Annotated in this window: 51 protein-coding genes (1 of these 51 running past the window's edge); 8 read left to right on the top strand and 43 right to left on the bottom strand. The window is 64.7% G+C overall.

What is annotated here, in order from left to right; genetic code table 11:
- The 8 genes from carB to efp form a co-directional block, all read right to left on the bottom strand.
- Window positions 1-1,722, bottom strand: the 5' portion of a protein-coding gene (gene carB, locus ACXR2T_RS12140) for a carbamoyl-phosphate synthase large subunit (protein WP_458812813.1). Its footprint begins 1,578 nt before the window's first position; only the first 1,722 of its 3,300 coding nucleotides appear in the window; the start codon lies at window positions 1,720-1,722; its stop codon lies beyond the left edge, outside the window.
- Window positions 1,722-2,933 carry a glutamine-hydrolyzing carbamoyl-phosphate synthase small subunit gene (gene carA, locus ACXR2T_RS12135; RefSeq protein ID WP_458812815.1) on the bottom strand — a complete coding sequence of 404 codons (1,212 nt, stop codon included), beginning with the start codon at window positions 2,931-2,933 and terminating at the stop codon, window positions 1,722-1,724. Before carA ends, carB begins: the two co-directional genes overlap by 1 nt.
- The gene (locus ACXR2T_RS12130) at window positions 2,930-3,430 is read right to left on the bottom strand and encodes a PH-like domain-containing protein (RefSeq protein ID WP_458839570.1); all 501 of its coding nucleotides are present in this window, start codon (window positions 3,428-3,430) and stop codon (window positions 2,930-2,932) included. Before ACXR2T_RS12130 ends, carA begins: the two co-directional genes overlap by 4 nt.
- A 23-nt stretch (window positions 3,431-3,453) precedes the next feature.
- Window positions 3,454-4,851 carry a dihydroorotase gene (locus tag ACXR2T_RS12125; RefSeq protein WP_458812819.1) on the bottom strand — a complete coding sequence of 466 codons (1,398 nt, stop codon included), beginning with the start codon at window positions 4,849-4,851 and terminating at the stop codon, window positions 3,454-3,456.
- The gene (locus ACXR2T_RS12120) at window positions 4,848-5,804 is read right to left on the bottom strand and encodes an aspartate carbamoyltransferase catalytic subunit (RefSeq protein WP_458812821.1); all 957 of its coding nucleotides are present in this window, start codon (window positions 5,802-5,804) and stop codon (window positions 4,848-4,850) included. The genes ACXR2T_RS12125 and ACXR2T_RS12120 overlap by 4 nt, the downstream gene beginning before the upstream one ends.
- A complete protein-coding gene (gene pyrR, locus ACXR2T_RS12115) occupies window positions 5,801-6,361 on the bottom strand; it encodes a bifunctional pyr operon transcriptional regulator/uracil phosphoribosyltransferase PyrR (protein WP_458812822.1) in 561 nt (186 codons plus the stop codon). The genes ACXR2T_RS12120 and pyrR overlap by 4 nt, the downstream gene beginning before the upstream one ends.
- Before the next feature lie 144 nt (window positions 6,362-6,505).
- Entirely contained in the window at window positions 6,506-6,922 is a 417-nt protein-coding gene (nusB, locus tag ACXR2T_RS12110; RefSeq protein ID WP_458812824.1) for a transcription antitermination factor NusB, read from the bottom strand.
- A gap of 5 nt (window positions 6,923-6,927) precedes the next feature.
- A complete protein-coding gene (efp, locus tag ACXR2T_RS12105) occupies window positions 6,928-7,491 on the bottom strand; it encodes an elongation factor P (protein ID WP_458812826.1) in 564 nt (187 codons plus the stop codon).
- Between the two features lie 111 nt (window positions 7,492-7,602).
- Here efp and ACXR2T_RS12100 point away from each other — a divergent pair, with 111 nt between their 5' ends.
- Entirely contained in the window at window positions 7,603-8,166 is a 564-nt protein-coding gene (locus tag ACXR2T_RS12100) for a thioesterase family protein (RefSeq protein ID WP_458812828.1), read from the top strand.
- A gap of 50 nt (window positions 8,167-8,216) precedes the next feature.
- Here ACXR2T_RS12100 and ACXR2T_RS12095 read toward each other — a convergent pair whose 3' ends face one another.
- Together ACXR2T_RS12095 and ACXR2T_RS12090 are read right to left on the bottom strand one after the other, a co-directional pair.
- On the bottom strand, window positions 8,217-9,110 hold the full coding sequence (locus ACXR2T_RS12095) for a hypothetical protein (RefSeq protein ID WP_458812830.1): 894 nt from the start codon (window positions 9,108-9,110) through the stop codon (window positions 8,217-8,219).
- A 99-nt stretch (window positions 9,111-9,209) separates the two neighbouring features.
- A complete protein-coding gene (locus ACXR2T_RS12090; protein ID WP_458812832.1) occupies window positions 9,210-11,105 on the bottom strand; it encodes a vWA domain-containing protein in 1,896 nt (631 codons plus the stop codon).
- Window positions 11,106-11,199: 94 nt separating this feature from the next.
- Here ACXR2T_RS12090 and ACXR2T_RS12085 point away from each other — a divergent pair, with 94 nt between their 5' ends.
- Together ACXR2T_RS12085 and ACXR2T_RS12080 are read left to right on the top strand one after the other, a co-directional pair.
- Entirely contained in the window at window positions 11,200-12,825 is a 1,626-nt protein-coding gene (locus ACXR2T_RS12085; RefSeq protein ID WP_458839568.1) for an AAA family ATPase, read from the top strand.
- A gap of 151 nt (window positions 12,826-12,976) precedes the next feature.
- Window positions 12,977-13,297 carry a PadR family transcriptional regulator gene (locus ACXR2T_RS12080; protein ID WP_458839566.1) on the top strand — a complete coding sequence of 107 codons (321 nt, stop codon included), beginning with the start codon at window positions 12,977-12,979 and terminating at the stop codon, window positions 13,295-13,297.
- Window positions 13,298-13,590: 293 nt separating this feature from the next.
- Here ACXR2T_RS12080 and ACXR2T_RS12075 read toward each other — a convergent pair whose 3' ends face one another.
- From ACXR2T_RS12075 to ACXR2T_RS12025, 11 genes are all read right to left on the bottom strand, one after another.
- The gene (locus tag ACXR2T_RS12075; protein WP_458839565.1) at window positions 13,591-15,990 is read right to left on the bottom strand and encodes an HNH endonuclease signature motif containing protein; all 2,400 of its coding nucleotides are present in this window, start codon (window positions 15,988-15,990) and stop codon (window positions 13,591-13,593) included.
- Window positions 15,991-16,208: 218 nt separating this feature from the next.
- Window positions 16,209-17,291 (bottom strand): 3-dehydroquinate synthase, encoded by a 1,083-nt coding sequence (gene aroB / locus ACXR2T_RS12070; RefSeq protein ID WP_458839563.1) that lies wholly within the window; start codon window positions 17,289-17,291, stop codon window positions 16,209-16,211.
- A gap of 42 nt (window positions 17,292-17,333) precedes the next feature.
- Complete coding sequence (locus ACXR2T_RS12065; protein WP_458839561.1) at window positions 17,334-18,038, bottom strand: shikimate kinase; 705 nt, start codon at window positions 18,036-18,038, stop codon at window positions 17,334-17,336.
- Window positions 18,035-19,231 carry a chorismate synthase gene (gene aroC, locus ACXR2T_RS12060; protein ID WP_458812848.1) on the bottom strand — a complete coding sequence of 399 codons (1,197 nt, stop codon included), beginning with the start codon at window positions 19,229-19,231 and terminating at the stop codon, window positions 18,035-18,037. The genes ACXR2T_RS12065 and aroC overlap by 4 nt, the downstream gene beginning before the upstream one ends.
- Before the next feature lie 67 nt (window positions 19,232-19,298).
- The gene (locus ACXR2T_RS12055; protein WP_458839560.1) at window positions 19,299-20,171 is read right to left on the bottom strand and encodes a shikimate dehydrogenase family protein; all 873 of its coding nucleotides are present in this window, start codon (window positions 20,169-20,171) and stop codon (window positions 19,299-19,301) included.
- A 2-nt stretch (window positions 20,172-20,173) separates the two neighbouring features.
- Complete coding sequence (gene mltG, locus ACXR2T_RS12050; RefSeq protein ID WP_458812852.1) at window positions 20,174-21,289, bottom strand: endolytic transglycosylase MltG; 1,116 nt, start codon at window positions 21,287-21,289, stop codon at window positions 20,174-20,176.
- Entirely contained in the window at window positions 21,286-21,834 is a 549-nt protein-coding gene (gene ruvX, locus ACXR2T_RS12045; protein WP_458839559.1) for a Holliday junction resolvase RuvX, read from the bottom strand. The genes mltG and ruvX overlap by 4 nt, the downstream gene beginning before the upstream one ends.
- Window positions 21,834-24,503: an alanine--tRNA ligase gene (gene alaS / locus ACXR2T_RS12040; RefSeq protein WP_458839608.1), complete on the bottom strand. Its 2,670-nt coding sequence runs from the start codon at window positions 24,501-24,503 to the stop codon at window positions 21,834-21,836. The genes ruvX and alaS overlap by 1 nt, the downstream gene beginning before the upstream one ends.
- A gap of 53 nt (window positions 24,504-24,556) precedes the next feature.
- Window positions 24,557-24,769 carry a hypothetical protein gene (locus ACXR2T_RS12035; RefSeq protein ID WP_458812856.1) on the bottom strand — a complete coding sequence of 71 codons (213 nt, stop codon included), beginning with the start codon at window positions 24,767-24,769 and terminating at the stop codon, window positions 24,557-24,559.
- Window positions 24,770-24,928: 159 nt separating this feature from the next.
- Window positions 24,929-25,558 carry a 30S ribosomal protein S4 gene (gene rpsD, locus ACXR2T_RS12030; protein ID WP_458812858.1) on the bottom strand — a complete coding sequence of 210 codons (630 nt, stop codon included), beginning with the start codon at window positions 25,556-25,558 and terminating at the stop codon, window positions 24,929-24,931.
- A 304-nt stretch (window positions 25,559-25,862) separates the two neighbouring features.
- Complete coding sequence (locus ACXR2T_RS12025) at window positions 25,863-27,140, bottom strand: replication-associated recombination protein A (RefSeq protein WP_458812906.1); 1,278 nt, start codon at window positions 27,138-27,140, stop codon at window positions 25,863-25,865.
- A gap of 149 nt (window positions 27,141-27,289) precedes the next feature.
- Here ACXR2T_RS12025 and ACXR2T_RS12020 point away from each other — a divergent pair, with 149 nt between their 5' ends.
- Window positions 27,290-28,525, top strand: a complete 1,236-nt coding sequence (locus ACXR2T_RS12020; protein ID WP_458812860.1) for a DUF349 domain-containing protein — start codon at window positions 27,290-27,292, stop codon at window positions 28,523-28,525.
- A gap of 154 nt (window positions 28,526-28,679) precedes the next feature.
- On the top strand, window positions 28,680-29,297 hold the full coding sequence (locus ACXR2T_RS12015) for a hypothetical protein (protein WP_458812862.1): 618 nt from the start codon (window positions 28,680-28,682) through the stop codon (window positions 29,295-29,297).
- On the opposite strand, the gene ACXR2T_RS12010 is transcribed toward ACXR2T_RS12015, so the two are convergent.
- The 7 genes from ACXR2T_RS12010 to leuA form a co-directional block, all read right to left on the bottom strand.
- A complete protein-coding gene (locus ACXR2T_RS12010) occupies window positions 29,287-31,533 on the bottom strand; it encodes a RelA/SpoT family protein (RefSeq protein ID WP_458839557.1) in 2,247 nt (748 codons plus the stop codon). The two genes, ACXR2T_RS12015 and ACXR2T_RS12010, sit on opposite strands and share 11 nt — an antisense overlap.
- A gap of 63 nt (window positions 31,534-31,596) precedes the next feature.
- Window positions 31,597-32,619, bottom strand: coding sequence for a protein translocase subunit SecF (gene secF / locus ACXR2T_RS12005; protein WP_458812866.1), 1,023 nt, complete (start codon window positions 32,617-32,619; stop codon window positions 31,597-31,599).
- A 2-nt stretch (window positions 32,620-32,621) separates the two neighbouring features.
- Window positions 32,622-34,349: a protein translocase subunit SecD gene (gene secD, locus ACXR2T_RS12000; protein WP_458839555.1), complete on the bottom strand. Its 1,728-nt coding sequence runs from the start codon at window positions 34,347-34,349 to the stop codon at window positions 32,622-32,624.
- A gap of 51 nt (window positions 34,350-34,400) precedes the next feature.
- The gene (gene yajC / locus ACXR2T_RS11995; protein ID WP_458812870.1) at window positions 34,401-34,832 is read right to left on the bottom strand and encodes a preprotein translocase subunit YajC; all 432 of its coding nucleotides are present in this window, start codon (window positions 34,830-34,832) and stop codon (window positions 34,401-34,403) included.
- A gap of 93 nt (window positions 34,833-34,925) precedes the next feature.
- Entirely contained in the window at window positions 34,926-35,915 is a 990-nt protein-coding gene (gene ruvB / locus ACXR2T_RS11990; RefSeq protein ID WP_458839554.1) for a Holliday junction branch migration DNA helicase RuvB, read from the bottom strand.
- Window positions 35,912-36,523: a Holliday junction branch migration protein RuvA gene (gene ruvA / locus ACXR2T_RS11985; protein ID WP_458839553.1), complete on the bottom strand. Its 612-nt coding sequence runs from the start codon at window positions 36,521-36,523 to the stop codon at window positions 35,912-35,914. The genes ruvB and ruvA overlap by 4 nt, the downstream gene beginning before the upstream one ends.
- Before the next feature lie 104 nt (window positions 36,524-36,627).
- Window positions 36,628-38,409, bottom strand: a complete 1,782-nt coding sequence (gene leuA, locus ACXR2T_RS11980) for a 2-isopropylmalate synthase (protein WP_458839552.1) — start codon at window positions 38,407-38,409, stop codon at window positions 36,628-36,630.
- Between the two features lie 257 nt (window positions 38,410-38,666).
- Between leuA and ACXR2T_RS11975 the strand changes: the two genes are divergently transcribed.
- Complete coding sequence (locus ACXR2T_RS11975) at window positions 38,667-40,484, top strand: DUF2207 domain-containing protein (protein WP_458839550.1); 1,818 nt, start codon at window positions 38,667-38,669, stop codon at window positions 40,482-40,484.
- Here ACXR2T_RS11975 and ACXR2T_RS11970 read toward each other — a convergent pair.
- The 13 genes from ACXR2T_RS11970 to lepA all read right to left on the bottom strand — a co-directional run bounded on the left by ACXR2T_RS11970 (window position 40,481) and on the right by lepA (window position 53,969).
- Entirely contained in the window at window positions 40,481-40,867 is a 387-nt protein-coding gene (locus tag ACXR2T_RS11970; RefSeq protein ID WP_458812880.1) for a DUF5684 domain-containing protein, read from the bottom strand. The two genes, ACXR2T_RS11975 and ACXR2T_RS11970, sit on opposite strands and share 4 nt — an antisense overlap.
- A 39-nt stretch (window positions 40,868-40,906) precedes the next feature.
- On the bottom strand, window positions 40,907-41,830 hold the full coding sequence (era, locus tag ACXR2T_RS11965) for a GTPase Era (RefSeq protein ID WP_458812882.1): 924 nt from the start codon (window positions 41,828-41,830) through the stop codon (window positions 40,907-40,909).
- Entirely contained in the window at window positions 41,827-43,119 is a 1,293-nt protein-coding gene (locus tag ACXR2T_RS11960; RefSeq protein WP_458812884.1) for a hemolysin family protein, read from the bottom strand. Before ACXR2T_RS11960 ends, era begins: the two co-directional genes overlap by 4 nt.
- On the bottom strand, window positions 43,116-43,577 hold the full coding sequence (gene ybeY, locus ACXR2T_RS11955) for an rRNA maturation RNase YbeY (RefSeq protein WP_458812886.1): 462 nt from the start codon (window positions 43,575-43,577) through the stop codon (window positions 43,116-43,118). Before ybeY ends, ACXR2T_RS11960 begins: the two co-directional genes overlap by 4 nt.
- A complete protein-coding gene (locus ACXR2T_RS11950; protein ID WP_458839548.1) occupies window positions 43,574-44,620 on the bottom strand; it encodes a PhoH family protein in 1,047 nt (348 codons plus the stop codon). The genes ybeY and ACXR2T_RS11950 overlap by 4 nt, the downstream gene beginning before the upstream one ends.
- A 1-nt stretch (window position 44,621) precedes the next feature.
- The gene (locus ACXR2T_RS11945; RefSeq protein ID WP_458812890.1) at window positions 44,622-44,972 is read right to left on the bottom strand and encodes a histidine triad nucleotide-binding protein; all 351 of its coding nucleotides are present in this window, start codon (window positions 44,970-44,972) and stop codon (window positions 44,622-44,624) included.
- 33 nt (window positions 44,973-45,005) lie between these two features.
- Window positions 45,006-45,800, bottom strand: coding sequence for a 16S rRNA (uracil(1498)-N(3))-methyltransferase (locus ACXR2T_RS11940; protein WP_458839546.1), 795 nt, complete (start codon window positions 45,798-45,800; stop codon window positions 45,006-45,008).
- Window positions 45,801-45,804: 4 nt separating this feature from the next.
- The gene (gene dnaJ / locus ACXR2T_RS11935; protein WP_458812894.1) at window positions 45,805-46,905 is read right to left on the bottom strand and encodes a molecular chaperone DnaJ; all 1,101 of its coding nucleotides are present in this window, start codon (window positions 46,903-46,905) and stop codon (window positions 45,805-45,807) included.
- A 44-nt stretch (window positions 46,906-46,949) separates the two neighbouring features.
- Window positions 46,950-47,987 (bottom strand): heat-inducible transcriptional repressor HrcA, encoded by a 1,038-nt coding sequence (hrcA, locus tag ACXR2T_RS11930; RefSeq protein WP_458839544.1) that lies wholly within the window; start codon window positions 47,985-47,987, stop codon window positions 46,950-46,952.
- 200 nt (window positions 47,988-48,187) lie between these two features.
- Window positions 48,188-50,029 carry an S-layer homology domain-containing protein gene (locus tag ACXR2T_RS11925; RefSeq protein ID WP_458839543.1) on the bottom strand — a complete coding sequence of 614 codons (1,842 nt, stop codon included), beginning with the start codon at window positions 50,027-50,029 and terminating at the stop codon, window positions 48,188-48,190.
- Window positions 50,030-50,202: 173 nt separating this feature from the next.
- Window positions 50,203-51,426, bottom strand: a complete 1,224-nt coding sequence (gene hemW / locus ACXR2T_RS11920; protein ID WP_458839542.1) for a radical SAM family heme chaperone HemW — start codon at window positions 51,424-51,426, stop codon at window positions 50,203-50,205.
- Entirely contained in the window at window positions 51,427-52,119 is a 693-nt protein-coding gene (locus ACXR2T_RS11915; protein WP_458839540.1) for a DUF1990 family protein, read from the bottom strand.
- Entirely contained in the window at window positions 52,116-53,969 is a 1,854-nt protein-coding gene (lepA, locus tag ACXR2T_RS11910; RefSeq protein WP_458839538.1) for a translation elongation factor 4, read from the bottom strand. Before lepA ends, ACXR2T_RS11915 begins: the two co-directional genes overlap by 4 nt.
- Window positions 53,970-54,068: 99 nt before the next feature.
- Between lepA and ACXR2T_RS11905 the strand changes: the two genes are divergently transcribed.
- Window positions 54,069-54,914 carry an MOSC domain-containing protein gene (locus ACXR2T_RS11905; RefSeq protein ID WP_458812917.1) on the top strand — a complete coding sequence of 282 codons (846 nt, stop codon included), beginning with the start codon at window positions 54,069-54,071 and terminating at the stop codon, window positions 54,912-54,914.
- A gap of 141 nt (window positions 54,915-55,055) precedes the next feature.
- On the top strand, window positions 55,056-55,316 hold the full coding sequence (gene rpsT / locus ACXR2T_RS11900) for a 30S ribosomal protein S20 (protein ID WP_458812919.1): 261 nt from the start codon (window positions 55,056-55,058) through the stop codon (window positions 55,314-55,316).
- A 117-nt stretch (window positions 55,317-55,433) separates the two neighbouring features.
- On the opposite strand, the gene holA is transcribed toward rpsT, so the two are convergent.
- A complete protein-coding gene (holA, locus tag ACXR2T_RS11895; RefSeq protein ID WP_458812921.1) occupies window positions 55,434-56,435 on the bottom strand; it encodes a DNA polymerase III subunit delta in 1,002 nt (333 codons plus the stop codon).
- A 93-nt stretch (window positions 56,436-56,528) separates the two neighbouring features.
- Window positions 56,529-57,671 (bottom strand): HipA domain-containing protein (locus ACXR2T_RS11890; protein WP_489945536.1); only part of this gene is annotated, 1,143 nt, incomplete at its 5' end.

The following is a 57,671-nucleotide window of genomic DNA, read 5'->3' as shown; positions in this document are numbered from 1 at the left end:
CGAGTAGTCGAACTCGACGCCCTGACCGATGCGGTTGGGGCCTGAGCCCAAGATGACGACCTTCTTGCGATCAGAGGGGGTCACCTCGGTTTCGAGGTCGTATGACGAGTAGTGGTACGGCGTGAGCGCGGGGAACTCGCCGGCACAGGTGTCAACGGTCTTGAACACGGGGCGCAGTCCCAGGCCGTGACGGAGCCCCCGAATCTCAGACTCGCTGACTCCGCGCAGCTGCGACAGCTGTGCGTCTGAGAAGCCGTGGTTCTTCGCCTCGGTGAGCAGCTCAATCGACAGCTGTGCGGCCGCCTTCACGCGGTCTGCGACCTCGTTGATCAGAGCGATCTGGTCGAGGAACCAGGGGTCAATATCGGTCGCGGCGAACACCTGCTCGATCGATGCCCCCAGGCGCAGCGCCTGCTGAATATCGATGATGCGGCCGTCGGTGGGGCGCTTCATCGAAGCAAGCAGCTCGTCAGCCGTACGGGTCTCTTCGCCCCAGTGGAACGAGCTGCCGCGCTTCTCAAGCGAGCGCAGCGACTTCTGCAGAGCCGTTGTGAAGTTGCGGCCGATCGCCATCGCCTCGCCCACCGACTTCATGGTGGTCGTGAGGGTGTCGTCTGCGGCCGGGAACTTCTCGAACGCGAAGCGCGGTGTCTTCACCACGACGTAGTCGATTGACGGCTCGAAGCTTGCGGGAGTCTTCTGCGTGATGTCGTTCGTGATCTCGTCGAGGCGGTAGCCAAGGGCGAGCTTCGCGGCGATCTTAGCGATCGGGAAGCCGGTCGCCTTTGAGGCGAGCGCCGATGAACGCGAGACGCGGGGGTTCATCTCGATGACGATGACGCGGCCCGTCTTGGGGTCGATTGCAAACTGAATGTTGCAGCCGCCGGTGTCAACACCCACTGAGCGGATGATGTCGATCGAGATGTCGCGCAGCTTCTGGTACTCACGGTCGGTGAGGGTCAGCGCGGGGGCGAGCGTGATCGCGTCACCCGTGTGCACGCCCACGGCGTCGAAGTTTTCGATGGAGCACACGACGACCGAGTTGCCCGCGTTGTCACGCATCAGCTCGAGCTCGTATTCCTTCCACCCAAGAATCGACTCCTCGAGCAGCACCTCGGTGGTGGTGCTGTAGTGCAGGCCGTCGCGCACAATGCGGATCAGCTCTTCCTCGGTGTACGCGAAGCCCGAGCCGAGACCACCCATGGTGAAGGACGGGCGTACAACGAGCGGGTAGCCGAGGTCCTTGGCGTACTCGACGGCGTCCTCTACCGTGTGCACGATATAGGACTTTGCGACGTCTGCGCCGCACTCGATGACGAGGTCCTTGAAGATCTGGCGGTCTTCGCCGCGCTGAATTGCCTCGGGCTTAGCGCCGATGAGCTCGACGTTGTACTTCTCGAGGATCCCCTGCTCGTGCAGCGCCATGGCGGCGTTGAGCGCGGTCTGGCCACCGAGCGTCGGCAGAATTGCGTCGGGCTTCTCTTTCGCGATGATCGACTCGATCACCTCGGTGGTGATGGGCTCGACGTAGGTGGCGTCGGCGAAGTCGGGGTCGGTCATAATCGTGGCCGGGTTCGAGTTCACGAGAATGACGCGTACGCCCTCCTCACGCAGCACGCGGCAGGCCTGGGTGCCCGAGTAGTCAAACTCGCAGGCCTGGCCAATGACGATCGGGCCAGAGCCGATGACGAGAACGGAATTGATGTCTGTGCGCTTAGGCATTAGTTGGTCTCCTCGGTGCCGGCGTTTGCGCGCTGCTGGTGCGCGCGAACCGAATCTGCAAAGCGTTCAAAAAGGTAGAAGGCGTCGTGCGGGCCTGCGGCTGCCTCGGGGTGAAACTGCACCGAGAAAGCTGGAATGTCGAGGCACTCGAGCCCCTCGACCACCTGGTCGTTGAGGCTGTAGTGGCTCACCTGCACGCGACCGAAGCCCGCGGGTGAGTCGAACTCGCCCTCAATGGGCGCTTCCACTGCGAAGCCATGGTTTTGGGCCGTGATCTCAACCTTGCCGGTGGTCTTATCGAGCACGGGCTGGTTGATGCCGCGATGACCAAACGGGAGCTTGTAGGTGGCGAGGCCAAGCGCGCGACCGAGCAGCTGGTTGCCAAAGCAGATGCCAAAGTAGGGCACGCCGTCGCGCAGCATCTCGGTAAGCAGCTCAACCTGAGCGTCGCTCGCGGCCGGGTCCCCGGGGCCGTTTGAGAAGAACAGGGCATCAGGGGCGATCTCTCGCAACTGGGCGGCCGTGGTCGATGCGGGCAGCACGGCCACGTCAAAGCCGTGCTCAGACAGGTAGGTGACCGACTGCTGCTTGATGCCGAGATCAAGCACCGCGATGGTGCCGATCCGGTCGACACCCTCGGCCACAGCCACGTCATACCGCGCAGGGGTCGTCACCAGCTCTGACAGGTTCTTACCGTCCATGCCGGCCTGCTCGATGACGAGCGCGAGCTGCTCGTCGTCACTCAGGTGGAACGCTTCGCCCGAGAAAATGCCCGAGCGCATAGCGCCCGCCGAGCGGATGCGGCGCGTGATGGCGCGGGTGTCAACACCCGAAATGCCCACGACGCCATCGGCGACGAGGTCCTCGTCAAGCGAGCGCTCGGCCCGGAAGTTCGAGATGCGGCGTGCCGGGTCGCGCACGATGAACCCTGCGGCCCACATCTGACGCGACTCCTTGTCGGTGTCGTTCACGCCGGTGTTGCCGATGTGCGGTGCCGTCATCAGCACAATCTGGCCCGCGTATGACGGGTCAGTAAGTGTCTCCTGGTAGCCGGTCATGCCGGTGGAGAACACGATTTCGCCGAGGGTCTGGCCCGTTGCGCCGTACGCTCGACCGGTGAATCGTGTGCCGTCTTCAAGCACCAGCACTGCGGGGCCTTCGGCCACCGCACCTGCCGGCGGCGCCGTTACTTCGGTCGTCTGCGTAGTCACGCGTCCTCCTGGGTCGTATCTGAGAGATTGTTGGAAATATGAGTGGTGGCCTGGGCAATGGCGTCTTCGAAGGCACGCTGTTCGGCAGGGCCGCCAAACCTAAAGCCCGATTCGAGTTCGCGACCGTCTGCGCTGCGCCATTCGAGTACCGAGATACCGCCCGCCTCGACAGCTTTACCGACACGGCCACTGGAGCGCGAGGTGCCCAGCAGGTCTTGGCTGCCAATCGTGACCGGGGTCTCCCCCGTCACCGCGATCGAGACACCATCGGTGCGCACCGTGAGATCGGCGAGCCCCTTGTATCGCAGTCCCGCGACGGCTACTCGCTCAAACGCGTGGCCGAGCAGTGTGGTCGAGACGTATTGCACGCCACCAAACTCCGCGAGCACCGCCCCCGTAAGCGCGTGAGCCGCCGCCGCTACCCCGGCGTCGCGCCTGGTGCGGTTTCGCCACCCCAGCCACATGATGGCGAGCAGCGCAGCTGCAACGCCCGCCATCAAAAGTGCAAAGCCTAAGCGGCTCACGCCTGCACCGCCCCGGCGGCCCGAGCGGCCTGCGACACCTGCTCGGGCGCGACGAGCTCGCCCGCATCGAGCGTCACGTAGCCGCGACGCACCGTGTAGGCGACCCGACCGGGTAGCTGCATGCCGAGGAACGGTGAGTTCACGCTGAGCCCCTCGAGGCGCGCGACGTCGAACTCGCTCGCGCCCGCGGGGTCGAAGAGTACGAGGTCGGCGGGCTGACCCACTTCGAGCGCGGTCGGGTGCCCCTCGAGGCGGCCGATCTGAGCGGGGCGCTGCGACAGCAGCTGCTCAATCTCAGCGAAGCTCGCGTGCCCCTCACGCACCAGGGTGAGCAGTGCGATCGGCAGGGCCGACTCCAGGCCAACCATGCCGAATGCGGCCGCGGCCCACTCGCACTCCTTCGCTTCGGTGGGGTGCGGCGCGTGGTCGGTCGCGACGATGTCGATGACACCCTCGGCGACCGCGCGGCGCAGTGCGTGCACGTCTTCCTCACGCCGCAGCGGCGGGTTGACTTTGTAACGCGGGTCGTAGCTCCGAGCAAGGTCCTCGGTGAGGATCAGGTGGTGCGGCGTGACCTCAGCCGTAACGTCGATGCCGCGGGCCTTCGCCCAGCGCACAACCTCAACCGAACCGGCGGTCGAGAGGTGGCAGATGTGCAGCCTGGAGCCGGTGTGCTCGGCGAGCAGCACGTCGCGCGCGATGATCGATTCCTCGGCGACGGCGGGCCAGCCCTTAAGCCCGAGCTCGCTCGAGAGTGCGCCCTCGTTCATCTGCGCATCTTCGGTGAGCCGCGGGTCTTGTGCGTGCTGCGCTACGACACCGTCGAAGGTCTTCACGTACTCGAGCGCACGACGCATCAGCAGCGCGTCGTGCACGCACTTGCCGTCGTCAGAAAAGACGCGCACTGCAGCACGCGACTGTGCCATGGCGCCGATTTCGGAGAGCTTTGCTCCCGCAAGATCTTCGGTGACGGCGCCAATAGGCCGCACTGTCGCGTAGCCCGCGGCGTCACCGAGGGCCTGCACCTGCTCGACGACACCGGCGGTGTCTTGCACGGGCAGCGTATTGGCCATGGCAAACACGGTCGTGAACCCGCCGGCGGCCGCGGCCCGTGATCCGGTGAGAACCGTCTCTGACTGCTCGAACCCGGGCTCGCGCAGGTGCGTGTGCAGGTCGACAAGGCCCGTCATGGCGACGAGACCCGCCGCGTCGATCTCACGTTCGCCGCGGCCAGCAAGGTTTGCGCCGCGCTCTGCGATGACACCGTCTACGATGCGCAGGTCGACCGCCTCGCCCTCGGGCGCGGTGTCACCTGCCTGGCGGTTCGTGAGGTCTGCGGCGATGCGCACACCGCGAATCAACAGGTCGGGGTTGGTAGGTGCTGCAGCGCTCATGCGGCGGTTCCTCGCTCTCCAGAAAGAAGTAGATACAGGGCGGCCATGCGCACCGATACACCGTTGGCGACCTGCTCGAGCACGGTCGAGCGCGGCGAATCGGCGGCGGCAGAAGATATTTCAAGCCCGCGGTTCATGGGGCCGGGATGCATCACGATGGCGCGCTCGGTGAGCCGCGCGAGCCGTGCGTTATCGAGGCCCCAGTTGCGAGCGTACTCGCGTTCGTTCGGGAAAAACGCGGCGTGCATGCGTTCGGTTTGAATGCGCAGCATCATGACGACGTCGGGCTGTTCGACGCGCAGCGCCTCATCGAGCGAGTGATAAATCTCGACGGGCCAGCCGCGCGCACCGAAAGGTAGCAGCGTCTCAGGGGCCACGAAGCTCACGCGCGCGCCCAGAGTACGCAGCAGCCACAGGTTCGAGCGAGCCACGCGCGAGTGCGCAATATCGCCCACGATCACGACTGAGACACCGTCGAGTCCGCGGCCGCGGCTTGCGTCGCCGTGAATGCGGCGGCGCATCGTGAAAGCGTCGAGCAGCGCCTGCGTGGGATGTTCGTGCGTACCGTCACCAGCGTTCAAAACGCCGGCATCAATCCACTCGCTGCTCGCGAGGCGGGCCGGGGCGCCAGAGGCTGGGTGCCGGATCACGACGCCATCTGCGCCGATCGCCTGGAGGGTTTGGGCAGTATCTTTGAGGCTTTCACCCTTCGATACCGACGACCCCTTGGCGCTGAAGTTAATGACATCGGCGCTGAGGCGCTTTGCGGCGGCTTCAAACGAGATGCGGGTGCGGGTTGAGTCCTCGAAAAACAGGTTGACGACCGACTTGCCACGCAGCGTGGGCAGCTTCTTCACCTCGCGCTGCTGAGTGGCCGACATGTCTTCGGCCGTATCGAGGATGAGAATCGCGTCGTCACGGCTGAGCGTACGGGTGTCGAGCAGGTGCCTCACGCTGTTGCCTCCGTGGCCTGTGCGTCACCCGAAGAGATCGTGACTTCGTCGATGCCGTCGTGCCCGGTCAGACGCACCGAGATGCGCTCGTGCTTGGCACTCGGCAGGTTCTTGCCGATGTAGTCGGCGCGAATGGGCAACTCGCGGTGGCCCCGGTCGATGAGTGCAGCAAGGCGCACGGCGCGCGGGCGGCCATGGTCGCGCAGCGCATCGAGAGCAGCGCGTACGGTGCGACCCGAGTAGAGCACGTCGTCGACCAGCACGACCGTGGCGTCATCGATTCCAGCGACGGGCATGTCAGTCGGTTGCGGGGTGAGCGTGGGCTTACTCGCAAGGTCGTCGCGGTACATCGTCACGTCGAGGCTGCAGGCAGGAATCTCAGTGCCAGAGATGCGGGAGATCGTGGCGGCGATGCGCTGCGCCAACAGGCTGCCCCGCGTGGGGATACCCACGAGAACGAGGCCCTCAACACCCTTGTTGGCCTCAATGATTTCGTGCGAGATTCGAGTCAGCGCGCGCGAGATATCAGCGCTTTCTAGCACAGTTCGCGTACCCATTATTCGAGCCCCCCTTCTTCGCCTCACTGGACGACTCTTAAAGAAAAGCTATAACCCTGCCATCTTAGCGCAGGATGGAGTCGCATTGAAACGGGCACGCCGCGCTCATGCGCCACGTGCCCGTTTCAATGCGGTATTGCCGTGTTACTTCTGGCCGTGATCGGCGATCTTGCCGAGTACACCGTTCACGAACCGGCTCGAGTCCTCTGTCGAGTACTCCTTGGCCAGCTCGATCGCCTCGTCAATAGCGACGGCGGCGGGTACCTCGTCGTTGAAGAGGATCTCCCACGATGCGATACGCAAAAGCGAACGGTCGACGTGCGGCATGCGGTCGAGGGCCCAGCCCTGCGCATAGCTCACGATCAGCTCGTCAATTTCTTCGCGGTGATCGGTGACGCCGTCAACGATCTCACGCGCGTACAGCCAGGAGGCCGCACGATCCGGCTCGCTGGCGGCGCGCTTCGATTCGGCCGCGACGATCAGGGCGATGGGCTCCGCGCGCACATCGGCCTGAAAAAGCATGTCAAGGGCGCGCTTGCGCGCCTTGGTACGTGCTGACACCGGGCTTAGTCGTTGACGCGGCCGAGGTAGTCACCCGTGCGGGTATCGACCTTGACCTTGGTGCCGGTGTTGAGGAAGAGGGGTACCTGGATCTCAGCGCCGGTTTCGACCGTCGCGGGCTTGGTGCCACCGGTGGAGCGGTCGCCCTGCAGGCCCGGCTCAGTGTAGGTGACCTCGAGCACGACCGAGGCCGGCATCTCGACATAGAGGGGCTCGCCCTCGTGCAGTGCGATCTGCACCTTCTGGTTCTCGAGCATGTACTTCGAGGCATCGCCCACGACGGTGCCCGAAACGGTGATCTGATCGTAGTCAGACTGGTCCATGAACACGAAGTCTGCACCGTCCTGGTACAGGTACTGGAAATCGCGGCGATCGACGTTGGCGGTTTCGATCTTTGCGCCAGCGTTGTAGGTCTTATCGATGATCTTGCCCGAGACCACGTTCTTCTGCTTGGTGCGCACAAAGGCGCCACCCTTGCCGGGCTTCACGTGCTGAAACTCGACCACGCTCCAGAGCTGGCCGGCCTCCTTGATGACGGTGCCGTTCTTGATGTCGTTCGAGGTTGCCATGCGGGTTTCTCCGGGTTCTATAAGGTTCGAGCGCGAATTCAGCGCCGATCAAGTATACGCCCGTCTTGCACAATCTGGCTGCGAGCCCTCACACCGACTAAACTCCCGGCCATGCACATGTTCTTTCGCACCCTCTGGCACTTCTTGTTCGTAGGCAGGCGAGGGTCGAAGCTTGGCTTCACTGCGGTGGGGAGGTCGCGGTTTCGCGTGTGGCCGACGGACCTGGACCTGCTGAATCACCTCAATAACGGCAAGTACCTCTCGATCATGGACGTGGCGCGCTTCGACCTCATTCAGCGCAACGGCGTCATGGAGCTGTTTCGCCGTGAGGGCTGGTATCCGGTGGTCGTTGGGCAGACCATCTCGTATCGCAAATCACTGAACCCGTGGCAGCGGTTTTGGATCGAATCGAAGATCCTCGGCTTCGATGAGCAGGCCGTGTACATGGAGCAGCGCTTCGTGCGCCCCGACGCGAAGCGGCGCCCCGAGGTCTACGCGCGCGCAATTGTGCGCGCCCGCATTCTGCGACGCACGGGTGGCGTCGTGCCGGTGAATGAAGTCATCGAGAAGGCGGGTGCTCGCCCAGAAGAGCTCGTCGTGCCACAAGAAATTCTCGCGTGGGGCCAGCAAACCCGTTTGCCGTCGCTGCGCGATGAAGCCGTGAGTGCCTGGTAGTCGCGAGTGTCGTTACACACTGTTTGCTTACAGTCTGTAACAACAGTGAGTTAGACGAGCGCTACCGGTGTACGCGCACCAAGGTGCGGGCCCTGATTGCCGATCTCGCGGCAGCTCACTCGCACCGCACGGTCTGCGACGTCGTACACGTGACGGGCCGCCAGCTTGCCTGCCGCGAGTTCACCCGCGATCCAAGTGAAACTCGCCTGGTCGAGGGGCTCGTCACCCGTCGTAATGCGCATGAGCTGCAGCATGAGCATCTCGGGCAACGTCACATGCGGCCCGTGCTCAAAGTTCAGTCCGAGCAGCGCCGGTGCGGGTGCCGCAGGTACGAGCCGCAGGCTCCACTGCACACCTGAATCAGGCCCGGCGGTGCCAGCCACAGCTGTGAGACCTTCGGCGCCGACAGCGCACACCCCGTCGAGCCGCTCGAACTCTCGCTCTGCTTCAGAGGAAACGATGAGCGGCTCGCTCGGGTTGAGCCTGTGCGGCTGTCGCTGCGCGACGAGCCGAAACAGGTCTCGCCAGCCCTCGATGCCGAGGCCGTGCGGCGCTGGCACCACGGCCATCCCAGCACCGGCCTCGGCGTCTGCCCCCAGCAGTTCGGTGACGCGATCGAAGCTGACGAGCGCCGCAAACGACTCTGGGGCGGGCAGCTCGATACTGCTGCCGCGCAGCGCCTCGCGTGCGGCCTTGAACGCGTCTAGAACTTGCGTGCGTGCACCAGTATCGGTGACGCTGTGCCAGGCGAGTGCGGCATGCCGCTGCTGAAACTGATGCACCTCGGCTCCCAGCTGCGTTTCAAAGTCTGCTGCCGCTCCCGTCTCGCCGGGCCCCCCGTGACGGGGCGCATCGAACACCGCATCGAGGTCACGCGCGAGCACCGGAAACAGACCGCGCATAAGCGCCGTGCGCTGCCGTTCGTACTGCTGCTCGTCATGCATGATGTCTCGACTCTCTTCTGTGCCTTCTTCTCGTGCGCCCCACGCTGTTACCGTAGCCCACGTTTACGCCTGCGTTTGTGCTTGCGCTGGTGCCTGCCGTCATGCCCAGGGCAGGTGGCGCGCAATCAGATCGCTCACCGCTGTCGCGAGCAGTTCGGGCTTATCGATGCGCGCACCGTGCGGAGCGTACCGCTCACGCAGGTCGTCGCTGCCGAGCCCAATGCCAAACACAGTGGTGCCCAGCGCGCGCAGCCTGCGCAGTGCGTGGGCGGCCGCGACCGGGTCGTTCGTTCCGCCGTCGCTGAGCACAAACGCGATCCGGCGTCGCTGCTTCGCGCCCAGAGCGCTCCCAGCCCAGGCCCCGCCTGCACCGTTGCCGCTGCTGCCTCCCCGCAGCTGAGCCGCCGCAGCATCGAGCGCCGCGGCGTCGTTGGTTGACCCCTGGGGCGCCGAAACGGCCGCGAGTAATCTGTGGCGCACGTCGTCGCTCACACCTGCCGAGAGCGATTTCACCACGTGGGCGCGCGCGTCGAACACGATCAGCGCGGTGCGCAGCTGCAGCTCGAGATCGAGCCCGCTCGTGGCCTCTGCCTGCGCGATGTCGCGTGCGGCCGCGGCGAGTCCCTCGAGCATCACGATGGCGGCGTCTGCCGCGGCGCGCGCTGGCCGCCCCTGCATCGACGACGAGCGATCGATCAGCAGCACATAGTCGGTGTTGCCAGCGCGGTGAGTGCGGCGCGTGTGGTGCTCACGCTGCAGAAACACTCGTGGGTGGGAGACGCCGGCGCGCACAGCAGCGAGCCCAGTTGCGAGCGCGCGGGTATCGAGCGTCTCACCCTCGGCCTGCGGAGTCCTGCCGAGGGCCGCTACGCTGGCGACACGCTCAGCGGTGACCTCGTGCCACACGCCCCGCATGTCTTCGATACTTGACGCGAGCGCGCTCGTGCGGGCCTCATAGTCGCTGCCCCGCACGCCCAGGCTGCCGCCTGCGCCGGCGCGCACGTCGCTCCCGTCGCTGTCGCCCGCTTCGGCTTCGAGCGCCGCAAACGCCGCGGTGAGCGCGCCCTCGGCGGGCAGCGGCGTATCGAGAAACTGGGTCACATCGCCCGCTTGTTCAGCCTGAAACAGGTCTGCGCCCTCGGCGATATCGCCGCCGCCCGGGCGGGCATGAGCTGGCGGCTCGTCGGCGGTCGCGCCCTGGTCTCGCGCCGCGTCGTCCCCCGATTCTCCCTCGTTCGTAGCGTCTGGCTCGGCCGCAGCGTTGTCGGCTGCGGCCCCCGAATCATCGCTCGCGGCCCCACCCTCGTGGGGTGGGGCCGCGGCGCCGTCTGATCCGAGCCCGGCACGCGCCAAGGCCAGCAAGCGCTCGTACCCGGGGGTGAGCAGCGCGAGCGCCCGCTCAAATCGCTCAAGGGCCGCCCGCTCCGGATCCGGCCACAGCACCCGCTGTACAGCCAGGCCCGCGGCTCCACCGAAGTGCGAGGCGAGCTGCCATTCTCGCTGCACCTCGGCAGCGACGCCCGTGAAGTACTGGCCAGCATGGTCACCGAACCCGCAGCTCAGCACGAGCGCGAGCAGTTGGTCGCCCAGCGGGTTGGGGGCGAGATCACGGGGTATGCCTCGACGGAGGGCGGCGATCAGCGGCCCGCGCATGCCCGGAAACACGGCGATGACCTCGGCAGCGGCCTGCGCACGCCCGATGGCGGTCACGAGCGGCGCAAGCTCTGGCCTGGCCGCAGTGAGTAGCTGTGACCGGGCAGCACGCTCGGGGGCGAGGCGAACGCCACGCACGCCCTCCCAGAGCTGCAAGAGCGCGAGGGCGGCAGCCTCTGCCGGGCTGTGGCCACGCACGGTGTACCATCCAAGCCCCGCGCGCAGCCCGCGCTCATCGAGCTGCCACTCGTCGCCGTCTGTGACCGTCACCGGTATGCCCACGATCGCGGCGACCCCTCGCAGCGCATCGCTCGCTGCCTGTTCGTCCGTTCGACCGCTCATACTTCTCACACTATCGGGCTCCTGCGACAGCCAGCGCGTCGCGCTGCCGGGTGTTCGCCCGGGTGCACGCCGGGCCGGTGCTAACGTGGCGAGCATGCAGAGCTTTGACGCACACGGCCCCTCAGCGCACGAGACTCAGACGCAGGACGCTCTGCGACTCGAAGAGTTCGAGCACGACACGCTGTTCTCGCACGACACACTGTCGCACCCGGTGCTCGCGCAGCTGCGTTACCTGCAGCGTGAAGCTCGCGCGGTGCGGCTCGCGCTGCGGTGCGACGGCGCTCGCTATGGCGCAGAAGTCAGTGACACCGCCGACGCTCCTCGTCCTGGCGGCGCTGATGATGCCTGGGTGGCGCGAGAGGCAGAACACCGGGCAGATCTTGCCGAGATCAACGCGCAGGTCGCGGAGCTGCTGCGAGACGATGCGACGGCGGCGCTCGTGAGCCGTGCGCTCACCAGGCGTGCCGCGACCCTCAGATACGCGGTGCAGTTGCGGCGGGCCGAGCTAGATGATCGCGCGCGCGCCGAAGCCGCCGAAGCGATTGTGGCGCGCGCGATCCGGAGCGGGCGTGCGCTCACGACGCGAGAGCGGTCGCGCGTGGCAAGCTTGCGTGAGGCGGCAGCGCGCGGGGTGGAAGCGCGCGGGGTGGAAGCGCTCGCCCCGACGAGCGGGCTCGATACGGGCGACGTGCGTGACGTCGTTCGCGACATCGTTCGTGACGAGGTACTTGCGGCGGTGGGAGCGATGCGGCTGCGCGAGGCGCGCACGCAACTGCGTGAGGGCCTGCTGCGCACCGCGCAAATGCGGGGCATTATTGCTGAGGCGACTCCGGCGCTGCTGCGGGGTGAGCCCGTGCTGCTCTTGGGTGAGACCGGCGGAGCTAAAACCGCGCTCGCCGAGCACCTCGCGACCGCTGCGACTGGGCGCGAGCCCGAGCTCGTGTCGGGCTACGGAGACATCACGAGTGCGCAGCTGATCGGGTCACACGAGCTGCGCGCAGAGGGTGGAGCGACCGTCACCGAGTTTGCGCCGGGGCCACTTTTGCGTGCGATGGTCGAAGGACGGCCCGTGATTCTCGACGAGGTGAACGCGATGCCCGCCGAGTTTCTGAAGCGGCTCAACCGCATTCTGCAGCTGCGGCCGGGCGACACCCTGCACGTACAGGAGAATGCGGGGCGGCCTGTGACGATTGCGCCGGGCTTTGTGATCCTCGCGACCGCCAACGAGCAGACACCCCACCGGTATCGCGGGCTTGATCGCTTGAGCGCCGAGCTCGTCAACCGGTTTGGAGCTGGGAGTTACCGGGTGCACTACCCCGACGCGGGGCGCAGCTATGACGAGTTTCCGCGTGAGAACGCGCTGCTCGCCGCCGCGGCCGTGGTCGATGCCCGCGGCGAGCTGCCACACCACATCACGCCCGATGAACTCACGCGCGCGGCCCGCGCCGCGTTTGTCAGCCAGCAGGTATTTGCGGGTGCGCACGGCGAGGGCTTCGGCGACTACGTCTCGACAGAGCGCGACATCGATGGCCGCCCCGGGCTCGAGGAAACCGTACTCGCGCCGCGCACGCTCGTCGCGATTCTGCACAAGGTTGCCGCAAGCGCCGGCTCCATCACCCTCGACCACGCGCTGTCGCGCTTCGTCGAGGGCGTGATGCACGCCGAGGATCGCAGGGTGCTCGCGCTCATCATCTCTGGCCAGGGGTTCCGGATCAGCTAGGCCCCGCCGCCGTACAGGCCGGGCGCTCCACTGCGGGGTGCCCGGTTTTGGCGCGCCATTTTGTGGAACCAAAGCACCCTTGCGTAACGCTGGTACTCAGCGTTACTATGTAGTGGTAATCAACACTGCTAAGTAGCGAGAATGGGCTGGTATGAGTAAGCAAATGACCGAAATGCTCAAGGGCACGCTTGAAGGAATCGTGCTGGCAACTCTACGCTCGGGCCCCGCCCACGGCTATGACATCACTGCACGGTTACGTGAACAGGGCTTCGCTGATATCGCCGAGGGCACAGTGTACGCGCTGCTCATTCGGATCGAAAAGAGAAGGCTCGTCGACGTCAAGAAGGTGCCTTCAGAGATGGGCCCTCCCCGCAAGGTGTACAGCCTCAACCACCTCGGCCGCGCTCAGCTCGCGGAGTTCTGGGACACCTGGGACGCGCTCGCGAGCCGGATCGAGCCACTCAGAGGGTGAATCCCGGTGCGTGACCCGATCAGTCGACGAAGTTCCACGCCCACTCTTCCTGCGCGCCCGCACTATCGTCATTGCGCGCCCCCTCACAACGGTCATTCTGCGCACCCTCCGACCGTCATTCTGCGCACCCTCACAACCGTCATTCTGGGCACCCTCACAACCGTCATTCTGGGCACCCTCACAACCGTCATTCCGAGTCTCCTCACAACCGTCATTCCGAGCCTCCTCACAATCGTCATTCTGCGCGACGAAGGAGTCGCTGAATCCAGCGCGAGAGCACAGCTCACCGTCTCCTAAAACGGGCCTGGTTCTTCGCCCGCGGTCTCGTCGTTGCCACCAGTGCTGTTATTGCCAGGGTCGTCCCATTCGTGTTCGCCGAATGGGTGCTTGCGGGTGTGCTCGTCGGCGAGAGCCTGCACATCGGCCGGTTCGAGCGCGGTGCGAAACATCACCCGCGACGGCGGCTCGGTGCGATACTTACGACCCGATGGGAACGTCCACGTGAAGTCACCGTTGTCGCCCTGTACGGGGAGGCACCCGCCGTGGTGTTTAATCACGTGGTGACCGCGGCAGGCGGCGCCGACATTAGTGAGCGAGGTGGGGCCGCCGTCTTCTGCGGCGACCGCGTGGTCGATGTCGCACCGGTAAATCGGCAGAGTACACCCCGGGAATCGGCAAGATGTGTCTCGCGCCGCCAAATTCCGCTTCAGATGGGCCGGCACCCGGTAGCTATCAACCGCGAGAATGTCACCGACGGTGGTGTTACCGCTGTTCACGGTGCCGCAGCTGCCGCAGATCGTCGTATCCGTGGGGCCGGTGCCGCTCCCGCCGCTGGTCTGGCCGATGGTGCCGGGCAAACCGGTGTCGGTGTCTGTGACTGTGTCGGGGCTGGCCCCTGTTCCGGTGCCGTCGGTGACGGTGATGATGTCCCAGCTGGGAGTGTCGTGCAAGATTCGCACCGCGGTGTCGGTATCGATGGGACCGACTCCCACGAGCTCGGGCTGGAATCCGCGCGTAAGTTCTGCCGCGCGAGCGTTGCGTTCGGTGTCATCGGAAGTAGCGGCCGGGCCTTCCGCCCGGGCTCCTGCCACAGGCACACCCCGGGTGCCGCCGGTACCGCCGGTGCCCCCTGAACCAGAGGCGCCGGCATTGGCGGCACTGCCGGCGACGCTGCCGTCGAGGCGGCCCGTGAGTGACACCGGCACGAGTACCTGTACCCGCGCGGTCACCCGCAACCCGAGCCGCTTTCGCTCTGCTGTGCGGCCCGTACCCGCAACCCCAAAGCTCGCACCTGCCATATCAGCGTCGGTTACATCAGCGCCATAGAAATCTTCATCAGTGAGGTCACCATGCGCCAGCAGCGCGACCAGGCTATCGGCCCGCGCCTCCCCCAGCGGCCGCTTCAGCGCCGACACCGCGGCTGCCGAAAGTGGCGTGCCGGCCGCTTCGGCCGCCTGCTTGCCCGTGGCCATGTCGCGTTCTTGCAAGAGTTTCGCGTACTGGGTGACACGATCAAAAATGACGTGCGCCTCAAAACTCGTCACGACCGCCTGCACCTGGCACATGCCGTCATCGAGCTCGACCAAGCGCACATGCCGGTCACGCTTGGCCAGCTGGTGCCGGTCATCAAACGTCACCCCGGCCAGCTTCTCCGCCATCCGCTTCGCCGTCGGAGCCACCTTGGGCGCGGTATCGCGCTTCGCGTGCGCCACCAGCGCCCGATCAAGCAGCGCATACCGGCGCGCCACCACTCGCGCTACCGCGGCCTCATCGTACGCCACCTCACCTGCGGTCACACCGTCACCCGTCACACCGTCACCAAGCTCGGCGGCCGTTTCGAGGGCAGCCGTGCCACTGGATGTTTCATCGGCTGCCGCGGCGGCAGCGGCGGCAGCGGCGCCGGAGTCTGTGTCGTTGTTTGTAACGGCGTCAGCTTGAGCGCTTGACTGGGCGGCCGCCTGTGCCGCCGCCTGGTGGCCGATGATGCGGCCCGCGTTTACCAGGCCACGCACATGCTGGTCAGTGACCTCACCCTTCGCCAGAGCCCCCAGCATGACCGGGCAGCGCTCCACCGCATCAACCGCGTGCGACATGTCATGCCCCACCCGCCCCTCGGGCACCCGCAGCGCGGCCGCGATCTCGGCCCGCACCACCCGATACGACCGGTCACGCCACACCTGCGCACCCCGCGGAAGCCTAATCGCAGGTAGACCAAACGACTCCCCGCCCGCACCCGCAGCGTTGCCTGTGTTGCCGTCAGTGTTGCCGGTGCCACCCACGGCACGATTGCCGCCTGCTTCTGCGTCGCCGCTCGTGCCGCCGCCCGTGTCGTCGTCGGCGCTGCCGCTCGTGCCAGGCTCAGCTTCCCTGGCGGCGATGCTCGCTCGCACGACGGCTTCGTCGGGCACAAACGCCGGCTGCTCCACCGCAGACGAAGCGCCCGCTGCATCCTCAGTGCCCGCGGTGCCAACGCCCTCGGCGTCATGACCCTCGGAGCCGGCATCGTCGTCTTCGCCCGGCGCGGGCTTGAACGGCCAGTCACCCTCGGCTTCTGCCAACTTGTATGCCTCAGCCAGCAGCACCGTCAGCTCGGCCTGCAGCGACCGCATGCGCGCATCAACCTCCACGACCCGGGTCACCAGGTCGTTCAATCGCCCCCGGTTGGGGCTTTCGAGACTGAAAGGATGTTGCATGATTCCATTACAACAGGGACCTACGACATCGCGATTTGCCGTTGAAAATGTGCGGAAGTTGAGTGTGATTGAGGTGTTGTGGATCCTGCGACTACGCTCGCAAGCTCGCTCCGCGCAGGATGACGAGGGCGTTATAGCTCCGCGCAGGATGACGAGGGCGTTATAGCTCCGCGCAGGATGACCACAACTGATGTCCCCTTTCAGGAAAGGGACATCACTTAGCTCGAGATCTCTTGGTACGCGAACTGCAGTACTGAGTCGTCGACGCCCGCGAGTACGCGGGGCTTGCCGATCTCGTCAAGCACGATGAAGCGCAGCATGCCGGCGCGTGCCTTCTTATCGCGCTGCATAGCGGCGAGAAGGCTCGGCCAACGGCCTCCCGGGTACGTGAGCGGCAGCGTGAGCAGCGTGAGCACCCGGCGGTGACGCTCGACGGCTTCGTCTGAGAGCGCGCCTGCCATGCGACCGAGCTCTGCCGCGTACATCATGCCGATGGAGATCGCGACACCGTGGCGCCACTGGTAACGCTCTGCGTGCTCGATGGCGTGCCCCAGGGTGTGGCCGTAGTTGAGAATCTCGCGTAGGCCGCCCTCCTTGAAGTCCTCAGAAACGACCCGCGCCTTCACCCCGATCGCCAACTCGATGATCCGCTTAAACTCGGGGCTCGATGGGTCAGTAGCTACTGCCACGTTCGCCTCGATCAGATCGAGAATCTCGGGCTCTGCGATGAAGCCGCACTTAGCGACCTCGGCAAAGCCCGCCAGCAGTTCGTTGCGCGGCAGCGTTGCGAGCAGGTCAAGGTCGCAGAGTACCGCGGCGGGGGCATAGAACGCCCCGACGAGGTTCTTACCCTCAGACGTGTTGATGCCCGTCTTGCCGCCCACGGCGGCGTCAACCATGCCGAGCACGCTCGTAGGCACCTGCACCAGCTTCACCCCGCGCAGCCAGGTCGCCGCAACAAAACCTGCGAGATCGGTGACGGCGCCGCCGCCAAGACCGATGACGGCGTCAGTGCGAGTGAAATCAGACTGGCCCATGATCTGCCAGCAGAATGCCGCCACTTCGATACGCTTCGCCGATTCTGCATCGGGCACCTCGGCCAGCAACACCTGCTCATACCGGCCCTGCAGCGACTCGCGCAGCTCAGACGCCACCTTGCCCACGGTGGGCGTGTGCACAATGAGCACCTTGGAGACACGATCCCCTAGTGCCTCGGGCACACGTTCAAGCACACCGCGCCCCACAGAGACGGTGTAGTTCGTCTCGCCGGTGATCTGAATCTCGGTGATGGCCTGGTCCATGGGGTACCCCGTTTTTCTATGCAATGCTGAAGTGGAAAGTAGTTAGCGGCGGCCGCGATAGGATCGCGCCCAGCTGGCGACGCGGCGGGCGAGCTGCTCCTTCGTCGCACGGTCGGTGCGGTAAGTAACGTCGGCCACCTCGTCGTAGAGCGGCTTGCGCTCCTTAAGAATGCGGCCCCAGGCATTGGGGTCATCGCGCAAGAGTGGCCTTCGCGACAGGTTCGCGGTGCGCAGTACGGCCTCTTGCGTCGTCATGAGCAGCACGACAGGGTGAGCCGCGAGCAGCTCCCGTGTCGAAGCGGTGAGCACTGCTCCCCCGCCGAGCGCCAGCACTTTTCCGCCGCCAGCTGCGAGCTCTTCTGCGATGACCTCGGCCTCAATGCGGCGAAACTCAGCCTCGCCGTGCACCGCAAAGAACTCGGTAATAGCGCCGTGCCTGCGCACAAACACGGCGTCACTGTCGACAAATGGCACACCGAGCTCTCGAGCAACCCGCTTACCGAGGCTCGTTTTACCCGCCGCCATAGGGCCAACGAACACGAGCACCCTGTGCTCGGCCCGTGGCGCCGCCCGCTTGCGTCGCCTGCGCCGCGGGCGAGGCGCGCGCGGGGGCGCAGCATCTGCCGCTGGGGCAGCCGCGGCCGCAGCGGCCACGCGCGGCAGAGTGACCGGCGCCGTGGGCGGCGCCGGTTTGGGCTGTTGGCTGGGCGGGCCCGCCTGACGCCAGGCCCGCCGCGACGCGCTCACGATTCGATGACGGTCGAAAGCCGTTCAGGAATCGCCGCGACATAAGACTCGAGATTGCGGCGCGTTTCGCTGACGCTGTCGCCCCCGAACTTCTCGGTGACCGCGTCTGCCAGCACGAGCGCCACCATCGCCTCAGCAACGACACCAGCAGCGGGAACTGCCGAGACATCACTGCGCTGGTGGTGAGCTTTCGCTTCTTCACCGGTTTCGGTGTCGATCGTAGGCAGGGCGTGTGGCACCGTCGCGATCGGCTTCATGCCCGCACGAACGCGCAGCACCTGACCGGTAGTCATGCCCCCCTCGATGCCGCCAGCACGACCCGTTTCGCGAGCAATCTGACCGTCGTTGATGTGCAACTCGTCGTGTGCCACAGAGCCGCGGCGGCGCGTGGTCTCGAAGCCATCGCCCACCTCGACGCCCTTGATCGCCTGAATGCCCATAAGCGCCCCGGCGAGGCGCGAGTCGAGGCGGCGGTCCCAGTGCACGTATGAACCCAGCCCGGGGGGCAGGCCGTACGCGAGCACCTCGACGATACCGCCGATCGTGTCACCCGACTTCTTCGTGTCGTCAACCTCGGCGACCATGAGATCACTCGTGGCCTTATCAAAGCAGCGCAGCGGATCAGCATCAAGCGTCGCCACGTCCTCGGGGCGCGGCAGAGCCGTACCCGCGGGTGCTTCAACGTCACCGATCGACACGGTGTGGCTGACGAGGCGAATACCGAGCTCAGCAAGGAACGCGCGCGCAACAGCACCGAGCGCCACGCGCGCGGCGGTTTCGCGTGCGCTCGCGCGCTCGAGCACGGGGCGAGCCTCATTGAAGCCGTACTTCTGCATGCCCGTGAGGTCGGCGTGACCGGGCCGGGGACGAGTGAGCGGAGCGCCTCGGCCACGGCTCTTTTCAGACAGCTCTGTCTTCTCAGCCGACATCACCTCGGTCCACTTGGGCCACTCGGTGTTGCCGATACGAATCGCGACGGGGCCGCCGATCGAGACACCCTGCACGACACCGCCCGACAGGTTCAGCTCGTCTTGTTCGAACTTCATCCGCGAGCCGCGACCATACCCGAGCTTGCGCCGCGCGAGATCGGCACGGATCTCGTCAAGCGAAACGGGCACGCCCGCGGGTAGGCCCTCGAGGACAGCAATCAATTCTGGGCCGTGAGATTCTCCGGCAGTGAGCCAACGCAGCATACCGACCATCTTCCCATACCAGGCGCCCTCAAACATATTCGAGGGCGTCGCAGATGACGCCGTATGATTACGCGGCGGCCTCACGCATGGCAGCCAGCACGCGATCTTCGTCGGGCAACGGCGTGTCGGGCGACCCCTGCACAAAAATTCGTACCTGAATGAGTGCTTGTTCAACGAGCATGTCGATGCCGCTGTGCGCAGCGCCGCCCGCGGCGCGCCACACTCGAGCGCCGGCAGAGGGCCAGGGGTTGTAAGCGACGTCGAACAGGGGGGCGCTGCCCGCGGGCACCGCCAGCTCGGACCAGTCGACACCGTGCCCGGGCAGCGTTGAGATCACCAGGGTGGGCGGCTCCCCCGCCAATGGCGCGGCAACAGCAGCACCAGCAGAACCCGGGTGATCTGCTGTGAGCACGCCCGCAGAGACCGTAAGCGAACCTGCCGGCCCCGCACCGCCGTCAAAGCGCTCGGCGAGGGCGCGCGCGGCCTCGATCCGGCGCGCGAGAACGGTCACCCGGCGGGCGCCGAGGCTGCGGGCCGCCAGCACCGCGGAGCCCGCGGTGGCGCCCGCGCCGAGCACGACCGTGCGGGTCGCGTCGAGCCCCGTCCGAGAGATCGCGCGGGCGAGGCCCTCGACATCGGTGTTAAATGCGGCCCAGCCACCCGCTACGCGCAGCAGCGTGTTGGCGACGCCGCTCTCGCGCGCCGACGCATCGAGCGTGTGCGCGAGAGCGTGGGCCTCGTCCTTCAGCGGCATTGTGAGCGAGAAGCCGCGCCACTCGGGGCCGCGGCCCGCCAGCAGCGCACGCAGCGACGCCTCGGCGCACCGAATCGCGCTGTAGCGCCAGTCAAGACCGAGCTCACGGTAGGCGGCCCGGTGAATGACCGGCGACTTCGAGTGCGCGATGGGGTGCCCGAGTACCGCGAGCTGCGTGGCAGGCACCGTTAGCAGCCCTTGCCCGGGTTTGCGACACACCACTCATTGAGCTGTGCCACAGCGGCATCGTGCTCTTCGAGGGTCGCACTAAACAGCGACTCACGCGTGTCGAGATTGATCGCAACAAAGTACAGCCAGTCCCCCGGTGTGGGGTTCAGGGTCGCCTCGATCGCATCGGCGCCCGGGTTCGCAATCGGCCCCTTCGGCAGCCCCTTGTGCACGTATGTGTTCCAGGGGTTGTCGTCGGTGAGTGCTTCGTCAGTCGACCACACGCTACCGTCTTCGTGCTGACCCATGCCGTACTGCGCGGTCGAATCCATCTGCAGCAGCATGTCGTCGGCGAGACGATTGTCGATCACGCGAGCAACCTTGCCGAAGTCTTCGATGCGGCCGCCCTCGCGCTGCACCATCGCGGCGATCGTGAGCACGCGCTCGCGGTCGCCTTCTGCAACGCCAAGCTCGTCGAGCACCTCGCGCTGGCGGTCCACCATGCGCGCGATTGCTTCTTGGCCCGTCGTCGTCTCTTCGAACTCGTAGGTCGCCGGGAACAGCCACCCTTCGAGCGAGTCGACGCCCTGAGGAAGGCCATAGGCCGCGGGATCTTTGGCGGCCTCCTGGAGCTCTTCGAGCGGAATGTCTGCGCCCGCCGACACGATCTCGAGGGTCTGAGCGACCGTCTTACCCTCGGGGATCATCGCGGTAAAAGCGAGCCTGTTCTCGGGATCCTGCAGCGCATCAAGCGCCGCCTGCGCGCTCATCTGCAGTTTGACCCGGTACGACCCGGGCAAAAACTCGACCGCTGGCTCTTGCTCGAGCAGCAGTTCGTAGAACGCCTCGCTCGTCTTCACCACATCGGCCTCAGCCAACGCCAAAGCAACGTCTTCACCGATCTCGCCCTCGGTCACGACGACCACGGTCTCGCCGGTGCCGTCGCCCTCGTAGTCGTTCGTGGTCCAGCCCATGGCCAGCGAGATCCTGGGGCCGTACTGCGACCACAGGTAGGTGCCCGCCACGGCCAGACCACCGAGCAGCACCCCAGCCACGAGCAGCGTGATCAAGAGCCGCTTGACGACTCTGCCCGCCCTGCCTTGCCTGCCCGAGGCCTCTGTATGACGTGCGTTCACGCGGGGGTCCCTTCGCTGCGTTGTGCAACTTCGGCTGCCACGGCAGCGTCACCTGCTTCGGCTCCGTCGCCAGTCTCGATTACCTCAACGGCCTCGCCCGGCGCGGTGCCGCGCGCACGCTCAGTGTCGAGCGCGTGCTGCAAAATGACGACCGCCGCGGCCTGGTCAATGATGCCGCGGCTCTGTTTCGTTTTCTTGCCTGCCTGCCGCAGCTGGCCCTGCGCCGAGACGGTCGACAGTCGCTCATCGACGAGCCGCACGGTGATGCCCGCGGGTGCGAGCCGCACCGCGAGCCGCTCGGCAAATTCAACCGCGTCATCGGTCGACAGGGTGCGCTCACCGCGCATGTTGAGCGGCAGCCCCACGACTGTCTCCATCGCGCCAAGCTCGGTCGCGATCTGCTCGATCCGGATCAGGTCTGCATCGCCGCCTAGATCGCGCGGCACAGTTTCGACAGGCGTCGCGAGCATGGCGTGGGGGTCGCAGCGTGCGACCCCCACTCGGGCCTTGCCAACATCGATGCCGAGGCGTACTCCCGCGCGCATTAGGCTCCCAGGCTCCGGCGAATCTCGGCGAGAGCGTCACCGATTTTGCCGGTGTCGGTGCCGCCGCCCTGAGCGAGGTCGGGCTTGCCGCCACCACCACCGCCGAGCACCTTGGAGCCGAGCTTTGCGAGGTCACCGGCTTTGACGCCGTTCTCGCGTGCCAGCGGTGTCGTCGCGGCGATGAGTACGGGCTTTGCCGGCCCGTCGCCGCCCGAGATCGCGCCCGCGAGCACGATCACACCGTCTTCGCTCGCTACGCGCTCGCGCAGCTGCAGCGCGAGGCCGCGCAGGTCGTCTGCGGATCCGACGGCGCCGAGGTGTGCGAGCACGGTGCGGTGGCCCGCGACGGTCTCTGCCTGAGCCAGCAGCTCGGGCACGCGGGCGGCGAGCTTCTCAGCTTCAAGCGCCGCGACCTTCTTTTCGGCCTGGCGCAGCTGGGCGCCCAGGTCTTGCACCTTCGTGATGAGCTCGGCGCGCGGTACTTTGAGGCCGCTCGTAAGCTGCTGCACAATCGCGCGCTCGGCGGCGAAGTTACGAAACGCGTCCATGCCGACGAGCGACTCGATACGCCGGTTGGTGGAGCCGACGCTCGATTCTGATACGAGGCTAATGAGGCCAATCTCAGCCGAGTTCGACACGTGAGTACCCGCGCACAGCTCGCGCGACCAGGGGCCGCCGATATCGACGACGCGCACCGTATCGCCATACTTCTCGCCAAACAGCGCCATAGCGCCCATCGCCTTTGCCTCATCGATGGGCATTTCACGCGTCACGACGTCATAGCTAGAACGAATCGCGAGGTTAGAGATCTCTTCGATCTCGCTCTTCGTCGCGGTCGACAGTGCCTCGCTGTGCGAGAAGTCGAGACGCATGTAACCGGCCTTGTTGTAGGAGCCCGCCTGGTGGGCCGTGTCGCCGAGCACATCGCGCAGCGCCGCGTGCACGAGGTGGGTGGCCGAGTGGGCCTGGGTCGCCCCGCGGCGGTACTCTGCGTCCACTCGTGTCTCAGCCCGCGCATCGACGGCAATCGTGCCGACGGTTACCTTCACGGTGTGCACAACGAGGCCGGGCACGGCCTTCTGCACATCGAGCACCTCGGCCTCGAAGCCATCGCCCACAATGAGGCCCTGGTCAGAGTCCTGGCCGCCAGCCTCAGCCCAGAGTGACGTCTCGGCGAGCACGATCTCGGCGATCTGTCCCTCGTGTGCTTCGCGGGCGGGAACCCCATCGACCACGACGCCGAGCACGCGGCTCTCGTGGTTGAGCTCGGTGTAGCCGGTGAACACGGTCTCACCGAGGCTGCGCAGCTCCTTGTAGACCGATAGGTCTGCGCGCTGCCCCTTCTTGGCTTTCGCGTCGGCCTTTGCACGGTCGCGCTGCTCTTGCATCAGCGACACAAACACTTGCTCGTCAACGCTCACGCCAGCTTCGCCCGCAATTTCGAGCGTCAGCTCGATCGGGAAGCCGTGGGTGTCGTGCAGCAAGAACGCGGTGTCCCCCGCGACGGCAGCCTTCTGGGCGGTCGCGTCGGCGACGGCGGTATCGAGAATCTGAATGCCCGAGGCGAGCGTGCGCAAGAACGTCTTCTCCTCGGCGTACGCGATACGCGAGATGAAGTCGAAGTCCGCCTCGACTGCGGGGTATGCGCCCTTCATGGCGTCGCGCGAAGCAGGGAAAAGCTCGGGGAAGCTCGCACCTGTCACGCCGAGCAGCCGCATCTGCAGCACTACGCGACGCAGCAGGCGGCGCAAGATGTAGCCGCGACCCTCGTTCGACGGGGTGACTCCGTCGGCGATCAGCATCAGGCCGCTGCGCACGTGGTCGGCGATGATGCGCAGGCGCACATCTGCCCCGTGATCTGCGCCGTACGTCTTGCCGGCGAGCACGGCCGCACGATCAAGTACGGGGCGCACTTGGTCGATCTCGTACATGTTGTTCACGCCCTGCTTGATGAACGCAACGCGCTCAAGGCCCAGGCCCGTGTCAATGTTCTTCTTGGGCAGTTCACCCAGAATCGTAAAGTCGGTTTTCGACTTCACATCGGCAACCTGGTACTGCATAAAGACGAGGTTCCAGATCTCGACGTAGCGGTCATCGTCGGTGGCGGGGCCGCCGTCGATGCCGTGCTCGGGGCCGAGGTCGAAGAAAATCTCAGAGCAGGGACCCGCAGGACCGGGCTGCCCGGTTGACCAGTAGTTCGTATCTTTGCCGAGGCGCTGAATGCGATCATCTGGCAGCGTGGAGTGCTCGCGCCACAGCGCGATCGCTTCTTCGTCTTCTTCGTACACGGTGACCCACAGGTCTTTCGCGTCGAACCCGAGGCCGCCGTCTGCCTCGCTCGTCGTCAACAGCTCCCAGGCCAACTTAATGGCACCCTCTTTGAAGTAATCGCCGAACGAGAAGTTGCCGCACATCTGGAAGAAGGTGCCGTGGCGCGGGGTCTTGCCGACCTCTTCAATATCGTTCGTGCGAATGCACTTTTGTACGCTCGTTGCGCGCGGGTACGGTGCGGGCACCATGCCCGAGAGGTACGGCACAAACGGCACCATGCCGGCCACGGTGAACATGAGGCTCGGGTCGTCGCTGACGAGCGACGCCGACGGCACGACCGTGTGCCCTCGCTTTTCGAAGAAGTCGAGCCAACGGCGGTGAATTTCGGCGGTCTGCATCCGTGTCATGTTCTTTCTGGGTGTGCGTGAAATGCTGGCGTAGCGCGTGGGCGCTAGTTCTTTGACGTGAGATCGCGCAGCGCGGCCTCAAACTCGGCGTCGTCTTGTTCGGCGTCGTGGTAGCCGTTTGAAAACGCTCGCCCAAATTCTTCGACCCCGCGGCCGACGCGGTCAAAGAACCTGCGTCCCTCGGGGGTTTGATTAACGAAGTGTGCGGCGATGAAGCCGAGCACTACGCCGTTGAATAGCCAGAGCAGCTTGCGCATGGCTCTCCCTTCCTGCAACGAACCGGCGCGGCGACGCCGCGCGCAAAAGCATCACCCCAGCTTAGCGGGCATGGCGAGTGCCGATGCATACAATCTGGGGGCGTATATGCAAAACGAGGGGTGCCGGATCTCTCCGTCACCCCTCGTCTTGGGAAATGCTTAGCGGCCCGAGTAATACTCGACCACGAGCTGAACTTCACAGGTCACGGGAACCTCGGCGCGCTTCGGACGACGCAGCAGGCGTGCCTGCAGCTTGTCGAGCTCAACCTCGAGGTAACCGGGAACGGGGGGAAGCACCTCTGCGTGGCCACCGGCAGCGGCGACCTGGAAGGGCTCGGTGCCCTCTGAGCGCTGCTTCACGTGGATCAGCTGGCCGGGCTTTACGCGGAACGAGGGGCGGTCAACGATCTTGCCGTCGACGAGGATGTGGCGGTGCACAACCATCTGGCGCGCCTGTGCGGTGGTGCGGGCGAAGCCTGCACGCAGCACGAGGGCGTCAAGGCGCATCTCGAGGATCTCGACCAGGTTCTCACCGGTCAGGCCATCCTGGCGACGGGCTTCCTTGAACGCAATGGTGAGCTGCTTCTCGCGAATGCCGTACTGGGCGCGCAGACGCTGCTTCTCGCGCAGACGAACGGCGTAGTCGCTGTCGCTCTTGCGCTTGGTGCGGCCGTGCTGGCCGGGGCCGTAGGGGCGCTTCTCGAGGTAACGAGCGGCCTTGGGGGTCAGTGCAATCCCGAGCGAGCGGGAGAGGCGCGTCTGTGAACGCGTACGCGACGTAGTCGACACGTGTGTCCTTTCGGTTTCAATTTCGTGACTCTGATGAGCCACGCGTTCTCTCGGCTGTGCTGCGCCCGCATCAACTGGACGAGCTCTAGTCGAAACTAAAGCCGCCGCTCTAATGCACGCGACGTAGCGAACCGTTTTCGGTGAGGGAACGACCAGTGCAGAAACCCGGCTACGGGGCACCTGCCATCGTACGTGTCATGCGCAGCCGTGCATGATCGCGATGTTGGCCAACGACTACCCTACCACGACCGCGCTCGGGGCGCAGCACAATCCAAGATGCCCACTAGCCTAGTGGCCGCGGCGGCTACTGGCCCCGGGTAATGCGCCGGATCTTCTCCAGCCGCTCTGACACTTCCCGCTCGTGCCCGTGCTGGGTCGGCGAATAATATTCGCGCCCCACGAGTTCGTCTGGCAGGTACTGCTGGGCCAGCACGCCGCGCGGGTCGTGGTGCGGAAACTTGTACCCCTGGCCGTGGCCCATGCGCTTGGCCCCCGGATAGTGCCCGTCGCGCAGGTGCTTCGGAACCAGACCGATCCGGCCCGCCCGAACATCTGAGATCGCCGCGTCGATCGCAGAGATCACGGCCCCCGATTTAGGAGCCGTGGCGATGTAGATCGTCGCTTGCGCGAGCGGGATGCGCGCCTCGGGTAGCCCGATCAATTGCGTAGCTTCGGCGGCCGCGACCGCCACCACGAGCGCCTGCGGATCTGCAATACCTACGTCTTCAGCCGCGTGCACCATCAGCCGGCGGGCGATGAAGCGCGGATCTTCGCCCGCCTCAATCATGCGGGCGAGGTAGTGCACTGCCGCGTCGGGGTCGGAGCCACGCATCGATTTAATGAATGCGCTGATGACGTCGTAGTGCTGATCGCCCTTCTTGTCGTAGCGCAGAAGGGCTCGATTGACGGCGCGCGAGACGAGCTCGGCCGTGACGCGCGGGCGCTCGTCCTCGCCGAGGTCGAGCGCGAGCGCGGAGGACGCCGCGGCCTCGAGCCCGGTGAGGGCCCGGCGCGCGTCGCCCGAGGCGAGCTGCACGAGCGCGTCGTACGCTTCATCGTCGATGTCGAGGGTCGCGCCAAAGCCGCGCGGGTCGGTGATGGCGCGCTCGAGCAGCGCCCGCAAGTCGGTTTCCTCGAGCGGTTGGAGCGTGAGGAGCAGCGAGCGCGACAGCAGCGGGCTGATCACCGAGAACGAGGGGTTCTCGGTCGTTGCAGCAATGAGCGTTACCCAGCCGTTCTCGACACCGGGCAACAGCGCATCTTGCTGAGCCTTGGTGAAGCGATGAATCTCGTCGAGAAAGAGCACCGTGGGAATGTCGTACAGGTCGCGGTCGTTGAGTGCGCGCTCCATCACCGCGCGCACGTCTTTAATGCCAGCGGTGATCGCTGAGAGCTCAACAAATCTGCGGCCGCTCGTGTGCGCGATGGCTTGCGCGAGGGTCGTCTTGCCCGTTCCGGGTGGGCCCCACAAAATCACCGACACGACTCCGCTGCCTCCATCTTGAGCGAGCGTGCGCAGCGGTGACCCGGCAGAGAGGAGGTGCTGCTGCCCCACGACCTCGTCGAGAGATTGGGGTCGCATGCGCACTGCGAGCGGCGCAGTATGCGCGGCGGGTGTCTGGGATGTCACTCTGCCATGCTACTTAACGCTCAAGCTGTGGCATAGTGGAGTGGTCTATCCGTACGGTCGGCAAGCCGACCGCCCCTTCCACATGACAGGTGAGCAAAACCGTGACTGAAGCTACAGGCCCAAAGCCCTGGGGACGCGTCGATGAGGACCGCACGGTTTACGTGCGCGAGGGCGAGGGCGAACGCGCCGTCGGCTCTTTCCCCGATGGCACCGCCGAGGAGGCACTCGCGTACTTCGAGCGCAAGTACGCCGATCTTGAAGGGCAGGTGACCCTGCTCGAAGCGCGCATCGCCCGCGGTGTCGCCGACGCCTCGGCCGCCGATACTGTCTCGAAGCTGCAAGAGCACCTCGTCGAGCCCGCTGCGGTGGGCGATATCGAGGGGCTGCGCGCGCGCGTCGCCGCCCTCACCGAGAAGACTGCTGCCCTCACCGAGGCGCAACACGCCGAACGCGAGGCCGCGAAGCAGGCCGCCGCCGCGAAGCGCGAAGCAATTGTGGTCGAGGCCGAGGCGCTCGCCGCTCAGCCTGAGACCTCGATTCGGTGGAAGGACACGAGCCAGGCATTCGAGCAGCTCTTCACCGACTGGCAGGCCGCCCAGCGCAGCGGGCCGCAGATTCCTAAGTCACAGGCAGATGCGCTCTGGAAGCGGTTTCGTGCGGCCCGCCACTCATTCGACGCGGCACGCCGCGCTCACTTTGCTCAGCTTGACGCCAATAACAAGGACGTAAAGCAGCGCAAGGAGCGCATCATCGCCGCTGCCGAGGCACTCGCGCCTCGCGGTATCGAAGGGATCCCTTCATACCGCGCGCTGCTCGATGACTGGAAGGTTGCCGGGCGCGCGAGCCGCAAGCTCGACGACCAGCTGTGGGCGCGCTTTAAGGCCGCAGGCGATGTGCTCTACGCCGCGAAGGCCGCTGAGGTTGCGGTGACCAACGAGGAGTACACCGCGAACCTCGCCGCGAAGGAAGAGATTCTTGCCGAGGCGACCCCCATTCTCGAAGTGCAGGATCATGGCGCGGCGCGCAAGCAGCTCACTGCGATCCAGCTGCGCTGGGACGAAGTGGGTCGTGTGCCCCGCGAGTCACTGCGCGACATTGAAGGCCGCCTGCGCAAGATCGAGGACCACGTGAAGGGCCTCGAGGACGAGCACTGGCGTAAGACGAACCCTGAGACGCAGGCGCGCAGCGAGGGTCTGCGCGGGCAGCTTGAGGCGTCGATTGCCGAGCTCACCGCTGAGATCGCTGAGGCGACCGCGGCGGGTGACGCGAAGGCCAAGGCCGCCGCCGAAGAGGCACTCGCCACGCAGCAGTCATGGCTCGCCGCGATCGAGGGCTAACAATTCGAAGCAGCTTGGCGTCAGCCCAGCGATAGAACAGCCGCGCTGTGGGAAGTTTCCGCAGCGCGGCTGTTCTATGCCCGCTGTTCGAGTTATCCACAGCGTTGGCGGCGGCGGGTAGCGCGGAGCGTTGTGATGACGCATGATTGCTGGTATGTCACACGTCCCCTCGCTCTCGGGTCCGCTGCCGCCGGCGGACGCGGCGACGACGGAGCCCGCGCAGGCCAACATGAGCGGCCCCGCGGAGCGCGTGTGCATCGACTCTTGGGCGCCCGCGGTGGTGTCTGCCGAGCTCGCGCGCGGCACCCTCGTGCGCTGCGGGCCGGGGGTGCGCCTAGCCGCATGGCCCGAGACCCGCGAAGCGCGGGCCGAGGCGCTACTGCGCGTGATCGGCGGGCAGTTAATGCCCGTGCTGCTCGCAGCAGCCTGGGTGTGGGGCTCAGCGCGCAGCACGGGCTCCCCCATCGTGTGTGCGCTACGCGCGGGCGCTCGCCCCAAGCTGAAACATCAGCCGCTGTTTCAGGTGCACGAGTACAGGTACCCGGCCCACGACCTGGTGCACTGCAGCAATCTGCTGCTGCCCAGTCCACTGCGCACCGCCTGTGACCTCGTGCGGATCCCAGCCGAATTCGGCGCCCCGCTGCGCGCTGCAACCAGACTGCTCGTGCTGCGAGAGGGCATATCGCGTGAGAGCTGGGAACGCGCGATCCAGGCCGGCCCCGGACGTAATCGGGTGCGAGCGCTCAGGCGAGTGGCCGAGCTCAGCTCGTGATGCGGTAGACGTCGTATACGCCCTCAATGCGGCGCACCGCGTTGAGCACGTGGTCGAGGTGGGTAGCGTTGGCCATTTCGAACACAAACTTGCTGATCGCAAGTCGAGACGTTGAGGTATTGACAGACGCCGAGAGGATATTGACGTGGTGCTCTGACAATGTACGCGTGACGTCCGACAGCAGCCCCGAGCGATCGAGCGCCTCAACCTGTATTTGCACGAGGAACACGCTCTTCGCGGTGGGCGCCCACTCGACGTCAACGACCTGATCAGGCTGCGCTTCGAGGTTCTTGAAATTGTGGCAGTCGACGCGGTGCACCGAGACGCCCTGCCCCTTGGTCACGAACCCACGAATCTCGTCGCCCGGCACGGGAGTGCAGCACTTGGCGAGCTTTGCGAGTACGTCACTCGCACCCTTCACCACCACGCCGCTGGAGTCGGCGGCCTTCGACACGCGGGGTGCCTCAATGATGGGCAGCGCCGCGAGCGCTGGCTCCGACGAGGTCTGCTCGTCGAGCACAAGCGCGGTCACCTTCTCCACGACAGACTGGGCCGAGACATGCCCCTCGCCCACTGCCGCGTACAACGCGGCCACGTCGGCGTAGCGCAATTGCAACGCCACCTGCTGCAGCGACTCAGAATTCATCACTCGGTGCAGCGGCAGGCCCTGCTTACGCAGTGCCTTGGCGATGTCCATCTTGCCGGCCTCGACGGCCTCGTCACGGCGCTCCTTGGTAAACCACTGCCGGATCTTGTTCTGCGCCCGCTTGCTCTTGACGAACGTGAGCCAGCTCTGGTTCGGGCCAGCAGCCTGATCCTTCGAGGTGAACACCTCAACGACATCGCCGTTTTGCAGCGGCGTCTCGAGCGGCACCAGCCTGCCGTTCACCCGCGCACCCATCGTGCGGTGCCCCACTTCAGTGTGCACAGCGTAGGCGAAGTCGACTGTCGTGCCGCCCGCGGGCAGCCCGATCACTCGGCCCTTGGGGGTGAAAACGTATACCTCTTTCGCGCCGATTTCGTAGCGCAGCGCATCGAGAAATTCGCTCGGGTCTTCGGTTTCTGCCTGCCAGTCTGAAATGTGCGCGAGCCACGCCATGTCATTGGAGCTTGGCCCGGGCGCGCCCTGCTGCCGTTGCTTGTATTTCCAGTGCGCTGCAACACCGTACTCGGCGCGCTGGTGCATCTCGACGGTACGAATCTGTATCTCGACCGCGCGACCATCTGGCCCGATCACGGTCGTGTGGAGTGACTGATACAGGTTAAATTTGGGGGTCGCGATGTAGTCCTTGAACCGGCCCGGAATGGGGGTCCAGCGGGCGTGCACGGCACCGAGCACGCCATAGCAGTCGCGAATTGAGTTCACGAGCACGCGAATACCCACGAGGTCATAGATGTCGTCGAAGTCGCGACCGCGCACGATCATCTTCTGATAGATCGAATACAGCTCTTTCGGGCGGCCCGTAACCTCGCCCCGGATCTTGCTGTCGCGCAGATCTGTTTCGATCGATGCGATCACCTCGCCCACGATTTTCTCGCGTTCGGGGTTGCGCTGAGTGACCAGGTTTTCGATCTCGGCGTACAGCTTGGGCTTGAGCACCGCGAACGAGAGATCTTCGAGCTCTGACTTGATGGATTGAATGCCCAACCTGTGCGCGAGCGGCGCGAAAATTTCGATCGTCTCTTGCGCTTTGCGTTTCGCCGAGTCGCTCGGCACGAATCCCCAGGTGCGGGCATTGTGCAGTCGGTCAGAGAGTTTAATGACGAGCACGCGAATGTCTTTTGACATTGCGACGACCATCTTACGCACGGTCTCAGCCTGGGCCGAGTCGCCGTACTTCACCTTGTCGAGCTTCGTGACGCCGTCGACGAGCATCGCGATCTCTTCGCCAAACTCTTCTGTGAGTTGGTCGAGGGTGTAATCGGTGTCTTCTACCGTGTCGTGGAGCAGGGCGGCCGCTATGGCGACCGGTGCGACGCCCAGTTCTGCGAGAATCTGGGCGACCGCGATCGGGTGCGTGATGTAGGGCTCACCGCTGCGCCGCTTCTGGCCGCGGTGAGCGCGCTCCGCCACCGTATATGCGCGCTCGATAACACTCAGGTCTGAGCGCGGATAGTTCGTGCGCACAGTGCGCACGAGTTGATCTACCGCGCCGGGCGCGGTGCCGCGTGAAAAAATCCGGGGCACAAGTCGACGCAGCGCGGCTGTGCCGCCATGCGATACGTCTGAAACCACTTGAGACCTCCTTGCGATGATTGAACGCTACACCACGCCCGGCAATTCGGGCGAACTGTCGGGCTACGACGCGCTGGTGGCCGGTTCTTCGGCCTCCTGCTCCTGCGCCCGCAGCTTCAACGCCTTCTCATCGTGACGCTTCACACTCGGCTCGCTTTCGCGCAGGTGCGCGTACACAGGCGATGCAATGAAGATCGTCGAGTAAGCGCCCACGAGGATACCGATGAACAGTGCGAGCGAGATGTCGCGCAGCGTCCCCGCTCCCAACACAAACGCACCGATGAAGAGAATCGATCCGACGGGCAAGAGCGCGACCACCGAGGTGTTGATCGAACGCACCAGGGTCTGGTTGACGCCGAGGTTCACGGCCTCACCAAACGTCTGGCGCTCACTGAGTGCGTCGCTCGTCGTGTTTTCGCGAATCTTGTCGAACACCACCACGGTGTCATAGAGGGAGTAGCCCAGAATCGTGAGGAACCCGATCATCGCGGCGGGGGTAATCTCGAAACCAGAGGCTCCGTAGATGCCTGCAGTGATCACGAGGTCGTGTAGCAGTGCGATGATCGCGGCGAGCGACATCTTCCAGGTGCGGAAGTACAGCGCCATCACGAGCGCCGCAAAAATCAAGAACACGAACAGAGCGATGACCGCCTGCTTGGTGATGTCTTGACCCCAGGCCGGCCCAATGAACGAGTACGTGACCTCGTCGGGCTGAATGTCGTACTGCTTTGCGAGCGCATCGGTAACCGCGCGGTTATCGGCTTCGCTGAGCGCCTCCGTCTGCACGCGCAGGTCTGTGGGGCCCACCTGGCTCACACGCGGTGCGCTCTGCGGCAGTACCTTTTCTACGGCCTTCTGAGCGAGCGCCGGATCCCGATCTTGACCCTCGGTGAGGTGTACCTGGAACTGGCTGCCGCCCGTGAATTCGATGCCGAAGGCGAAGCCGCCGCGGGCGAGCACGCCCACGAGTGACAGCACGATGAGCACGGTCGAGACGACGTACCAGACGCGGCGCTTACCGATGAAGTTGATTGACTTCTCACCGGTGTAGAGCGCGTTGCCAAACTGTGCGAATGAACGAGCCATGGTTAGCTCTCCTTTCCAGCGGCGGCCTTGCGCTCCGCGATGGTCTGCCGGCGTTCTGCTTCGCGGGCGCTCTTCTGGTTCTTCTTCTTGCCCGCGGCGGCGGGCTCACGGAAGGCGGCGCGGCCGCGGTAGACGGCACCCAAGCCCTGCGGGTCGAGGCCCGAGAATTTGTGCCCCGACTGGTAGAACTTGGTGCGCGCAAGAAGCGTCATCATCGGGTGTGTGAAGAGCGCGACAACAATGATGTCGACGAGGGTCGTGAGGCCGAGCGTAAACGCGAAGCCCTTCACGCTACCCACGGCGAGCACGAACAAGATGGCTGCCGCCAAGAAGTTCACACCGTCAGAAGCAAGAACGGTACGGAACGCCTTCTTCCATCCGTTTTCAACCGCGTTCTCAATCGAGAAGCCATCGCGCAGCGCGTCTCGAATACGTTCGAAGTAGACGATAAACGAGTCGGCCGTGAAGCCGACGGCCACGATAATACCGGCGACGCCCGCGAGCGAGAGTCGGTACCCCTGGCGCCACGAGAAGAACGTGAGCAGCAGGTAGGTGAGCACACCGGCCACCGCGAGCGAGGCGATCGTCAGCGAGCCGAGCGCGCGGTACTGGAAGATCGAGTAGATCACCACGAGGCCCAGACCGATAAGACCAGCCAACAGGCCGGCCCACAGCTGGTTCGTGCCGAGCGTCGCCGAAATGTCTTCCTGGCTCTGCACGGTGAAGTCCATCGGCAGCGCACCGAACTTCAGCTGATCAGCGAGTGCCTGAGCTGAGTCCTGGGTAAACGAGCCGCTGATTGAAGGGCGGCCGTCGAGAATCTGGCCCTGCATCGTCGGGGCTGAAAGCACGCTGCCGTCAAGCACGAACGCGAACTGGTTCTGCGGTTCGGGAGCACCGAACAGGCGCGTGCTAATCTTGCCGAACTTGTCGGCGCCCTTCTTGTTCATGGTGATCTGCACGACCCACTCACCGGTCGTTGCGCCCGTCGAGGTGGTACCCATCTGCGCGGTCGCGTCGGTGATGACTGCACCGTTCAGTTCAACAGGGCCGAGCAGGTACTTCGCTGTGCCAGTGTCATCACACGTGATGAGCGGGCGGTCCGCCTTCGAGTCACGCGCATCGAGTGCTTCGTCAGACGCACAGGTGAACGTATCGAACTTGGCTTGGAGGGCCGGGGTCACCCACGCGAGGTCACCGGCCTCCTTCGGCAGCGGGCTCGGATCGAGGGGGCCCTCTGCGGCCTTCTCCTGCGCCGCCTTCTCAGCGGCCGCAGCTTCAGCGTCTTCACCTTCGGCGTCTTCGCCCGACTGCCCGAGGCTCGTCAGGTCGATACCAACACCCACCGCGAGCACGGGGCGGAAGTCGAGCTTCGCCGACGCTTCAATGCGCTGCAGCGTCGCCTCGTCGGCCTTGCCGGGAATTGAAACCGAGATGTGCTGGCTGCCCTGCGTGGTGATCTCTGCTTCAGAGACACCAGCAGCGTCAACACGCTGACGAATGATCGAAACGGCCTGCTGCAACTGCTCACCCGCAATGGCCTTGCCATCGGTTTGTTCTGCGGCAAGCAGAATCTGGGTGCCGCCCTGCAGGTCGAGGGCGAGTTTAGGTGTCCATGTCGCGTCGCTGCGAAACACACCGTAGGTGATGAGACCGGCGAGACCGACTATAAGGACAAGGAGGAAAATCAGGGACTTACGGGCCCTGCGCACAGCGGGAGACGACGCCACAGTGACTGCTTTCTATGAGGGAATGAGGGGATGCCGAGATCGCCCCGAGGCTTACGCCTTGGGGTTTGTCTCTTCGCCGGGCTCGTCGCCGGGCTTCTCGTTCGAGTCGTCGCCAGCGTCGGCGCTCTGATCGGCATCAGACTTAGTGTCGGCAATGTGCTCGCCAAATGCAGGGTCATCGTCGGGGGCGAGGCTGCCGGTCTCGGCCTGGGCGTCGGCCCCTTCAACGGGGGTAACGACCTGTGAGATCGCGTTGCGGTGCACCACGAGCGTCGTGGTACCGCTGCGAATCGTGGCGCGGTTGGTCTCTTCGTCAATGTCCTCGAGCGTGCCGTAGATACCCGACTGGAGCATCACCTCGGCTCCCGGGCGCATGTTGTTCTGCAGCTCCTGCATCGTACGCTGACGCTTCTTGCTGTTGCGGAACATGAAGAAGATCATCACTGCGATGAGCGCGAACATCATGAGGGTAATCGGGTCCAAGGGAGGTCCTTCCAGTGAGCGTGCACGCACGCGGGGCACAGATTTCCCCAGCCTATCGTGATTTAGCTGGCAGCTCGCCGCAGCCACCCCGCGTTAAGCTGCGTGACCCAAGACGTGCTCGAATCCGAGCCTCGTTGCTACCCTGCCTCGCGGTGTGCGCGTGAGCAATCCAGCGCGCACGAGAAACGGCTCTACCACCGCTTCGATGGTCTCGGCTTCTTCTCCAACAGACACCGCGAGGGTCGAGAGGCCCACCGGGCCTCCCTCGAACCGTTCAACGACGGCTTTGAGCACTTCACGGTCGAGGCGATCGAGGCCGTGCGCGTCAACGTCATAGAGCGCAAGCGCCGCTTGCACCGCGGCGGTGTCGCCCGGCAGGTCGTGTACGAGGCTGTAGTCGCGCACGCGGCGCAGCAGCCTGTTCGCAATACGCGGTGTACCGCGTGAGCGCCTGGCAATCTCTTCAAGCCCCACCTCAGACACCTCAAAGCCAAGCAGGCGTGACGCCCGTGTCACCACGCTCGTGAGCTCGTCGTCTGAGTAGAACTCGAGGTGAGCTGTGAAACCAAACCGATCGCGCAGTGGGTTCGGCAGAAGGCCCGCGCGGGTTGTCGCCCCCACAAGAGTGAACGGCGACAGCTCGAGCGGCACTGAGGTCGCGCCCGCGCCTTTGCCGACCATGATGTCGACCTTGAAGTCCTCCATCGCGAGGTAGAGCATCTCCTCGGCACTGCGGGCCATGCGGTGTATCTCGTCAATGAACAGCACTTCACCGGGGGTGAGCGCAGAGAGCACGGCCGCGAGATCTCCAGCGTGCTGAATAGCGGGCCCAGAAGTTTGGTGCAGCGGCTTATCGACCTCGGCGGCGACGATCATTGACAGCGTGGTCTTCCCGAGCCCGGGCGGGCCCGCAAGCAAGATGTGATCCGGCGTGTGATTGCGCATGGAAGCGGCATTGAGCAGCAGGCCCAGCTGCTTGCGCACCTTCGCCTGGCCCACAAACTCAGACAGCGTCGCAGGGCGCAGCGCGCCCTCATAACCCTGCTCTGAGGGCGCAGCCTGTGCCGACAGTTCGCCCGTCATCGCGTGCCGCCCTTAGCGGCCTGAAGCAGGGCGAGGGCCGCGCGAAGTAGGCCGGCACTGTCACTGGGGGCGCCCGCCGCGACGGCGTCTTCGACAGCCGCCTTGGCCGCGTTCTCATTCCAGCCGAGCCCCATGAGGCCCTCCTGCACCGCCGCGACGTGTGCGGTGGCATCATCGACGGCCGCCGCAGCCTCACCCTCGAGGGCGAGGCCTTCGAGTTTGCCGGCAAGTGAGATCACGATGAGCTTTGAGGTTTTGGGGCCGATGCCCGAGACCTTACGAAACACCTTCTCGTCCTCTGCGGCGACCGCGCGTGAGATCTCGGCTGGCGTGAGGGCAGAGATCACACCGAGTGCGCTGCGCGGGCCGACACCGGTGACGCCAATGAGGTGGCCAAACACTTCGAGCTCATCTTGAGTGTGAAAACCGAAGAGTGTGAGCGAGTCCTCGCGCACCACGAGCGAGGTGTGCACGGTGAGCGACTCCCCCACTGTGGCCTGCGACACGCGCCCACTGGGCAGCTCAACGCGCATGCCAATACCGCCCACACCAACCACGGCCCAACCGGCGCCCGACGACAGTACGGGCCCAGACAACGATGCAATCACACGCCTACCCTATGTTGCATCCCCGACATATGCAGCGACGCCGCGCCGCGTGTTCGAACAAAAATCCGAACGCACGGCGCGGCGTCATGCCGGTGCAAGAGTCGCTACGCCGTGGCGGCGACGGGCTCCTTGGCCGAGGCGTTGCGCACAGCGCGGTTCACCGAGCTCACAATAGCCTTGAGGGTCGCGCGGCTCGTGTCGGCGTCGATCCCGACGCCCCACAGGCGCTGGCCGTCAACCTCGAGGTCGACGTAGGCTGCCGCGACGGCGTCGCCGCCCGAGCTCATGGCGTGCTCGACGTAGTCGAACAGCGTGACCGCATGGCCATCATCGTTGAGGGCGTTAATAAACGCGTCAACGGGGCCATTGCCGCGAGCGGTGAGCTGCTTGCGTTCAGAGCCGTCACGGTAGTCGGCTGAAAGCTCGGTGACGCCGTCGCCCGCGCTCGTCGTCTGCGTGCGAAACAGTTCGTACTGGCCCCACTGCTCGCCCGCGGCGTCGCCGCCTTCTGCCAGCGCGACAGGCAGATACTCGTCTTGGAAGATGCTCCAGATCGACTCGCTCGACACTTCGCCGCCCTCAGAATCGGTCACGTTCTGCACGACCGCGCTGAACTCGATCTGCAGCCTACGCGGCAGGTCGAGAGCGTGATCGGTCTTCAGCAGGTATGCGACACCACCCTTACCCGATTGCGAGTTCACGCGAATCACGGCCTCGTACGAACGCCCCAGGTCCTTCGGATCGACCGGCAGGTAAGGCACGGCCCACTCGATGTCGTCGATCGAGACTCCGGCAGCCTCAGCGTCTTGCGCCATGCGCTCGAAACCCTTTTTGATCGCGTCTTGGTGCGATCCCGAGAACGCGGTGTATACGAGGTCGCCCGCCCACGGACTACGCTCGGGCACGCGCAGCTGGTTGCAGTACTCAGCGGTGCGGCGCACCTCGTCGAGGCGTGAGAAGTCGATCTGCGGGTCGATGCCCTGCGTGAACATGTTGATGCCGAGCGCGACAAGGTCGACGTTGCCCGTGCGCTCACCGTTCCCGAAGAGGCAACCCTCGATGCGGTCTGCGCCGGCGAGATACCCGAGCTCAGCGGCAGCCACGGCGGTGCCGCGGTCATTGTGCGGGTGCAGCGACAGGATCACATTCTCGCGGTGGTTCAGGTGCCGGCTCATCCACTCGATCGAGTCGGCGTACACGTTGGGGGTCGCCATTTCGACGGTCGCCGGGAGGTTTATGATCACCTTGCGCTCGGGCGTCGGCTCGAACACCTCGAGCACAGCGTTTGACACCTCCAGCGCATACTCGAGCTCGGTGCCCGTGTACGACTCGGGTGAGTATTCGTAGAACACCTCGGTGCCCTCGCAGATGTGCTCAAACGAACGGCACATGTTTGCGCCGTCGACGGCCATCTGCTTAATGCCCTCGCGGTCCTTTTGAAACACGACGTCGCGCTGCAGAATGCTCGTCGAGTTGTACAGGTGCACGATCGCCTGCTTCGCACCGATCAGCGACTCGTAGGTGCGCTTGATCAGGTGCTCGCGTGCCTGGGTCAGTACCTGAATCGTGACATCGCCCGGGATCGCATCTTCTTCGATTAGCTGGCGCACAAAGTCAAAGTCGGTCTGGCTGGCAGACGGAAACCCGACCTCGATCTCTTTGTAGCCCATCTTCACGAGCAGATCGAACATGATGCGCTTGCGCTCGGGGCTCATCGGATCGATGAGCGCCTGGTTGCCGTCGCGCAGGTCGACCGCGCACCAGCGCGGCGCTTCGGTGATGCGCTTCGTGGGCCACGTGCGGTCAGGCAGCTCCACGTTGATGATTTCGTGGAAGGGGCGGTACCGGTGAATCGGCATTCCAGAGGGCTGCTGAGTGTTCTTCATTGACTCGTCTTTCTCATCTAGCTAGGGCTTCAGCCAAACACGAACACCGCGACGAGGAAGGCCGATGAATTAGGCCTCGTCGCGGCAGCTAAGGAGGAGCGAGCCGAACAGCATGTGCTCAATCTATCACAGCTCCAAGCCCGGTTTGCGCGCGTGTAGCGAGATCCGGATCGAGTCGCCTCGCTAGCCTAGAAGGCATGCGCGCTTCCTCCTTCCCCCCTGCCCGCCGTGCCTTCAGGGGTACCCTTGGCACCGCCGTGGCGCTCTTCATCGCGCTCATTCTGCTCTCGTTTGCTGGGGCAGGCGCGCACGCCGACGTGCAGGATTACCGGTACGACAGCTGGGCCGTCGAGTATGAGGTGGGTGTTGATGAGGCGGGGAGAGCCGTCGCGCACGTCACCGAAACGATCACCGCCGTGTTCCCTGACCACGACCAGAACCGTGGCATTGTGCGCGGCATACCCGAGCGATATCAAGGCGCAAATCTCGACCCGCGCGACTTCAGCGTCACCGACGAAGCGGGGCGTGCGGTGCCCTTCGAGCTCGAAAGCGACGACGGCTTCACGGCGGTTCTCACGGGAGGCGACGATTTCGTACACGGTGTAACGACATACGTGATCTCGTACACGTTGAGCGACGTGGTGCTCGCCCGCGATGACGGGGCCGCAGACGAGTTCTACTGGGATCTGATGGACTTCGAACATGCGCAACCCGTCGCGAGCTTTACCGCGCACATCTCGTTCGATGAGCAGCTCGCCCAGGAGCTCACCGGCGATGCCCGCTGCTATGCAGGCGCCGCTGGCACGGGCACAGAGTGCATGATCGAACTCGGCACTGAGCCTGAGCCTGAAACCGCGGTTGAAGCTACGGTCGGAAGGACTTCTTGGAGTGTCGAAGCGGGACAGCTCGCGCCCTACGAGGGTGTGACGGTGGCGATCGGCCTCGCGCCGGGTGCGGTCGTGCAGCCTGCCACGCGGCTCCCCGATCCGGTGCTCGACACGTTGCCGCTCGTACTGGCGGGCACGGCACTCGTGATCGGCGGAACATCGTTTGCGTTCGCGGCGCAGCTGCGCCGTAAACGTCGCACCATGCGCGGCACGATCGTCGCGCAGTACGAGGTACCTGAGGCGCTGCCACCGCTCGTAGCCGCAAGCATCGTGGGAGCCTCGCCGCATCCGGTGCCCGCGGAGTTCGTGCACCTGGCGGTTAGGGGCGCTCTTCGGATCGAAGCGGGCGAAGCCCGCCCGGGTATCTTCGGCAAAGAGCCGCGGCCGACCCTGCGTATTGTTGACCCCTCACGTGCGGTAGACCCGCTTGACCAGCGCACGCTTGCGCGCGCGTTCGCGAGCGTCACCCCCGGGGCCGCTCGCGAAGTGCCGCGCAGCGACGCGAAGTTTGCGCGTGCGATGGAGAAACTCAAAGGGACGGGCATCAGTGCGGCACGGTCGCGCGGGTATTTCGAGCAGGCGTACTCCCCCGCTGGCCGCGTCATCGGCATCGTGGGAATCGTGTTCTCGGCCGCCGCGATAGCGCTCGGGTTTACCGCACTTGTTACACGCGAAACACCGTGGCCGCTGATTGCGATCGCGGTGGGCGGTGGCGCGCTCGCCGGCAGTGTGTTGGGCACGGTACCCCGCTGGGTGCACACGCGCGCAGGCGCCGAGGCCCGCGAACATCTGCTGGGTGTGCGCGAGTTCATTCGGGTGGCAGAGGCCGACCGGCTCGAGGTGCTGCAGTCATACGCGGGCGCCGAGCGGCGTGACGTCGACGGTGTCGCAGTTGTGCACCTGTACGAGCGGCTGCTGCCCTACGCCATGCTGTTTGGGCTGCAGAAGCGATGGGGTCGAGTGCTCGAGGTGCGCTACGAAGAGACGACGGGGTATGTGCCGTTGTGGGTCGTTGGCTCTGCCCTCGGCCATAGTGCGGCGGGGATCGTCGGGATCGAAAGTACGATCTCGTCGTTCACTTCGTCGTTTACGTCTGCGGTGAGCTACACCTCGAGCAGCTCGGGAGGTTCATCTGGCGGCGGGTTCGCCGGCGGTGGCGGCGGTGGCGGGTTCTCGGGCGGGCGTTAGCGCCTGCGCGGGCTGTAGGTGGCGCTACCGAACCCGAGAATCAGGTACCCGATGGCCGAGAACAGCCAGAGCAAGAAGATCGAGAACACCCCTCCCTTGCCAAAGCGTTCACCGGTGCGCAGCGCCACAAAGATCGCGAAAATGAAGTTCACGATGGGGACGAACAGCAAAAGGGTCATCCAGGCCGAATAGCCCGCAATCTTCACCAAGAAGAAGACGTTGACAATTGGAATGATGGCGAGAATGCCGGGGTACCCCGCCTTCGAGAACACCCGCCACAGCGCGATCACAATAATCACGTACCAGATCAGTGCGATCACGGTGGTCGTGCCGTTCAAAGCAGCCAGTGATGTCGAATCTGTGATGGTTTCTAGCGCGAACATGTTGGTTCCCCCTGTCTGGCAACCCATCTTTGGGCTCCGTTAGAAACCGAGCTTACCCAAGGCCTTGGGGTCGCGCTGCCACTCTTTCAGAACCTTAACGCGCAGCGACAGGTAAACGCGGCGCCCCAGCAGCTCTTCGATGCCCTTACGGGCGCGCTCGCCGGAGGCGCGCAACTGTGAACCGCCCTTGCCAATCACGATACCTTTCTGGCTGTCGCGCTCGACGTAGATCGATGCGTAGATCTCGAGCAGCCCGTCTTCGCGTTCCTCGCGGTCGTCGACCGTCGCTGCCAGCGAGTGCGGCAGCTCTTCGCGCGCGCTCTGCAGCGTCGCCTCACGAATTAGTTCGGCGATGCGGTCGTCTTCGCTCTCGTCTGTTGTGCGGTCACTCTCATACAGCAGCGGTGACTCGGGCATCAGGTCGAGCAGCACGTCAGAGAGCACGTCGAGCTGTTCGCGCGTCACCGACGAGATTGGCACGACGGCGTCCCACTCGCGCAGCTCACCGAGGCGCGTGAGCTGGTCGATGATCTCAGACTTCGAAGCCTCGTCAACCTTCGTCAAGACGGCCACCTTCTTGGCGCGCGGAAAGTCGTCGAGCCGGTCGTTAATGAACCGGTCGCCCGGGCCGAGCTTCTCGTTCGCGGGCACGCAGAACCCGATCACGTCGACATCGCCAAGCGTGTCTTCAACAAGCGCGTTCAGGCGCTCGCCAAGCAGGGTGCGCGGGCGGTGGATACCGGGGGTATCGACGATGATAAGTTGACCGTTCTCACGGTGCGCGATGCCACGAATCGCGCGCCTCGTCGTCTGCGGTTTGGGGCTCGTGATCGCGATCTTTTCGCCCACGAGAGCGTTCGTAAGTGTCGATTTGCCGACGTTGGGTCGGCCCACAAACGATACAAATCCCGCTCGTGTGGGTTGGTCTTCGGCCTGTGCGGCCTGTTCGATATGTTCGGTCATTCTGTGTCCTTCTCCTCGGGTTCTCCCACCCAGCTCGCCCGCACGGTTGTGAGGCGCTGCAGTTTGCGCATAACGCTCACCGCTTCAAGTTCAATACCCGACACGGTGACGGTGTCGCCCTCGTCGGGCAGCCTACCGAGCCCCTTCGCGACGAGTCCACCCACGGTGTCCACCTCGTCATCTTCGAGCTCGATACTAAACAGCTCGCCCAATTCGTCAACCCCCAGGCGGGCGCTCACCAGAAACGAGCCGTCGGCTTGGGGCTGCACCTCGGCCTGTTCGCGATCGTGCTCGTCGTTTATCTCGCCCAGCAGCTCTTCGATGAGGTCTTCGAGCGTGACGAGACCAGACACTCCGCCGTATTCGTCGACGACGATCGCGAGGTGGTTGGCTTCGCGCTGCATCTGCCGCAGCAGGCTATCGGCCCTCTGTAGCTCTGGCACAAAGATCGCTGGCTTCGCGATGCGCGTCACCGGCTTGGTCTCTGCTTCGTCTGGGCGGCGCAGCACGAAACCACTCACGTCGCGCAGATAGACCACACCCACGATGTCGTCGACGTCGTCGGCGATGACGGGAATACGCGAGTGACGTGATGCCAGCATCTGCTCGAGCGACTCACGCACCGGCAGGTCGGCCGGCAACGTCACCATGTCGATGCGGGGCACCATCACCTCGCGCACGAGGGTGCCCCCAAATTCGACGAGCGAGTGAATGTACTCACGGTCATCGTCTTCAAGCAGGGCCTGCTCTGCCGCCTGGTCAACCATCGATAAGAGCTGTTGTTCATCCCTGATCCGGGCCCGCCCCGCGGCGCGACCCGGGGTGACCCGGTCGCCAAAGCGCATGAGACCCGTGGCGATCGGGCCGAGCAGCACGCGTACCGCGCGCACCGCGGGCGCGGCGAAGCGAATTACGGCGTCAGGGTGGTGCGTACCGACTGTGCGGGGGCTCGATCCCACGAGCACGAACGTCGTGGCCGTCATCACGAGTGTGGCGAGCACGAGCTCGAGCCACAACTCTTCAAGTGAGTATGCGAGCACGAGGGTGATGAGCACGGCCGATACGGTCTCGGCGAACACGCGCGCAAATCCGAGCGCATCGAGGTGGCTCCCCTCGTCTGCCGCGATCGCGCGAATCGCGCGGCCGGTGCGCGGCGATTCGTCTGCGAGCGCCATGAGCTCTGCACGCGAGCGCACGCCGAGCGCGGCGTCTGCCGCGGCGAGCGTGCCGCCGAGGCTCAGCAGCACGAGTGCGGCGCCCAGCAGCAGAACGATGAGGGCTAGATTCATCGCGACCGCTCGCGCATTGCGAACGAGAGCAGCAGATCGCGCTGCAGCCCAAACATTTCAGTTTCTTCGTCGGGCGTTGCGTGGTCGAAACCGAGCAGGTGCAGCATGCCATGGGTGAGCAGCACCGAGATTTCTTGGGCGAGATCATGGCCTGCCGCCTGCGCCTGCACTTCGGCCACCTGCGGGCAGATCACTACGTCACCGAGGAGGCCGGCCGGGGTCATGGCGTCAACGCGGCCGGGACGCAGCTCGTCCATGGGAAAGCTGAGCACATCGGTCGTGCCCGGCTCGTTCATCCACTGCACGTGCAGCTGCTCCATCGCGTCCTCGGCGACGAGCATCACGCCGAGTTCGGTGTCTGGGTGTACGTGCAGTGACTCGAGCACAAAGGCCGCGAGGCGCAGCATGCGTGCCTCTTCGATCTGCGCGCCCGACTCGTTGTTGATCTCGACGGTCATCGCGACCCTCCCTGTGGTGTGGTGTGTGTTTGCTGCTGCGTGTTTGCATGCACAGATTTGAGTGCTGCACGGCGTTCGTCGTAGGCGGTGTATGCGTCGACGATGCGCCCCACGAGGCTGTGCCGCACAATGTCGTCGGCGCCCAGGTGTGCAAAGTGAACGTCTTCGACGCCGTCGAGAATCTGGCTCACGACCCGCAATCCACTCGAAGCGACAGGCAGATCTACCTGTGTGAGGTCGCCCGTGACCACCATCTTCGAGCCGTAGCCCAAGCGAGTGAGAAACATTTTCATCTGCTCGGGCGTCGTGTTTTGTGCCTCATCGAGCACCACGAAGGCCTCGTTGAGGGTGCGGCCGCGCATGTAGGCGAGCGGGGCTACCTCGATCGTGCCGCTCGCGAGCAGCTTGGGCACCACGTCGACGTCCATGAGCGAACCGATCGCGTCAAACAGCGGCCGCAAGTATGGGTCAATCTTGTCTTCGAGGGATCCGGGCAGGTATCCCAGCCGTTCGCCTGCTTCGACCGCTGGCCGCGTGAGAATAATCTTTGCCACCTCGCGGCGCTGCAGCGCCTGCACGGCCTTCGCCATCGCGAGGTACGTCTTGCCCGTACCGGCGGGCCCCAGGCCAAACACGATCGTGTTGTCTGCAATCGCGTCGACATACGCCCGTTGCCCCCGCGTTTGCGGGCGTACCGCGTGCCCGCGTACGGTCACGATCGGCTCGCTCAAGAGCTGGGCCGCGGTCGGGCCGTTGCCGTCGCGCACCATGCGGGTAATTTCGGTGACGTCGTTCGCCGAGACCGCGCCGCTCGCTTTGGCAAGCTTCAAGATCTCGCCGACGGCCTGTTCGGCCGCACGCACGAGCGTGACAGGACCGCGCATCGTGAGCACCTGGTCGCGTACGTGAAAATCGACGCCGGGGTGGTTGCGTTCGAGGTCACCCACGAGCCGGTCGCGATGCCCGAGGAGTGACCCCAGGTCGACGCCCTCGAGCAGCACTGTGCGCTGCAGCGCGGGCGCTTCGGGCGTGGTCGCCCGCATATCAGGATCCAACGAGCGTACGCTCCTCAAGGTTGCCTGCGAGCAGGTGGGCGTGCACGTGAAATACTGTCTGGCCAGCGCCAGCGCCCGTGTTAAAAATGAGTCGATACTCGCCGCTGGCGTGTTCGGTGGCGAGCTGTTGCGCCACCTGAACCATCTCGGCGAGCGTCTCGGGCTCGGCCGCGGCAAGCTCGGTGACGTTCTTGTACGCGGTGGTTTTGGGAATCACCAGAATGTGCACGGGTGCCTGCGGGGCGATGTCTGGAAACGCGATCACGCGCTCCGTCTCTGCGAGAATCTTCACGGGAATCTCGCCCGACACGATCTTACCGAACACGGTTTCTTCAGCCATGACTCTAGTTTAGGGCAGCTGTTTAGGGCCCGGCTACCAGCGTCCCAACGCGAGGTTCAGCACCGCGAGCGCGGCGGGTCCCGCTGACGACGTGCGCAGCACCGTCTCACCGAGCACCGCGACCTGCGCGCCCGCCGCCTCAAGGCGATCGAGCTCGCCGTCAGAAAAACCCCCTTCGGGCCCCACGACGAGATAAATATGCCGGATCCCGTCGCCCGCGGTCGCGGCTGCTCGCGCAGTAAGCTGCGCGGCCCACGCGCTCAGCGGGTTGTTGCCGCGCGGGTGCAGCGCTACGACGGCGCTGTCTCCGCGCGCGGCGAGCTCACACAGCTCGCCGAGGGTGGCGAGCGGCCGTACCCCGGGGATCCGGGGGCGCAGTGACTGTTTGGCGGCCTCACGCGCGATGCGCTGCCACTTATCGCGGCCCTTTTCAGCTTTGTCGCCGCTGCCGCTCCAGCGCGAGACCGAGCGTTCGGCTTGCCAAGGCACGATGGCGTCGACGCCAAATTCGGTGGCCTGTTCGACCGCGCGCTCGTCGCGGTCGCCCTTGGCGAGGGCCTGCACCAGCACGAGCTCGGGGGCCTGGGCGCCGGGAGTTTCGCCGGGCAGGCTCACGGAGTCGAGACGCACGGTGAAGCGCTCGCGGTCGGCCGTTTCGACGGTGCCCTCACCGAGCGTGCCCTGGCCGTCACCGACCAGAATGCGTTCGCCGACACGCAGCCTACTCACCCGCACTGCGTGGTGCGCTTCGTCGCCGGTCACCGTAATCAGCTCGCCGGGCGCGAAGTCGGCCCGGGCGAGCTGCTCGGCGTAGTACAGGTTAGCCATGCGGCTAGTTACCCCTAAAGAACCGGTCGCGCATCTTGCCGAAGAAGCCCTGCTGAAACTCGCCCAGGTGCGGCTTCTCTTCGCCCCGCAGGGTGGCGAGCTGGCGCACCAGGTCCTTTTCGCGGCCCGAAAGCTTGGTGGGCGTCGACACCTGCACGGCGATCTTCACGTCACCACGGTTGGTTGAGCGCAGCCCCTGAATACCGCGACCGCGAATCGTGATGATATCGCCCGACTGAGTACCGGCAGGCACCTCGGTCTCGATGGCGCCGTCGATGCCAGCGAGGCTCGCGCTCGCGCCAAGAATAGCGTCGGTCATCGACACCTGCATGGTGCACAGGAGGTCGTTGCCGTCGCGGCTGAAAATGTCGTGGTGCATGACGCGGAACTCGATAAAAAGGTCACCGTTGGGGCCACCGCCCGGGCCCACTTCACCGCCGCCGCGCAGCTGCAGGCGGGTGCCCGTGTCGATGCCCGAGGGAATATCGATGGGAATGGTGCGCCGCTCACGCACGCGGCCCTTGCCGCCACACTCGACGCAGGGGTTCTCGATGACGGTGCCGTACCCCTGGCAGCTACCACACGGGTGCATGGTCACCACGTTGCCAAACAGTGAGCGCACCTGGCGCTGCACCTGCCCCTGACCGTTGCACACGTCACAGGTGACGGGGTGGGTGCCCGGCTGGCAGCAACTGCCCTGACACAGGTCACACAGCACCGCCGTGTTGACGGTGACGTCACGCTGCACGCCGAACATCACGTCTTCGAGAGTCACATCGACCCGGATCATCGCGTCTTCACCGCGCTCGGCGCGCGGCCGAGGGCCACGCTGGCCGCCACCAAAACCGCCGCCACCGAAGAACGTCTCGAAGATGTCACCGAAGCCGCCCGCACCGTTTTGGCCGCCACCCATGTCATAGTTCTGGCGCTGCTCGGGGTCGCTGAGCACGTCGTAGGCGTGCGTCACGCTCTTAAAGCGCTCAGACGCCTCTTCGCTGGGGTTGACGTCGGGGTGCAGCTGACGGGCCAGCTTGCGGTACGCCTTCTTGATTTCTTCTGGGGTCGCTTCGCGCGAGACTCCGAGGGTTTCGTAGTGGTCGGCCACAGGCCTGGCTCCTCAGTGGTTGTGACGGTCATGGGCTGGCGGGGTCACGCTGACCCCTCACCCAAGATTTGGTTCAAGTATCTGGCGACGGCACGCACTGCCGCGATGTTGCCGGCGTAGTCCATGCGGGTGGGGCCGAGCACGCCGAGCTTCGATGAGGCTCCGCCGTCTTCGTAGCGGGAGGCGATGATCGAGGCGGTCGGTAACCCGTAGGGCTCGTTCTCTCGTCCAATGGAGGCCGCGACGGTGCGCCCTTCTTGTACGAGTTCTCCAAACAGTCGCAGCAGCGTAACCTGCTCTTCGATCGCATCGAGCACACCGGGCAGAGAGCCCGCGAACGCGTCACCGCGGGTGAGGTTCGCGGCTCCAGCAAACGCGATGCGTTCGCTACGGTTTGCTTGCAGCTGGCTACGTACCACCTCGAGCACGCGGTCAACGACCGGCGCTTCGGCCGCATCTGCCCACTCGCCTGCGGTGTCTGACAGTGCCGCGATCTGAACGACGCCCGATTCGACATCGGCGCCAACGACCGCTGTGGCGATGCGGTCGCGCAGTCCGTGCACCCACGCTTCGGTCACCCGCGCCGCAGGAAGCCAGGCGAGCTGTTGTTCGACAACACCCGAGCCCAAGATTAAAACGCACAGCACACGATCTTCACCGAGTGCGACGAGGTCAATGTGGCGTACGGTGGTGCCGCCCAGAGTGGGGTACTGCACCACGGCGACCTGGTTGGTGAGCTGCGCAAGCATGCGCACCGTGCGCGCCATCACATCGTCAAGGTCGCTTGACTCGCCCAGAAAACGCTCGATCGCTGAGCGCTGGGAGCCTGAGAGTGGCCTGATTTTGGCGAGGGTGTCAACGTAGAGTCGGTACCCTTTGTCGGTGGGCACCCGCCCAGAGGAGGTGTGCGGTTGGGCGATCAGCTCGTCTTCTTCGAGCAGTGCCATGTCATTGCGAATGGTGGCGGCTGAAACGCCGAACTGGTGCCGCTCAACGATGGCCTTTGAGCCAACGGGTTCGTTCGAGGAGACAAAGTCGCCCACGATCGCGTGCAGCACCGCCAGGCTGCGTTCCGAGACCATGTCGCCCTCCCCTAGCACTCGCCTATTCCGACTGCTAAGTCTATCGCAGAGCACCCGCGCCTCGCCACGAGCTCGCTGAGCTTCACTGCGGGCGAAATTATGGGAGTAATGGTCGGCGCAGGTGCACCCGAGGTTTGCGCGAGAACGACGAAGCGCGGGCACCGGCCGAAGCCGGTGCCCGCGCCGCGCAGTGTTACACCCTAGCCGAGAAGACCATCTGCACGGTAGAGGAATGCTGCCATTGCCTCACGCGTGGTGTTGTCCTTGGGCTTGTAGGTGGGCTTGCCCGACGACTGCTTGTTGCCGGTCGAGAGACCCGTGGTGCCCATCCAGTGGATCTCCTTGTAGAACTTGTCGCTCTTCTTCATGTCAGCGAATGGTGATTCACCGGCGGCCTTGTAGCCCTTAGGGGCGTGCTGGCGGAACATGAACGCGGCCACGGCATCGCGATCGACGTTCGACTTCGGCTGGAACTTCGGCAGGCCGGTGTTCTGAGCCCAGCCAGTAACGAGGCCCTGCTTGTGCGCCCAGGTGATCTCCTTGTAGAACTTGTCGCCGAGCTTTAGGTCAGCGAACGGCGACTTAGTCGGCGCCTTGAAGCCAGCTTTGTCCTCGGCCGGTGCGAGGCGGTACAGGAAGGCCGCCATGGCTTCACGCGTGACCTTCTCCTTGGGCATGAACTTGAACGTGCCGTCGTTCTGCTTGTACCCGGTGGTCACGCCGGTCTCTGCGAGCCAGGTGATCTCCTTGGAGAACTTCGTGGTCGGAGTGATGTCGCTCAGCTCAACACCCGTCTTGGGGGGAACGACGGGCTCCTCCGGCGTCGCGTCCTTCGCAAACGTGGTGGTTGCGCCGTTGAACGAGATCGACTTGACGGTCGCGACCTTGCCCGTGTCAACAAAGAAGCCGTAGCCGATCACGTCGTGATCGCCGAGGGCAGCGAGCACGTCAGCAAACGGTGCGGGTGTGTTCGCTGCGAGCGAGCCGACCTGCTTCGACGAAACCCACTCGGTGGCCTCAGAGAGCTTGCCACTCTCGGGCACGAGTGCACGCAGCGTCGTAAAGACTTCCTTCTGAGCACCTTCGGGGTACGCAAAGACCGGCACCTGAGCCCAGACCTCGCCCTCGACGACATCGATCTGCATCGCAGCGGCGAACTCCGCGGCGTTCGCCTGGAAATCCTCATCGGCAAAGCCGTTGAGAATCTGAGTCTTGCCTGTCACCTTCAGGCCGATGGTCGCATCCTTCTCGCCGGCGACCGTTTCATACGCCTCAGCGCCCGACTTATCGCCATTGTGCCAGCCAGGATACGTCTCTTCGTTCGCGCGAATGTCCTTGGCCTCGACATACGCAGACGACTCGGCACCCGCCGCCGCAGCCGCCGGCTCAGCGTAGAACTTGGTCGTCGTGGCGCCATCGGTGAACGACGAGACGAGCACGTCGGCCGCCGGGCGGTATACGAGCACCCCGGTGCTAATCGTGTAGAGGTCTTCGCCGCAGCCGTCGATGAATGCCTGCAGGTCAGTCGGCGTGCCAGCGGCGACGTCACAAATGGGCTTGCTCGAGGTCCACAGGGCCGGGTTCGAAGCATCTGCGCGAAGCGTGCTCCAGCCCTTCCAACCCTTCTCCTCCACGTCATCCTTTACGCGCACGCCCACCTGGTAGGTGATGGCCGCATCATCAGAGGCCACAACACCCAGTGAGCCGAGCAGGGCAGCTACATTCTCTGCCTCCGTGGGCACCGTGACGTCGTTACCGTTGCCCTTGATGATCTGGGCTTCTGTGCCAGCCTTGACGACAAGGCCATTGCGTGCCTGATCGGCGGTTTTGACGCGCTGTGGCTCGCTGTCCTTGGGGCCAAAGTGCCATTCGTTGTAGACAGCAGACTCGCCAGCCTCGTCTGGGCCAGTGATGCCGGCCGCGGGCATGTAGACAGTCGTCGGGGCGACCGGCTCTGCCTGGGCGGCAGAAGAGCCGAACGCGGCGCCCGACACAACCATGGCCGCTGTCGCGACAACGGCTAGTGGTTTCTTTACAGACATGCAGAACATCCTTACGTCTTTGGTTCAGGGATATCCAATGGATAGGAGCCGCAACGAATGCTGCTAGTGGCTCCACCAAGAAGTTAGCCTGCCAAAGCCTGTTCTGCAACTCTTTTCAAACAGTGTTTAATATTCGGCGCTGCAAAAAAAGATAGATAAACGTTATTTGTACCCTATGTCAATAAACGGTGCACGACGGTGTCAGCCAGCAGCCTGCCGCGCAGGGTTGGCACAACTCTGCCCGTAATCGCAGCGCGGCCATCGATCAGCCCCTCGGCAATCAGCTCGGGCACGGCCCGCCGACCGGCAGCTTCGAGTACGTCGACGGGCAATCCGTCGGCGATGCGGGTCTCAAGCAGCACGCGCTCCTCGCGGCGGGCGTCGGCCGTCAACAGTTCGCGTGAGTGAGCCGGCGACACGCCTGCGGCGACACGCTGCGCATACGCCCCCGGATGCTTCACGTTCCACCATCGCACGCCGCCGACGTGACTGTGCGCGCCGGGCCCAGCGGCCCACCAATCCTCGCCCGTCCAATACGCAAGGTTGTGGCGAGACCGGGTCTCGGGCGTACGCGACCAGTTGCTAATCTCGTACCACGCAAGCCCCGCCTCGCGAAACCGCTGCTCGGCGAGCTCGTACATCTCAGCGTGCAGATCTTCGTCGGGAGCCGCGACCTCGCCGCGACGAATCTGCGCGGCCAACTTCGTACCGCGTTCAACAATCAGGGCGTACGCCGAAATATGATCCGGATCAGTGGCGAGCGCAGCATCGATCGAGCGCTCCCAGTCACTCAGTGTCTCCCCTGGCGTGCCGTAGATCAGGTCGACACTCACTTGCAAGCCCGCGTCGCGCGCCTGGCGCGTAACCACGGGCACCCGCTCGGGCGTGTGCGTGCGGTCGAGGGTTTTGAGCACGCTCGGCACGGCCGACTGCATGCCAAAGCTTGCACGCGTAAAGCCCGCGTCAGCGAGCGTCTGCAGGTAGGCAGCATCCACCGAGTCGGGGTTCGCCTCCGTGGTCACCTCGGCTCCTGGTGCCAGCCCCCACTCGTCCTTGATCCGGCGCAGCATGAGCGCCAAGTCGCTTGCGGGCAGCAGCGTGGGGGTGCCGCCCCCAAAAAAGACCGTGGAGACCTGGCGTTCGGCGACACCCGAGCGCCGCAGCACCTCGGCGCCAAAGCTCAGCTCCCAGGCAGCCTCTTCGGCGTAGGAGTCTTGGCGCGCGCCGCCCAGCTCCTGCGCCGTGTAGGTGTTGAAGTCACAGTAGCCGCAGCGCACGCGGCAGTACGGCACGTGCACGTAGACGCCAAAGCGGCGATCGTCGCTGCCAATCGCGGCGCTCGCGGGCAGGAGGCCATCTTCGGGCGCCGGATCGCCCTCGGGGAGCGCGGCGCCCACCTAGCTGGCCTCGGGCGTCGGGTCAGACTCGTCTCCGGAGCGGGACTGTGCAGCTCCCGGCAGGAGGCCCCGGAGCTGCGGAACGATCGAGTTCAGCGCAGCCTGCAGGTCCTGCTTGCCCTTACGACCAAACAGACCGTCCTTTGACGCTTCAAGAAAACCTCGTGCGACGGCCCACACCGAGTCATCGTCGCGATGCTCCACCACAAACAGCTGCTCGCCCACGGGTCCGTTAGTGTCGACCGTGCCCCAGGCGAACCCAGCACGTCGGGGCTCATCGACCGTGTACACCACGAGAAGTTCGCGTGTGGCGTTCTTTTCAAAGGTGACGCGCACGCGGTTTCCCGCTGCGATATAGGGCGTGCCGTCGGCCGCGAACTTTTCTTCGGGATGGGCGGGGGCCACTGGTGTGCCGTCGGCGCCAAACTCTGGGCCGGCATAGGTTTGCGCGTCAGCGCCGCCGAGGTGTTCAACCTGCATGCCAGCGCCGAGCTGCGCCGCCCACGTCATGAGGGCACTCGATGCGATCAAAAATCTCGGTTGGCCACTGCCCAGGCGCAAACTTTCTTCATACGCAGTCGAACCAGCGGGCGGAAACCGCACGACATCGGCTTGCTTGGACGCGCCCACCGCGGCGTAGGCCGCGGGCATCTGCACGTGACTGCCGCGGCGGGCTGGCGTTCCCTCGGTCACTTCTTGCCGCTTTCCTTGCCTTCGACATCGCCCGAGAGCGCGGCGATAAACGCCTCCTGAGGCACCTCGACGCGTCCTACCATCTTCATGCGTTTCTTGCCCTCCTTCTGCTTTTCAAGCAGCTTGCGCTTACGGCTAATATCGCCGCCATAGCACTTGGCGAGCACGTCCTTGCGGATCGCGCGAATGTTCTCACGCGCAATGATGCGCGAGCCGATGGCGGCCTGAATGGGCACCTCGAACTGCTGGCGCGGAATCAGTTTGCGCAGCCGCTCGGTCATGAGTGTGCCGTAGGCGTAGGCGCTGTCGCGGTGCACGATCGCGCTAAAGGCGTCAACCTGCTCGCCCTGCAGCAGAATGTCGACCTTCACCAGGTCTGCCTCTTGCTGGCCCATCGGTTCGTAGTCGAGGCTCGCGTAGCCCTGCGTGCGGCTCTTCAAATGATCGAAGAAATCGAACACGATCTCGCCGAGCGGCATGCTGTAGCGTAGCTCGACACGCTCACCAAGGTACTCCATGCCGAGCAGGCTGCCGCGGCGCGACTGGCACAGCTCCATGATCGCACCGACGTAGTCCTTGGGCGTAAGGATCGCGACGCGCACAACAGGCTCGCTCACGGTCTTGATCTTGCCGTCGGGGTACTCTGACGGGTTGGTGACCGTGACCTCGCTGCCGTCGTCGGTCACGACCTCGTAGACCACGCTGGGCGCGGTGGCAATGAGGTCAAGGTCAAACTCGCGGCGCAGGCGCTCAGAGATAATCTCGAGGTGCAACAGGCCCAGGAACCCGCAACGGAATCCGAAGCCGAGCGCGACCGACGTCTCGGGCTCGTACTGCAGCGCCGCATCTTCGAGCTTGAGCTTGTCAAGCGCCTCGCGCAGCACCGGAAAATCACTGCCGTCGAGCGGGTAGAGCCCTGAGAACACCATCGGCTTGGGGTCGGTGTAACCGGGTAGAGCATCGGTAGCGCCGCCGATCTTGGAGGTGACCGTATCGCCGACCTTCGACTGGCGCACGTCTTTCACACCGGTAATGAGGTACCCGACCTCACCAACTGCGAGCCCCTTCGTGGGAGTCGGGCCGGGCGAAGACACACCAATCTCGAGCGCTTCGAGGTCGGTGCCCGTCGACATCATCTGAATCTTCTCGCGCGGGTTCAGCTTGCCATCGATCATGCGCACATAGGTGACCACACCGCGATACGCGTCGTAGACCGAGTCGAAGATCATGGCGCGGGCGGGGGCATCAGCGTTACCCACCGGAGCGGGAATACGCTTGACGACGAGGTCGAGCAGCTCCTCGACGCCGGCACCGGTTTTGCCCGACACCTTCAGAATTTCGTCGGGGTTACCGCCGATGAGGTCGGTGATCTCGCGCGCTACACGCTCGGGGTCTGCCGCGGGCAGGTCAATCTTGTTGAGTACGGGAATGATCTCAAGATCGTTCTCCATAGCAAGGTAGAGGTTCGCAAGCGTTTGCGCTTCAATGCCCTGCGCGGCGTCAACGAGCAAGATGGCGCCCTCGCACGCGGCGAGCGAGCGCGACACCTCATAGCTGAAGTCGACGTGACCGGGCGTATCGATCATATTGAGGGCATACGATCCGCCGTCTGCGTCCCAGTGCATACGCACGGCCTGCGACTTGATCGTGATGCCACGCTCGCGCTCGATATCCATGCGATCGAGGTACTGAGCGCGCATCTCTCGGTCCGGGACAGTGCCCGTTACCTGCAGCATGCGGTCAGCAAGCGTTGACTTGCCATGATCGATGTGCGCGATGATGCAGAAGTTGCGGATCATCGCGGGCTCGGTCGAGGCCGGGACTGGGGGGTTCACACTGCGAGGAGACATTACCGGTCATTATCGCACGAGCGCACCCAATTGGAGGTGTGTGCTTCCCGCCCGGGTGTCGCAGGCTTGCGCACTCGCGCGGCCTGCCAGTATGTACCCATGCCCAAAGTCGTAGCGCTCTACAAATACCCGGTGAAGGGTTTTACTCCCGAGCCCGCCAGATCACTCACGATACTGCCCGATGGTCGGGTCGCGGGCGACAGGCTTTTTGCGTTTCGGTTTGGCGACGCGGCAACTGCCGAGGAGCAGGACGGGCTCGACTATTGGCCCAAGGCGCTGGGCCTTTCGCTGCAGGACTTTCCCGCGCTCGCGCGACTGCACGTTTCGTTTTCACACTCGACCGGGCGTGTGACCGTGCACGAGGGCGAAACGCTGCTCGTCGACGCATTGCTCGCGGACGCCGCCGGCCGCGCGAAGTTTTGTGCGGCGATCACCGAGTTCGTACTTGCCTCCCCCGAGGGCCGCAAACTCGCGCGCCCGGGGAGGTTGCCCCTCGTGCTTGTGGGGGACGGTGAGCGCTCACGGTTTCAAGACCGCCCGCGCGGTTATGTCTCGCTGCACGGTGAGGCGAGCGTTGCCGAGCTCGAAGGGGCGCTCGGCACTCCCATCGACGACCGCAGATTTCGTTCGAACATTGTGGTCGAGGGCCTTACTGCGCGCGAGGAACTCGCGTGGGCTGGCGGCGTACGCATTGGCGACGTTGACTTTGTAGCTCGCGGGCCGATCGTGCGCTGCCTCGCCACCCACGCGAACCCCGACTCGGGCGAACGAGACGCCCCCGTACTGAAAACGCTCACCGGCACACTCGGCATGAGCGAGCCGAGTCTCGGCAGGCTGCTGCTGCCCGCGGGTCTCGATCTTTTTGGGGCGAGGCCCGGCGCCACCGACACCGGCTTTGCCGGTGGCGTGATCCGGATCGGAGACGAAGTCACCGTGACCGGCTAACGCACGCACCCAACGTGCCACAGAGTCTGGTAGTGTTGGTGCTTGACTTGCGTGTGGCTAAAACCACACACCCCGGAAGGTGCCCTCTCTCGCCAACCGGACAATCCGTCAATTTTTACGTTTTTAAGGACACTACTTAACGTGGCAAACATCAAGTCGCAGATCAAGCGCATCAAGACCAACCTGAAGGCAACCGAGCGCAACCGTGCGTACAAGAGCGAGCTGCGCACCGCGATTCGCGCAACCCGCACCGCTATCGCCGCAGGTGACAAGGCTGTTGCGCAGGAGAAGCTCCAGCTCGCTACGCGCAAGCTCGACAAGGCAGTGTCGAAGGGTGTTATCCACAAGAACCAGGCAGCGAACCGCAAGTCGGCTCTCGCTACCCAGGTGGCAGCACTCTAAGCTTCGCAGCTGGTAGCCTTTCGGCTAACAAAAAAGCCCCGCTTCGGCGGGGCTTTTTTGTTGCCTGTGCGGTGCGCGTCACACCCGACGGCGTGGCGCAGGGCCCGGCGGGTGAGGTTAGGCCCGTCCGCGCCGCGCCACAAAGAGCACGTACTTCTCGAGGGCGAAGTGCGGGTCGCGGGTGCCGCCCTTCAGGAGCCACTCGGTCTCGGCGGCCAGGTCGATTGCCCTGGCCAGGTCTTCTTCACGCCAGCCACGCGTGTCTTTGATCGCTCGCTCGACCTGCCAGGGCGCCATGCTGAGCTCTTTAGCGAGCTGACCCGCTGAGCCGCGTGCTCCAAACACGCGCGCCATGCCGCGCACCTTCATGTTGAGCGCCGCCAACAGCGGAATCGGGTCGATGCCGCCCGCATACGCCTGCCTCAGTAACACGAGCGCCTCGGCCGCTCGGCCGCCCGTCGCAGCGTCTGCGACCTTAAAGCCGTTCGTCTCCACGCGACCTTCGGTGGCGCGGGTCACGTGGTCTTCGTTGAGGTCTTTGCCGCTCACTTCTACGAGCTGCGCGCACGCCCCAGCGAGCTCGCCGAGATCGCCCGCGTAGGCGGCGAGCAGTTGCCGCACGCCTCCCGGAGTGATGCGTGCGCCGAGTCTGCGAAACTCTGCCTGCGCGAACGCGGCCCGGTCTTGGTCCTTCTTCATCTCGGGGCAGGCGACTTCAATGCCCGCCCCGCCACGCACCAGGTCGAGCAACGCTTTGCCCCGCTGCCCGCCCGAGTGGCGCAGCACGAGGGTCGCATCGTCTGCCGGTTCGGTGACGTAGCGCCGCGCGTCTGCCAGGAAAGCGTCGGAGCAGCGCTCCACGTTCACCACGCGAATGAGGCGCGGCTCGGCGAACAGCGACGGGCTCGCGATCGTGAACAGTTCCCCGCCCGCATAGCTCGCAGCGTCGAGGTCATGCAACTCGAGGTCACTGCGCTCACTCGCGAGCGTCTCGCGAATGGCCTGCACCGCGCGATCGGCGAGAAAGGTTTCGGGGCCGCTCACGAGCACGACCGGCGCGGGTCGCGCCTCGTGCCACGAAATTGCCGGTGTCTTGGTGCTTGCGCCTCGTGCTGCCACGCTTCAAGCCTACTCGTCTTGGGTGAGGCCACGCCCGCGGCTGGCCCAGCATGACCATCGCCCCCTGTCGAAGTGCAAGATCTGGGGGTGTTGTCACCGAGCCAGACGATGTCTCAGGTTCCTCTCCGCAGATCTCATCAGCTGATCGAGCACTCCCCTATGCGTCTTCCCTAGCTCAGTTTGGCCAATGGTGGCTTCTGCATGGTCCAGAAATCGTTCGCTCAGCCTAGTGATAATTGATTCGACACGGTCGTAGTCGAGCATCGTCTTCTTGGAAAGGGATTTCCAGTTATCCAACGTGACCCCGAAGGCCTTGCGCTGGTTCCCGACGCGCATTCCGAGCTTTTGCTCATATTCCGGGAACATTGCGATCGGCACAGTGTCGTATATCGCAGAGAGAGTGACGCCCGATGCTCCGTGCATGAGCGTGTAGTTCTTGGCATGGGCGTCGGCGTTTCCGATGGCAATATTGAAAGCGAGCTGTTTCACAAAGTCGTAGGTAGTATCTGCGTCGCGCCCGTATCGCTGCAAGAGCCTGATGGTGCGTGGTGCACCTACGTGATACTTTTTCTCAGGAGGCACGGCAAGAGCTTGAGCCACATCCTCCATATGTACACGCACAACATTCCCGTCCTTGTCCACCCTGCGGTCAAACCGAGTGGTGACGAACGACTGCTGTGACTGGAATGTCATCACTTCAGCCCCAGCCGCCTGGACTCCCATGAGCTGGGCAAGATGAAGTGACACTGACTCAAGCTGGTTCAGTCCGGGGTGCTCCTTGCGTGCCGGCTTTACTATGTGCGTCGATGGCGTGGCGGCGTCAGGCCAAAAAATCTCGTCCCTCTCCATAGCCAGCGCAAACTTTCCCTGGACGCCAGCCAGGGAGAATCTCGGTGGAGCATCAAAATCACCCAACCCGGATCCGCCCCGATAGATACTCTCAATCCTTGCAGCAACCTCTGAGTCTTGGGCAGGGAATGAAAAGGCGGTGCCCCGGTCCACGGGCTCCTTCTTCTGCGTAAGAACAATCCCACCAGGCAGGTCGCTCTCCACTGCGCTCAGCAGATCCCACGCTCCGCTGGATCGTGCGCCGACGAGCAGCTTCACGTTTTCTCGGGTGCCTGGGTCTTCGGGGATAAGTCCATTGAGGAAGTTCTGCGGTGCCCTGCGGGTTATCTGCTCTTCACGTGTCATAGATAGCGAAACATCGTGTTTGGCGTCACGATCATACGTAAA

This window comes from Leucobacter faecis (assembly GCF_054456635.2).
This window is presented reverse-complemented; position numbering and strand designations above follow the sequence as displayed.

What these genes read in the sequence shown, in the direction of transcription:
- ACXR2T_RS12090 (WP_458812832.1), bottom strand. Translation starts at nt 11,105, where the DNA reads ATGAGCGGTCGAACGGACGAACAGGCAGCGAGCGATGCGCTGCGAGGG.
- era (WP_458812882.1), bottom strand. Translation starts at nt 41,830, where the DNA reads ATGACCGAACATATCGAACAGGCCGCACAGGCCGAAGACCAACCCACA.
- ACXR2T_RS11905 (WP_458812917.1), top strand. Translation starts at nt 54,069, where the DNA reads ATGCCCAAAGTCGTAGCGCTCTACAAATACCCGGTGAAGGGTTTTACT.
- ACXR2T_RS11970 (WP_458812880.1), bottom strand. Translation starts at nt 40,867, where the DNA reads ATGTTCGCGCTAGAAACCATCACAGATTCGACATCACTGGCTGCTTTG.
- ruvX (WP_458839559.1), bottom strand. Translation starts at nt 21,834, where the DNA reads ATGCGCGCGGGAGTACGCCTCGGCATCGATGTTGGCAAGGCCCGAGTG.
- leuA (WP_458839552.1), bottom strand. Translation starts at nt 38,409, where the DNA reads ATGAAGAACACTCAGCAGCCCTCTGGAATGCCGATTCACCGGTACCGC.
- aroC (WP_458812848.1), bottom strand. Translation starts at nt 19,231, where the DNA reads ATGCTGCGTTGGCTCACTGCCGGAGAATCTCACGGCCCAGAATTGATT.
- ACXR2T_RS12035 (WP_458812856.1), bottom strand. Translation starts at nt 24,769, where the DNA reads ATGCGCAAGCTGCTCTGGCTATTCAACGGCGTAGTGCTCGGCTTCATC.
- alaS (WP_458839608.1), bottom strand. Translation starts at nt 24,503, where the DNA reads ATGCAGACCGCCGAAATTCACCGCCGTTGGCTCGACTTCTTCGAAAAG.
- ACXR2T_RS12130 (WP_458839570.1), bottom strand. Translation starts at nt 3,430, where the DNA reads ATGGCGGGCGTTGCAGCTGCGCTGCTCGCCATCATGTGGCTGGGGTGG.
- ACXR2T_RS12025 (WP_458812906.1), bottom strand. Translation starts at nt 27,140, where the DNA reads ATGCGACCCCAATCTCTCGACGAGGTCGTGGGGCAGCAGCACCTCCTC.
- pyrR (WP_458812822.1), bottom strand. Translation starts at nt 6,361, where the DNA reads ATGGGTACGCGAACTGTGCTAGAAAGCGCTGATATCTCGCGCGCGCTG.
- lepA (WP_458839538.1), bottom strand. Translation starts at nt 53,969, where the DNA reads ATGTCTCCTCGCAGTGTGAACCCCCCAGTCCCGGCCTCGACCGAGCCC.
- ACXR2T_RS11950 (WP_458839548.1), bottom strand. Translation starts at nt 44,620, where the DNA reads ATGCGGGCGACCACGCCCGAAGCGCCCGCGCTGCAGCGCACAGTGCTG.
- ACXR2T_RS11960 (WP_458812884.1), bottom strand. Translation starts at nt 43,119, where the DNA reads ATGAATCTAGCCCTCATCGTTCTGCTGCTGGGCGCCGCACTCGTGCTG.
- ACXR2T_RS12095 (WP_458812830.1), bottom strand. Translation starts at nt 9,110, where the DNA reads ATGCATGACGAGCAGCAGTACGAACGGCAGCGCACGGCGCTTATGCGC.
- ACXR2T_RS12075 (WP_458839565.1), bottom strand. Translation starts at nt 15,990, where the DNA reads ATGCAACATCCTTTCAGTCTCGAAAGCCCCAACCGGGGGCGATTGAAC.
- ACXR2T_RS12125 (WP_458812819.1), bottom strand. Translation starts at nt 4,851, where the DNA reads ATGAGCGCTGCAGCACCTACCAACCCCGACCTGTTGATTCGCGGTGTG.
- ACXR2T_RS12080 (WP_458839566.1), top strand. Translation starts at nt 12,977, where the DNA reads ATGAGTAAGCAAATGACCGAAATGCTCAAGGGCACGCTTGAAGGAATC.
- ACXR2T_RS12015 (WP_458812862.1), top strand. Translation starts at nt 28,680, where the DNA reads ATGTCACACGTCCCCTCGCTCTCGGGTCCGCTGCCGCCGGCGGACGCG.
- ACXR2T_RS11945 (WP_458812890.1), bottom strand. Translation starts at nt 44,972, where the DNA reads ATGGCTGAAGAAACCGTGTTCGGTAAGATCGTGTCGGGCGAGATTCCC.
- ybeY (WP_458812886.1), bottom strand. Translation starts at nt 43,577, where the DNA reads ATGACCGTCGAGATCAACAACGAGTCGGGCGCGCAGATCGAAGAGGCA.
- ACXR2T_RS11940 (WP_458839546.1), bottom strand. Translation starts at nt 45,800, where the DNA reads ATGGCTAACCTGTACTACGCCGAGCAGCTCGCCCGGGCCGACTTCGCG.
- aroB (WP_458839563.1), bottom strand. Translation starts at nt 17,291, where the DNA reads ATGGACCAGGCCATCACCGAGATTCAGATCACCGGCGAGACGAACTAC.
- secF (WP_458812866.1), bottom strand. Translation starts at nt 32,619, where the DNA reads ATGGCTCGTTCATTCGCACAGTTTGGCAACGCGCTCTACACCGGTGAG.
- ACXR2T_RS11925 (WP_458839543.1), bottom strand. Translation starts at nt 50,029, where the DNA reads ATGTCTGTAAAGAAACCACTAGCCGTTGTCGCGACAGCGGCCATGGTT.
- ruvB (WP_458839554.1), bottom strand. Translation starts at nt 35,915, where the DNA reads ATGACGGGCGAACTGTCGGCACAGGCTGCGCCCTCAGAGCAGGGTTAT.
- ACXR2T_RS12100 (WP_458812828.1), top strand. Translation starts at nt 7,603, where the DNA reads ATGCACATGTTCTTTCGCACCCTCTGGCACTTCTTGTTCGTAGGCAGG.
- efp (WP_458812826.1), bottom strand. Translation starts at nt 7,491, where the DNA reads ATGGCAACCTCGAACGACATCAAGAACGGCACCGTCATCAAGGAGGCC.
- ACXR2T_RS12085 (WP_458839568.1), top strand. Translation starts at nt 11,200, where the DNA reads ATGCAGAGCTTTGACGCACACGGCCCCTCAGCGCACGAGACTCAGACG.
- hrcA (WP_458839544.1), bottom strand. Translation starts at nt 47,987, where the DNA reads ATGGTCTCGGAACGCAGCCTGGCGGTGCTGCACGCGATCGTGGGCGAC.